We start from the raw sequence: 54,810 nt of genomic DNA, 5'->3' as shown, positions 1-54,810 counted from the left end.
GAAAAGGCTCTGAGAGGCGCCTTTCCCCATCGTGTCAGAGGGAACTCAGAGACTGCGTTGGCAGGGTGGCCGCCATGACGACGACCAGGTACGACATCGTGCGGCCGTCCCCGCAGGTCAGGCGGCCGTCGTGGCGCGTCCCGCCCTGGTGGCCGCAGGTGCTGATCTGCGCCGGCGCGCTCGCGGTGCTGGCGCTGTGGTGGCGGAGCACCGGTTCGATCACCGGTCTGGACGGCTGGCTGACCGAGGCCGGGCGCGTCACCGGGCTGCTGGCGGGATACGGCTGCGCCGTCCTGCTGGCCCTGATGGCCCGCGTGCCGGCGCTCGAACGGGGCGTGGGCACCGACCGGCTCGCCCGCTGGCACGCGATGGGCGGGCGGTACACCGTCTGCCTCGCGCTGGCGCACGCCCTCCTGATCATCTGGGGGTACGCGGTGACGGCCCGGACCGACGTCGTCCACGAGACGGCGACGGTGGTCGTCGACTACCCGGAGATGCTCAAGGGCACGGCCGGGTTCCTGCTCCTCCTCGGCATCGGGATCACATCCGCGAGGGCCGCCCGGCGGAGGATGCGCTACGAGACCTGGCACTACCTGCACTTCGCGACCTACCTGGCCATCTTCCTGGCGTTCTCGCACCAGCTCGCCAACGGCGCCCAGTTCGCCGGGTCACCCCTGGCGAAGGCGGCCTGGTACATCCTGTACATCGGCGTCGCCGTCACCCTCGCCTGGTTCCGGTTCCTGATGCCCGCCGTGCGCGGGATCCGGCACGGGCTGCGGGTCACCGCCGTCCACGCCGAGGCGCCCGGGGTCGTCTCCGTCTACATGAGCGGCCTCCACCTGCACGAGCTGCGCGCCGAACCGGGCCAGTTCTTCCGCTGGCGGTTCCTCGCTCCGGGCTTCTGGTGGACGGCGAACCCCTACTCGCTGTCCGAGCCGCCCCGCGGTCACCGGCTCCGCATCACCGTCAAGGAGGCCGGGGACCACAGCCGGGCGCTCGCCCGGCTCCGCCCCGGGACGCGGGTCTGGGCCGAGGGGCCCTACGGCGGGTTCACCGGGGCGCGGCCGCACCATGACCGGGCCCTGCTGATCGCCGGCGGCGTCGGCATCACCCCGCTGCGGACGCTGTTCGAGACCCTGCCCGGTGACGTGACCCTCGTCTATCTCGCCCGCAGGCCCGAGGACCTGGCCCTGCGCGGCGAGCTGGACGACATCGCCCGCGTCCGCGGCGCACGCGCCCACTACTTCGTCGACGAGCCGTCCCGCTACTCCCTGCCGCTGGACGGCCGGGCGCTGCGCGACCTCGTCCCCGACATCCGGCACCGGGACGTCTACCTGTGCGGGCCGCCCGGGATGATGGCCGCCGCCCAGGGCGCGCTCAAGCAGGCCGGCGTGCGACGCCGCCACGTCCGATCCGAGTCCTTCGAGTTCTGAGAGGTCCGCACCCTATGCGCCGAGCCGTGTTCACCACGAGCGCGACGATCGCGGGAGTCGTGCTGCTGCTGTCGTTGAAGCCGCACCACCACGACACCGCCGTGCCGCCCCCGGCCGCCGCGGGCGGCGGGACGAGCAACGGGACGAGCGGCGGCACGAGCGGCGGGGCGAACCCGGTGAGCCAGACCTTCCGGGGCGAAAGCGTCGACACCCGCTACGGGCCCGTCCAGGTCGAGATCACGATGTCGGGCGGCCACCTCACCGGCGTCCGCGTCCTGCGCTCGCCGTCGGAGAACGGCCGCGACCGCGAGATCGCCTCCTTCGCCCTCCCCGAGCTCACCAAGGAGGCCCTCGCGGCGGGCAACGCGCGCATCGACGCCGTGTCCGGCGCCACCTACACGAGCGAGGGATACATCACGTCCCTGCAGAGCGCCCTGGACAGCGCCCGTGCCTGAGGGAATCCGCCACGTGGAGCACGCGATGGGGACGGTGTTCTCCTTCGACATCCGCATGCCGCGCTCGCCGTCCATCGCCGCGGCACTCGCGCAGGCCGTCGCCTGGCTCCACCACGTCGACCGCGTCTTCTCCCCCTACCGCCCCGACAGCCAGGTCACGCGCCTGGCGGACGGCCGCGCCGGGCTCGGCGAGTGCGATCCCGAAGTCGCCGAGGTCCTGCGCCTCGGCGCGGAGTTCGAACGGGCCACCGGCGGCGCGTTCACCTGCGAACCGGGTGGCCGGCTCGATCCCAGCGGCGTGGTCAAGGGCTGGGCGATCGAGCGGGCGTCGACGATCCTCCACGACGCCGGCGCCCACGACCACTGCGTGAACGGCGGCGGCGACGTGCAGGCGCGCGGCGAGGCCGGGCCCGGTGAACCGTGGCGGATCGGCATCGCCGACCCCGGCGACCGCGGCAGGCTCATCGCCGCCGTGTCCGGGAACGACATCGCCGTCGCCACCTCGGGCACCGCCGAGCGCGGCCGGCACATCCTCGACCCCCGCACCGGGCGTCCCGCCGCGGGCCTCGTCTCCGTCACGCTGGTCGGACGCCACCTCACCGACGTCGACGCGCTCGCCACCGCGGCCTTCGCCATGGGCGACGCCGCCCGCGCCTGGCTCGAGGCCCGGCCGGAGATCGAGGCGCTCGGCATCACGTCCGAGGGCGGCCTGTGGTGGACGCCCGGCTTCGAGGACCTCGCCCTGCTTCCTTCCCGCCGGGCCTGAGGCCCGCGCCGCAAACGAAAGGACCGTCGCCGTTCGCGGCGGGGACGAAGGTCCCTACGGCCGAGCGGACGCGCGAGCGACGCTTGAGTCGGCACCGTGGCCGCCACCGGGGCGGCTCGCCGAGCTTAAGGAGCTTCGCGATGGCGAGGCAGATCTCCCATGGTTCGTCCGTCCCGGCTCTGGAACATCGCGTCGCGGTGCTGGAGCGGCAGGTGGCCGCGCTCGCCGAAGCGGCCCGGCTCCTGGCCGCCGCTCTGGAAGGCACGCCTCTGGACGCCCTCGACGACGGTGACACGGCACGGCGGGCGCACGAGCTTCTCCTGCTCCCGCCGCTGACGCCCGCCGCCGGGCACTGACCCCCCGACCCCCTCAGGAGAAGCGCATGTCCACGCAACGAACGGCGGTCCTGGTCGGGACCGACGGGTCCGCCCCCTCCGAACGCGCCATCGACTGGGCGGCCGACGAGGCCGCGCGCCTCGGCAAGGAACTGCACGTCCTCCACGTCCTGGAGACCCCGACGAGGACCGCCCCCGGCGACACGGGCGGCGACGCCGAATCACTCGTCGACGCCTGGAACCCGGTGCTGCGCGCCGGACGCGACGCGGCCCTGCGGCGCCACCCCCGCCTCAAGGTCGAGACGATGCTCGTCCACGACCGGACCGTGGCGGGCGGCCTGCGGCACTACACCGGCGAGGCCGCCGAGGTCGTCGTCGGGCATCGCGGCCGGGGCGGCTTCGCCTCGCTGCTGCTCGGCTCCACCGGCCTGCACCTGGCCGGGCACTACCCGGGCCCGGTGGTCATCGTCCGCGGCCACTCGGACACCCCCATCGGCGAGGTCGTCGTGGGCCTGGACCTGGCCGAGGACCCCGCCCCCGCGCTCGACCACGCGTTCGCAGCGGCCGCCGCCCGTGGCGCCCGGCTCCGCGTGCTGCACGCCTGGCGGCCCGCCGCCGGCTCAGGGGTGGACGTCCAACTCGCCGCCAACGGCCGCTACGACCGCCTGGCCTCGGCCCTGGCGCCGTGGCGCGCGCGCAACCCGGACGTCAAGGTCGTCGAGGACGTGGTCATCGGCCACCCGGTCCAGACGCTCGCGCAGGCCTCAGCGGAGGCCGACCTGGTCGTGGTCGGGTCCCGGGGCCGCTCGTTCCCGCTCGGCTCGGTCGGCCACGGCGTCGTCCACCACGCCCACTGCCCCGTCGCCGTCGTCCGCCCCCGCGACTGACACGGCGGCGCGGTCCCCCTCGAAGGACGCGCCATGAGCGCGCGACCGGCCCGCCGGAAGCCGGACGGTCGCGAGGTGCTCATCCGCGAGAACGAAGTACTCTTCCCCGCGATCGCCCGCGGCCTCGGCCTGCCCGGCGTCCGCGGGCTGACCGCCGAGCAGGACACCGCGCCGCCGAGCGCGAGCATGGGGTCACAGCGCTTGAAGGGTCACAGCGCTTGATCGGTCACATCACGCGGCCCAGGGCGCCGGGGGCCGTCTCGGCGAGCCGGGTCTGGGTCGCCTCCAGGCGGCCCACGACCTGCTCGGCGAAGCGGCGCGTCAGCTCGTAGCCGAGGGACGGGTCGACCGCACTCAGCGTCCGGACCAGCCGGCCGTCGAACTCGATCGCCTGGACCGGCGTGCTCGCGACCGCGCCGAACCGCCACCGGTGCGGGCGGAACAGCCATGACCAGCCCACCACCGACCCGGGCCCGAAGGTGTCGACCACGAGGGTCCCGCCTCCGGGGACGTGCATGTCGACGGCCACGCTCCCGTCGAGCAGGAGCCAGAACCGCTCCGCCGCGGCGGACTCCGCGAACATGCGGCGCCCCGCGGGGATGTCGGTGTGCCGGGCCGCCTTCGCCAGCCTGGTCAGATCCAGGCTCCGCATTCCGTCGAAGAACGGCTCGCGTGCCAGATCGGCCGCGGTCACCATGCTCACTTGGCTCGCCTACCTTCGGTGTTCTCCGGCGTCCGGCGTCATCCGGCCCGCTGCGGGACGATCGTGATCGTGGAGGGCGCGTGCTTGAGCAGCGCGTCGCTCGTCGCGCCGAGCGTCAGCGCCTTGACGGCGCCGGCGCCGCGCGAGCCCACCACCGTCAGCGTCGCGCCCTCCGCCGCCTCCAGCAGGGCCTCGCGGGGCGACCTGAGGACCAGCGACGTCCCGGCCTGGACGAAGGGGTACTTCACCAGCCAGGGCGCGACGGCCCGTTCCAGGACCGTTCCGCACACGTGGCGGAGCTTGTCCTCATCGCCGAAGAGCGACAGGTCGCCGTCGGGGGCGGAACCCGGATCCCAGCACCCGTACACCGCCCGCAGCCGCCAGCCGCGGAGCGCCGCCTCCTCGAACCCGAAGGCCAGCGCCGCGTCGGCGCCCGGGGAACCGTCCACGCCCACGACCACCAGACCGTCGGGTGAGGAAGCCGAGCGCACGACCGCGACCGGGTGGTCGGCCTGGGCCGCCACCCGCAGCGCGGTGGACCCGACGGACCTCTCCTCCGGCGGGTGCGAGCCGACGACGACGAGATCCGCGTCCGGCTCCTGGTTCAGCAGCGCGAGGGAGGGCCCCCCGGCGTCCAGCCGCTTGCGCACCTTCAGGCCGGGGGCCAGCTCATGCGCCAGCGCCACGCCGTGGTCGAGCATGTGCTCCCCCATCCGGCGGACGATGGCCACGCCCTCGCGGTCGCTGAAGTGGATCGGATACGGCCACTGCCAGGCGTGGCACACCGTCAGCGGCAGACGCCTGAGCCTGGCCTCCTCCACCGCCCAGCGCAGGGCGCGGTCGCCCTCGCTCGTTCCGTCGTATCCGACGACCACGTGGCTCATGACGCCCTCCTCCTCGGTCCGCCTTCATTCCACCGCCCGCGGGGCCCGCGCCCCCAGGGCCGAACGGCCCTCGGCGGCGGGACCTCCGGCGCGCCGCTCAGGCCGCCGTGACCTCGCTCTCCAGGCGCACGCCGATGCGGGGGGTGTCGAGGATCGAGTTGTGGACAGTGCAGGCCATGACGGCCGCCATCAGTCCCCCCACGTCCCGGTCGGGCAGGCGGACGGGAGGGCGCAGGCGCAGCTCGACGCGCGACACCCGGGCGGGGCCTTCCGGGCTCATCGCGTAGTCGACGGCGACCTCCAACCCGTTCGCGGGCAGGCAGCGCGCCTTGAGGTAGAGCCGGGCGTGGTGCGCGGTGCACGCGGCGAGGGACGCCACGAACAGCTCGACCGGCGTCGGCCCGGCGTCCATGCCTCCCCCCATGTACGGCTGGTCCACGTGGATCACGTGGTCGCGGACGATCACCGCGAAGGCGTCGTCCTCACGGTGGACGACCAGCATCTCGCTCATCGGTGCCACCTCCTCTGCTGACGGTTCCTCGCTTGGAGCCAAGCCTCGTTTTCGGGAGTCTTCGCAGGTAGAGCCGAAGGTCCTGCCGGAAGTCCCGGTGGAGGTGAGGCACCTCACGCGCGGACGGATACCCCAGGGGGTATGTTGGGCGCCGGAGGTGGAAGATGGAAGAGCATCTGGAGATGGACGCGACCGCCCTGGCGGACGCGCTGACCCGGCTCCGGCGAGCGCACGGCCAGCTCGGCGGGGTGATCTCGATGATCGAGAACGCCGATGACTGCGAGCGGGTGCTGACCCAGCTGGCCGCGGTGTCCAAGGCGATCGACCGGGCCGGCTTCAAGATCATTTCGACCGGGCTGCGGCACTGCCAGGCGGCGGCCGACCGCGGCGAGAAGCCGCCGATCAGCACGGAGCGCCTGGAGAAGCTCTTCCTCGCCCTTTCCTGAGGACGGCGAAAGGGCCGCCCCTCATCGCTCGACGAGGGGGTACGACCATGGCCGCGATCTGACCCGAGCATACCCCCCGGGGTATAAGGAGTGAACGCAGATGGTAAATGTCCAGGTAGTCGAGACCTCGTCCCTGGGCGACCGCAGCTACCTCGCCCACGACGGGCGGGTGGCGCTGGTCGTCGACCCGCAGCGCGACATCGACCGCTTCCTGGCCCTCGCCGGGCGGCTGGACGTCCGCATCACGCACGTGGCCGAGACCCACCTGCACAACGACTACGTCTCCGGCGGGCTGGCCCTGGCCAGGGCGACCGGGGCGGCGTACCTGCTCTCGGCCGACGAGGACGTCCGATTCGAGCGGACCGCCCTTTCCGACGGCGACGAGATCGCCGTCTCCGACGCGCTGCGCATCCGCGCCGTCGCCACCCCGGGGCACACCTTCCACCACCTCTCCTACATCCTGTCGGGCCCCGGCGGACCCGAAGGGGTCTTCACGGGCGGGTCGCTGCTGTTCGGCACCACCGGCCGCACCGACCTCCTCGGTTCCGAGCACGCCCACCTGCTGGCCGAGCGGCAGCACGCGTCGGCGCGGCGGCTGGCCGACCTGCTGCCCGACGGCGCGCACGTCTGGCCCACGCACGGCTTCGGCAGCTTCTGCTCGGCGAGCCAGTCCGACGCCGCGTCCTCGACCATCGGCCAGGAGCGGCGCGCCAACCCCGCGCTGCGGCTGGAGGCCGACGACTTCGTCGCCCAGACTCTGGACGGGCTCGACGCCTACCCCGCCTACTACGCGCACATGGGCGTCCGCAACAGCGCCGGCGCCGACCTGCTCGACCTCACTCCCGCCCGGACCGCCGACCCCGCCGAGCTGCGCGACCGCATCGCCGCCGGGGAATGGGTCGTCGACCTGCGGTCCCGCAAGGCCTTCGCCCAGCGGCACCTGGCCGGCACCCTCAGCTTCGGCCTGGACGGCGCGATGTCGACATGGCTGGGCTGGCTGGCGCCGTGGGGCGCGCCCCTCACCCTGCTCGGCGACAGCCCCGAGCAGATCGCCGCCGCCCAGCGGGAGCTGGCGCGCATCGGCGTCGACCGGCCGGCCGCGGCGGCCTCCGGGGAGCCCGAGCAGTGGGCGGGCGGCGACGCCGGCCGGCTGCGCGAGACGCCCGTCGCCACGTTCGGCGACCTGGCCGCCGCCCTCTCCGGCCGCGTCCCCCGGCACCTCCCCGCGCCGGACGTCGTACTGGACGTGCGCATGACCAACGAGTGGAGGGACGGGCACGTCGAGGGCGCCGTCCACATCCCGCTGCCCGAGCTGACCGGGCGGCTGGACGAACTGCCCGACGGGACCGTCTGGGTGCACTGCGGCTCCGGCTACCGGGCCGCCGCGGCCACCAGCCTGCTCCAGCGGGCCGGGCGCCCGACCGTGCACATCGACGACGCCTACTCCGAGGCCGCGCCCGCGGGCCTCACCATCACCGGCCACTGACCGGACCGACCAGACCGCACGACGATCCATCACCACGACACAGGAGAAGACTCCGTGACCACCCCGCCCACCGCGTCCACCGTGGACGTCCCCGCCCTGCGCGAACTCCTGGACTCCAACGACCGGCCCCGGCTCATCGACGTCCGGACGCCGGGCGAGTTCGAGACCGGGCACATCCCCGGCTCCTACAACGTCCCGCTCGACCTGCTGCGCGAGCACCGCGCCGAACTGCGCGCCCACCTCGACGAGCAGGTGGTGCTCGTCTGCCGCTCCGGGCAGCGCGCCGGCCAGGCCTCGCAGGCGCTGGCGACCGCGGGCCTGCCGAACCTGCGCGTCCTGCACGGCGGCATCGGCGCCTGGCAGGCCGCGGGCGAACCGGTCGCCGCGGGACGCCCCCGCTGGGACCTGGAGCGCCAGGTCCGCCTGGTCGCGGGCTCGATCGTGCTCGGCTCGGTGCTGGCCAGCACGGCCGTCCCGCGCGCCAAGTGGCTCGCGGCGGCCATCGGCGGCGGCCTCACCTTCGCCGCCCTGTCCAACACGTGCGCCATGGGGATGGCCCTGTCCAAGCTCCCCTACAACCGCGGGCCGAAGTGCGACATGGCCGCCGTCCTGGGCGCGCTGGCCGCGGAGCGCCCCTGACCCGCCGGCCGCGTCCGCCAGGGAGGTGACGACATGCTGACCGCGCTCGTCCTCGGCGCCCTCATCGGCGTCCTGCTCGGGCTGCTCGGCGGCGGCGGCTCCATTCTCGCCGTCCCCGCCCTCGTCTACGGCGCGGGCCTGCCGCTGGCCTCGGCGGTTCCGGCGTCCCTGCTGGTCGTGGGCATCTCCTCGGCCACGGCCGCGCTGCCCCGCGTCCACGCCGGGCAGGTGCGCTGGCGGATCGCGGGCGTGTTCGGCGCCGCCGGGGCGGTGGCCGCCTTCGGCGGCGCGGCCCTGAACCGCCTCCTGCCCGACCAGGCCGTCCTGCTCGGCTTCGCTGCGCTCATGGTGGCGGCCGGCTGGCGGATGCTGGCCGGAGGCGACCGGCTGGGCGGGGCGTGCGCCCTCCCCGGCGGCGGCGTCGACTGGCGCTCCTGCCTGCCCAAGTCGATCGGCGCGGGCGCGGCCGTCGGCGTGCTGACCGGGCTGTTCGGCGTCGGCGGCGGCTTCCTCATCATTCCGGCCCTGGTCGTCGGGCTGGGCCTGCCGATGGCGGCGGCGGTCGGCACCTCCCTGGTCATCGTGGTGGTCAACTCGATCGCGGGCTTCGCCGCGCACGCCGGGGACGCGACGCTGGACTACGGCGTCATCGCGGCCTTCACCCTGGCGGCCGTCGCCGGATCGCTCGCCGCCGCCCGCCTCGCCCGGCGCCTGGACGCCGACCGGCTGCGCCGCTGGTTCGCCTACCTGGTCTTCGCCGTCGCGGCCTTCGTGGCCGCGCAGGCCCTCATCCATCCGGGAGCCACCGGATGATCTGGCGGCGCCACCCCTCGACGGATGCCCGGATCGGGCCGAAAGTCCTGGTTCGGGGGGACGCTCGGCACTGACCCGCGGAACCTCCCGGGCGGAAGGGTGGAGGTGACTGAGGGAGGTCGCTGATGTGGGTCGTGCCCGAACAACGGTCCGTCGTCGTCGGGGTGGACGGTTCCCCCAACTCCATGGCCGCGCTGCGCCGCGCCGCCCGCGAGGCCTCCGAACGCCGCGCGCGCCTGGACGTGGTCCGCGTCATGGAGCCCGGCGACGCCCCCGCGCGGCGCCCGTTCAACGCGATCAGGGAGTGGCTGCGGCTGCGCCGCCTGGTCGCCCGGCTGATCCCCCGCTCCCGGCACCTGACCACCCGGCTGCGCGTCCTGCGCGGCGAGCCGGGCCCGGTGCTGGCCGAGGCGGCGGAGCGTGCCGAACTGCTCGTGGTCGGCGCCCGGTCGAACTCCGAGCACGGCAATCCGCTCGGCGGCGACACCGTCCCGGTCGTGCGGGAGCGGGCGCGCTGCGAGGTCGTGATCTGCGCGGACCAGAGGGCCGCCGCCGGCGACAGCCTCTGAGGCCCGCGGCGAGCCCGGGAGGAGAGCCATGAAGCGCCGCACGGTCGGGGACGTCATGACCAGGAACGTCGTGACGGTCTCCGAGGACACCCCCTTCACCGAGATCGCCGACGCGATGGCCGAGCACCGCATCAGCGCGGTGCCCGTCATGGACGAGGACGGCCGGCTCACCGGCATCGTCACGGAGGCCGACCTCCTGCGCAAGGAGGAGTACGGCGGCGGCGCGGGACCGCGCCGGCCCAGGCTGCTGCGCCGCGCCCAGGACGAGGCGAGGGCGCGGGCCAGGGCCGCGGACGCCCGCGGGCTGATGAGCGCGCCGGTCGTCACCGTCGCGCCGGGCACGCCCGTCGCCGAGGCGGCCCGCGTGCTGAACGCCCACGGCTTCAAGGCCGCGCCGGTCGTCAGGGATGGCCGGCTGGCCGGGATCGTGGCCCGCCGCGACCTGCTCTCGGTGTTCCACCGCTCCGACGACGACATCCGGGACGAGATCATCGACGACGTCCTGGTCTCCCGGCTCTGGCAGGACCCCGCCGAGGTGCACGTCCGCGTCCAGGAGGGGGTCGTCCACCTCACCGGGCGCGTGGAGCAGAAGAGCCTGATCCCGATCGTCGTGCGCATGGCCGCCGCCACGGAAGGCGTCGTCGACGTCGTCCCGACCCTCGGCTACGACTACGACGACACCAGCCCCGCTCCCTACCCGAGGGCATGAGGCCCATGGAGGGCGCCGCCGTAGCCGAGACCCACATCGGCGTGGTGTTCTTCGCCGGGGACCGCGCCTACAAGCTGAAGAAGCCGGTGAACCTGGGGTTCCTGGACTTCAGCACCCGTGAGCTGCGCGAGCGCGCCTGCCACGAGGAGGTCCGGCTGAACCGGCGGTTCGCCCCCGACGTCTATCTCGGCGTCGCCGACGTGCGCGGTCCCGGCGGCGACGTCTGCGACCATCTGGTCGTGATGCGGCGGATGCCCGCCGACCGGCGCCTGTCCACCCTGGTCCGGGCCGGTGCGCCGGTGCGGGACGCGCTGCGCGACACCGCCCGGATCCTGGCCGCCTGGCACGCCAGGGCGCCGCGCGGCCCCCGCATCGCGGCCGAGGAGACCCGCGACGCCGTCCGAGGGCGCTGGCAGGACAGCTTCGAGCAGGTCCGGCCCTTCCACGGCGCCGTCCTGGACGCCGCGGCCGCCGCCGAGACCGAGGACCTCGCGGACGAGTTCCTCGCCGGCCGCGAGCCCCTGTTCGACGCCCGCATCGCCGACGGCCGCGTGGTCGACGGGCATGGCGACCTGCTGGCCGGCGACGTCTTCTGCCTCGACGACGGCCCGCGGATCCTCGACTGCCTGGAGTTCGACGACCGGCTCCGCTACCTGGACGGTCTGGACGACGCCGCGTTCCTGGCGATGGACCTCGAACGCCTGGGCGCCCCGGAGCTCGCCGCACGGTTCCTCGGCTGGTACGCCGAGTACGCCGCCGACCCGGCCCCGTCCTCGCTGCGCCACCACTACGTGGCCTACCGCGCCTTCGTCCGCGCCAAGGTCGCGTGCCTGCGCCACGGCCAGGGCGCCCCGGACGCGGCCGCCGACGCCCGCGCCTATGCCGACGTCGCGCTGCGCCATCTGCGCGCCGGCCGCGTCGGGCTGATCATGGTGGGCGGGCTCCCGGGCACCGGGAAGACCTCCCTGGCCGGCGCGCTGGCCGACCGGCTCGGCTGCACGGTGCTCAGCAGCGACCGGATCCGCAAGGAGCTCGCCGGGCTGGCCCCCGCCGACCCGGCGGGCGCCCCCTACGGCTCCGGCATCTACACGCCGGAGTGGGGCCGGCGCACCTACCGCGAGATGGCCGCGCGAGCCGCGCGGCTGCTCCGGATGGGCGAGACGGTCGTCCTGGACGCGTCCTGGACGTCCGACGCCAACCGCGAGCTCATCGCCGCCGTCGCCGAGCAGGAGCACGCGCACCTGACGCCGCTGCGCTGCGAAGCGCCGGAGGCCGTCTGCGCCGAACGGATGCGGACCCGCCCCCGGGGAGCCTCCGACGCCGACGCGGGCATCGCCGCCGCCATGCGCGCGGACTCCGCGCCCTGGCCCGGATCGGCCGCCGTCGACACCGGCGGGGCCCTCCCCCGCGCCGTCGAGCAGGCCCTCGCCGCCATCCGTCCCGCGGGTCCCGCGGAGCGTTCTCCCGCGCCGCCTCCGGCCTGACCTCCCCGACCGCCCGGCCGTCCGGCGCGCGGCCCGTCCCGCCGACCGCCCCTCCTGCCGGACACGCGTACGAGGGGCGCTCCCGGGGAGCGCCCCTCGTGTCGCGGATCAGGTCACTTGAGGAAGGGGAGACGCTTGACCAGGCGGGTGCCGCCCCACCAGCGGCCGAGGCCCAGGGTGTCACCGGCGCTGACCAGGGCCAGCCCGATGATCAGGATCGCGTAGACCAGGTGGTCGTCCATGAAGGGGTTGTTCTCCGGGGGAAGGACCGCCGACCACATCATCACCAGCAGCGCGGCTCCCGCCGCGGCGGCGATCCGCATGCCCACGCCGAGGACGAGGGCGGCGCCGATGCCGGCCAGGCCGAGCATGAACAGCCAGTCGGCCCAGGCCGCTCCCGCGATGTCGTGGTAGAAGCCGGCGAACGGTCCGGCGGTCGCGTGCGCCAGGAACCCCTCGGTCGGGCTGCCGCCGTCGATCCACGCCTTGGCCGCGGGGGTCTCGTGGCCGAGCCCGAAGGTCTTGTCGAGGAACGCCCACAGGAAGATCCAGCCGAGCGCGAAGCGGGCGGCGGCCCATGCGTAACGGGCGGCGTGCGACTCGGTCAGCGGCTTGGGGGTCACCACCCGGATCAGGGTGTCCCGGCCCACGTGGGTCTTGTGCTCGGAGAGTGCCATCGCCACTCACCTTCCATCGCATCGATGATCTCGTCACCCATGACTCAACCCTGGATCGGCATTGGCCTGTAGGTACGTTCGGCGCATGATCGGCGGGACCAAGGTCCCGCGTGCCGGGGGCTGGAGGGCCCGGGAGGTCCCTCCCGCGAAGGGCTTCCGCCTCTGCAGCCGTCCAGGGCGGATGCGTAGCGTCATGGTGGAGGGAAGGTGAAGGGACGGCGTCATGGGAGCGACGACCATGCGAGCACGGACCGGCCGCTGGACAGCACGGATCGACCGTTGGCGTCGCGGTTGCGGTTTCGACCGCAACGACCTGCGGCGCAACGTCGACAGGGTCCAGTGGCGGCTCGGACTGCTCCTGCTGATCGTCTTCCTCAGCGCGACGCCGCCGCTTCTCTCGCATGCCGTCCAGACCGCGTACGGATCGGGCGTGAGGGCCGAGCGCCAGCAGGCCGCCACACGGCACCGCGTCGAGGCCACCATCGTGAAGGTTCGGGATCCGGGGGGCCGTCGCACCGTCACGGTCGCCTGGACCGACCCCGACGGGACGCGGCGGACCGGCGACTACACGACGTGGCGGGGAGCCGGCGTCGGGGAGCGCCTCATCCTGTGGGCCGGGCCCGACGGCGTCTCGATCACGCCGCCCCGCCGGCACGCGCAGACGGTCATCCACACCGCGGTGGCCGGGACGGGCGTGGCCCTCGCCACGGGACTGCCCGCGCTCTGCCTCTACTGGCTCGTCCGGGCGCGGTGCGACCGCTGCCGCTACCGGTCGTGGGACGCCGAGTGGGCGCGCCTCGACAACCACCGCATCGGCCCTTGACGCCGATGGGAACGGCCCGTGCGGAAGATCAGGCGGCCTTGAGCGGGACGCACCAGACCAGAAGCGTGCCGCCCTCCGGGCGCCGCCCGGCGGTGCACGTGCCGCCCAGGCCCTCGGCACGGGACTCCATGTTGCGGAGCCCGCTGCGGCGACCGCCTTCGGTGATGCCGACGCCGTTGTCCTCCACCCGCACCGTCACGTCGTCACCGACATCGATCTTCAGGGCCGCCTCGGTGGCGTGCGCGTGCCGGGCGACGTTCGACAGGGCCTCCCGCACGACCGCGAGGAGCTGCTCGCCGATCTCCTCGTCGACCGAGGTGTCCAGCAGCCCGTCGAGCCGCACCGAGGGCGCGAACCCGAGATGCTCCGCCGCCCTGTCGGCCAGGGCGTGCACCCGGCTGCGCAGCGACGTCTCGTCGGTCTCGGGGCCCTGCAGCGCGAAGATGGACGAGCGGATCTGCCGGATGGTGTCGTCCAGGTCGTCCACCGCCCGCTGCACGCGGACGGCGACCTCCCGCTTCTGCGTCATCTTGATCGCCGCCATCAGCCCCATCGCGGTCGCGAACAACCGCTGGATGACGGTGTCGTGCAGGTCCTTGGCGATCCGGTCGCGGTCCTCCAGCAGCGCCAGCCGCTCGGCGTCCCGGCGCCGCTCGGCCAGCTCCAGGGCCACCGCCGCCTGTCCCGCGAACGCCTCCAGCAGCCGCTGCGTCCCCTCCGAGAACAGCGCCCCGCCGGGCGCGTTGACCACCGAGATGACGCCGCGCGCCGCCGACCCGAGCCCCAGCGGCACGACCAGCAGCGGGCCGATCGGCACCCGCGGGGGCACGTTCGCCTCGCGTGCCGCCTTCTCCCCGTCGGCCAGCCGCAGGGCGGTCCCCTCGGTGAACACCGGCCCGGCCACCGAGTGCTCCAGCGGCACCCGCAGCCCTTCCAGCCGCTCGGCGCCCTGCCCGCGGGCGGCCTCGACCACGAAGTGCGGGCCGCCCTCCTCCACCAGCGCCACGGCCGCGAGGTCGGCCTCGGCGATCTCCTGCGCCCGCTGCGCCACCAGCGTGGTCACCTCGTGCGGGTCGGTGCCCGACAGCAGCGCGGTGGAGACCTCGGCCGACGCCTCCAGCCACCGCTCGCGCCGGCGCGTCTCCTGGTACAGGCGGGCGTTCTCGATCGCGACGCCGGCGGCCGTGGCCAGCGCGATCACCACGACCTCGTCCTCCTCCTCGAACTGGCCGCCGCCGGCCTTCTCCGTCAGGTAGAGGTTGCCGAACACCTCGTCCCGCACGCGGATCGGGACGCCCAGGAACGTCCGCATCGGCGGGTGGTTGGCGGGGAAGCCGCTGGAGGCGGGGTGGTCCCCGAGGTCCGGAAGCCGCAGCGAGCGCGGCTCCCGGATCAGCAGGCCGAGGATCCCGTGCCCGTGCGGCCAGTGGCCGATCGCCTCGATCTCCTGGTCGCCGACGCCCACGGTGACGAACTGCACCAGGTGCTCGCCCTCTTCGCCGATGACGCCGAGCGCTCCGTAGCGGGCGTCGACGAGGGTGGTGGCCGCCTCGGTGATCCGCCGCAGCACCGACTCCAGGTCGAGTTCGCTGCCGATCGAGACCACGGCCTCCAGCAGCGCGTGCACCCGGTCCCGCGTGGACCGGGCCGCCTCCAGCCTCGACTGAAGTTCCGACAGAAGATCGTCCAGCTGCAACTGGGGAAGGATCAGCCGTGCCCGGTCTTGGCCGGCGCCCGAATCATGAGCCACAGATCCAGTATTACCCTGCCCGGGGTGAGAAGTCAGGTCAGGGACCTTAGACCCTGATGCCCGGGCCGCCGGTGCATCACATTGGGTTCATGCACCTCGACCACAGCGGCATGGAGATCCTCGACGACGAGGAGTGCCGGGCCCTGCTCCGCCGATCGACGATCGGCCGGATCGTGTTCACCCTCCAGGCGCTGCCCACCGTACAACCGGTCAACTTCGTCTTCGACGGCGAGCTCATCGTGGTGAAGACCTCATCGGCCTCGCGACTGGCCACCGCCGCTTCCGACACGATCGTCGCCTTCGAGATCGACGAGATCGACGCGGACGGCGACAGGGGCTGGTCGGTGGTCACCGTCGGGCCCGCCCGTCGCGTCACCGAGCCCGGAGAGATCGCCAGGCTCTCCGCGCTCCCGCTGCGCAGCTGGGCACCGGGCGAGCGCGACCAGTTCATCGTCGTCCGGCCCCGGCTCATCACCGGCCGCCGCATCCCCGAGAGCGTCCCGCTCAAGGTTCCACGATCATGACGTCGGCGACGGCCCTGCGGACGGTGTCCAGCCCCTCCCCCTCCGGCGCCCCGATGCGCAGGAGCATCTGCGGGTAGGCGTCCCGGCAGAACTGGGCGCGGATGAAGGCGCGCAGCTCCGGCACTTCGAGCGCCTGGGTGTGGAAGGCGGCCGCCAGGTCGCTCTCGGCCGCCCTCAGCAGCGCCCGCTGCAGAGCCTGTCCCGTGCGCAGCCAGTCGGCGGGCCCGTCGCCGTCGGAGACCAGGAGCAGCGCCACCCCCGCCGTGCTCTTCCCCTCCGGGTGCGCGGGTTCGGCGCCCCATCCCTGGCCGCGCGCGAAGTCGCGGGCGGGGAAGTTCGGGCTGGTCTCGGGAGCCTGCCTGGGGTAGGCGCCCTCCTGGACGCCGTCCTTGCGGGCCGTCCTGGGCGAGGGCGCCCAGCGGCCGATCTCCGTGGAGTACGCGGGGGTGCGGCGCTGGATGTGCTCGGCCGCGTCGGTCAGAGCGGCCAGGGCCCCCTTGACGTGCGGGTCGACAGCCTCGATCAGCCGGGCGCCCTCGCGTTCGACGTCGTAGCGCATGGCCGAGAGGACCCCGGCGGAGACGGTCTCCGGACGGAACGCGCCACGATGGCTGCGCCGGCGCCGGATCTGCTCGTGCTCCCTCAGCGTCTGCCGGTCCGCCGGCTCGTCCGGCTCCAGGACCACGTCGGCGAGCAGGTGCGGGCGGTCCGGATCGGGCAGCAGCCGCACGAGCGGGTCGTAGCCCTGGGCGCGCAGCGACAGCCGGAGGTTGTACAGCGCGGCGCCGCAGCTGATCAGCATCTCCCGGCCCTTCGGGTCCGCGACGCCCAGGCGGCGGTCCGGGTCGGCGCGCAGGCTGACGCGCGGGCCGCGCACGCCGAACCGCCACGGCTGGGTGTTGTGCACCGACGGCGCCCACAGCGCGTCCTCGACGGCGCGCTCTATGTCGTCCGCGATGTCCGCGGAAGTCCGGTACCTGGTTTGCATGGATCGCTCCTTCCTCTCAGCTCTCACCTCACCAGCGGCCCCCACCCCCGCGGCAGGGCCGAAGGTCCATCCCGAAGTGGCGCAGGGCGTGTCCCGGGTCGGGACGTAGGTCCCGCGGGCGGGGGACCTCCGCGGAGTGGGGATGGGTCCGGCGGCGGGGTAGCGTCCATTCCGTCACTACCGGACCGAGGAAACGAGAGCCATGACCGCCCAGACGCCAGGGAACGCGGGGACGATCCGGGTCTTTCTGATGGACGACCACGAGGTCGTCCGCCGCGGAGTCGCCGCGCTGCTGTCCGCCGAGGACGACATCGAGATCATCGGTGAGGCCGGCACCGCCGCCGAGGCGCTGGCGCGGATCCCGGCCGTCCGGCCCGACGTGGCCGTCCTGGACGTCCGCCTGCCCGACGGGGACGGCGTGAGCGTCTGCCGCGAGCTGCGCTCCCAGCTGCCGGAGCTGGCGTGCCTGATGCTGACCTCCTTCGACGACGACGACGCCCTGTTCGAGGCGGTCATGGCCGGGGCGTCCGGCTACGTCCTCAAGCAGATCCACGGCTCCGACCTCGTCGGCGCCGTCCGCACGGTCGCCACCGGGCAGTCGCTCCTCGACCCCCGCAGCACCGCCCGCATGCTCGAACGGCTCCGCACCCGCCAGGAGAAGAGCGACCCGCTCAAGGGCCTGACCGAGCAGGAGCGCCACATCCTGGAGCTCATCGGCGAGGGCCTGACCAACCGGCAGATCGGCGAGCGCCTCTTCCTGGCCGAGAAAACGGTCAAGAACTACATCTCGAACATCTTCGCCAAGCTCGGCATGAGCCGCCGCACCCAGGCCGCCGCACTCGCCGCGCAGCTCAAGGCCGACGGCGCCCAGGCCAGGCAGGGGCGCGACTGAGCCCTGGCCCGGCCGGGTCCTTGGGGGGGCGGCCGGGCCAGGCTTCCCGGTCACCTCCGGACGACCTCATCGCGTCCTCCGGACGACCTCATCGCGTCCTCCGGACGACCTCATCGCGTCCTCCGGACGATGGCGACCGGGCAGTGCGCGCGCATGAGCATCGCGTGGCCCACCGATCCGAGCAGGAGCCCGCCGAACCCCCCGTGCCCGCGGGAGCCGACGACCAGCAGGCCCGCGTCGGCGGACGCGTCCGCCAGAACCTTCGCGGCCCGGCCGTTGACGGCCTCGGACACCACCTTGACGTCGGGGTACCTGGCCCGCCACCCGGCGAGCGACTCGGCGAGGACGCGCTCCTCCTCTGCGGCCACGACGGCGCGGTCGTAGACGAGAGGCTGCATGTCGCCCCGGCCCGAAGGGACCGGGTGCGTCCAGGCCGTCAGGGCGCGCAGCCGCACCCCGCGCAGGGACGCCTCCTCGAAGGCGAACCCGACGGCGTCCGCGCCCGCCGGGGAACCGTCCACCCCGACCACGACGTCTCCACTCGGGTCCGCGTCCGGGTTCCGGGCGACCACCACCGGACACGCCGCATGCGTGGCGACCTGCATCGCCACCGAGCCCAGCAGCAGCCCCGAAAGGCCGCCCGACCCGCGCGAGCCGGCCACGACCATCAGCGCGTCGCGCGCCTGCTCGACGAGCACCTTGGCGGGCTGCCCGCCGGTCTGCTCGCCGGTCACCTCCAGGCCCGGAACGCGGTCGCGGGCGCGGGCCACGGCGAGCTCGACGATGTCCCGGCCGCCGTCCAGCAGCTGCTCGCGGACGCGGGCGGCGCCCGGATCGGCGGGGACGTCGAACAGCCACGGCGTGACCACGTACACGACGTGCAGCGAGGCGCCGCGGCGGGCGGCCTCGCCGGCGGCCCAGTCGACCGCGAGCAGGCTCGGCTCCGAACCGTCGTCCCCGACGATGATCCGGTTCATACGGTCACGCTCCGCAGGTCGCGGGCGATGCCGGCGGCCCAGTCGCCGACGCGGTCGCGGTCGCGGTAGTCCCCCGACGCCGTCCGGGCGATCTTGGCGGCCATGAAGCCCCGGGCGTCGGGAGCCAGCCGGCCGCCGAAGGTGGCGTGGCCACGGGCGCGGATCCGGCGGGCGAACTTGGCGACGCCGGGCACGGGATCGATCGTGCGCTCCCGCGCGCCGTCGTCCAGCGGGCCGCTGCTGAACAGCCACACCGGCCGGTGCGCAAGCGCGTCGGCGTGGTGCCGGACGAAGCGGCGCGCCTCCCGGTGCCAGCGCCCGACGTACAGGGCGCCGCCGACGACGACGGCGTCGTACCCGTCGAGGGCGTCGACGTCCCCCGCGGGGCGCACGTCGGCCTCCACGCCCGATTCGCGCAGCGCGGCGCCCACCCATTCGGCGATCTCGGCGGTTCCTCCGCGCTCGGAGGCGTACGCCACCAGTACCCGGATCATGACGGCTCCTTCGCGTGGGGGTCGCGGTCGTGGACGACCGCGACCGGACCCGGCGCCTCGTGCAGCACGAACCTCGTGACGGCGCCGAGCAGGGTCTTGGGGGACGAACCGATGCCGCGGTCGCCGACCACGAGCAGCCTCGCGTCCCGGGCCTCGTCGGCGAGGGCGCGCCCGGCCCGCTCCAGGACGAACCGCCGCTCGACGGCGATCCCGGGGTGCGCGGCGAGAAGGGGCGCGACCGCCGCGGCGAACCGCGCCTTGGCCTGCTCCTCAAGGCCCTGCGGATCGCTGAACGGCAGCCGGTCCGGGCCCGGGAGCGCGGCGGGGTCCCACCACGCGCACACCAGCGTCACCGAGGCGTGCCACAGCGCGGCCTCGCACAGGGCGAACCGCAGCGCGGCCTGGCTCGCGGGCGACCCGTCGATCCCGACGACGATCCTCTTCGCGGCCCGCGCCGGGTCGTGGGAGGGCACGACGACGACGGGACGGTCGGCGTGCGCGGGGACGTGGACGGCGGTGGAGCCGAGCGGGAGCCGGTCGAAGCCGCCGGCCCCGCGGGCGCCGACCACGATCAGCTCGGCGTCCTGCGACGCCGCCAGCAGCGCGGCGGGCGGCGTGCCCTTGGACAGCAGCGGCCGCACCTCCAGACCGGGTGCGGTCTCCCGGGCGATCCTGAGCCCGTCCTCCAGGGCGATGACGCCCATGCCGCGGACGATCTCCAGTGCCTCGTCCCCCTCCGGCCCGGCGGGATAGGGCCAGTTCCAGGCGTGGCAGACCCGCAGGGGCACGCCGCGCAGCGCCGCCTCCGCCGCCGCCCAGCGCAGGGCGCGCCCGGCGGCGGGGGAACCGTCGAACCCGACCAGGACATGTGCTCCGTCCATCGCCTTCCACCTCCAGATCTCCAAGACTCACAACCCCGCGGCGGAGCGGTCAGAGGCGTGGGTCCGCCGACGCCGGGACCTTCGGCCCTGCTCCCGGCCGCGGGGTGCGGCCAAGCTGGGGGCGGCAGGAGGTGCGACGATGGACGTTCGCTGCGACCCCGCGGTCGCCGACCCCGGCGGCCGCGGCCGCGGGCCCCGATGACGACGGCTCCGGCGCCGTACCGCAGGACGGCCGACGCGGTCGTGCGCGAGTTCGGCGGCGACGCCTCCGACGGGCTCTCCTCCGGTGAGGCGGCGCGACGGCTGGAGCGCGACGGGCCCAACACGCTGCCCGCCGCGCGCGGGCGCGGCCCCGTCGTGCGGTTCCTCCTGCAGTTCAACAGCCCGCTGATCTACGTGCTGCTGGTGTCGGCGGCGGTGACCGGGCTGCTCGGCGAGCACGTGGACGCCCTAGTGATCCTCGGGGTGGTGGTCGTCAACGCCGTCGTCGGCTTCGTCCAGGAGTCGCGCGCGGAGAAGGCGCTGGGCGCTCTGGCCGCCATGGCCCGGACGGCGGCGCTGGTCGTCCGCGACGGCGCGGCCCGGCGCGTGCCGTCGACCGAACTGGTGTGCGGCGACCTGGTCAGGCTGGAGGCCGGCGACAAGGTCCCGGCCGACCTGCGGCTGCTGCGCGCCGACGAGTTCGCGGTGGACGAGTCGGCGCTCACCGGCGAGTCGGTGCCCGTCGCCAAGGACACCGCGGCACAGGACGAGGCCGCGCTCGCCGACCGCACCGGCATGGCCTTCTCCGGCACGCTGGCGACGTCCGGGAGCGCCGCGGGCCTGGTGGTGGCGACCGGAGCGGACACCGAGCTCGGCGGCATCCACCGCCTGGTGCAGGGCACCGGCGCGGTCCAGACGCCCCTCACCCGCAAGATCGCGCACTTCAGCAAGATCGTGACGGTGGCGATCCTGGCGCTGGCCGCGCTGACCTTCCTCATCGGCGTGCTCCGCGGGCGCGGCGCGACCGAGATGCTCACCGCCGCGGTCGCCCTCGCGGTCGGCGCGATCCCCGAGGGGCTGCCCGCCGTCGTCACGATCACCCTCGCGCTCGGCGTCTCGCGCATGGTCGGCCGCGGCGCCATCGTCCGGCACCTGCCCGCCGTCGAGACGCTCGGCAGCACCACCGTCATCTGCACCGACAAGACCGGCACCCTCACCCGGAACCAGATGACCGTCACCGCCGTCACCGCCGGGGGGCGCGACTACACCGTCACCGGCACCGGCTACGCGCCCACCGGGACGATCCGGCGGGACGGCCGGGACGCCGACGCCGCGGACCACCCAGCGCTCCGGGAGACGCTGCTGGCCGGCCTCGGCTGCAACGACGCGCAACTGCACCGGCGGGACGGCTGGCACATCACCGGGGACCCGACCGAGGGCGCCCTGCTGACCAGCGCGGCCAAGGCCGGCGTCGACGGCGTGCCGGACCGCGTCGCAACCCTGCCGTTCACCGCCGAGCGCCGCTACATGGCCACCCTGCACGAGGACGGCGCCGTCTACGTCAAGGGCCCCGTCGAGCGGATCCTGGAGCTGTGCGAGGACGCCGCCGGTCCGGACGGCGCGCCCGTCCCGCTCGACCGCGCGGCGGTCACCGCGCGCGCCGAGGCCTACGGCGGCCAGGCGCTGCGCGTGCTGGCCTTCGCCCGGGGACGCGCCGGCGGCTCCGGGCTGGACGAACCGCCCCCGCTGACCTTCCTCGGCCTGCAGGCCATGTTCGACCCGCCCCGCGAGGACGCCGCCCGGGCCGTCCGGACCTGCCACGACGCCGGCGTCCAGGTCAAAATGATCACTGGTGACCACGCCGCCACGGCGCGCGCCATCGGAACCCGCGTCGGGCTGGACGGCGAGGTGATGACGGGCGCCGAGCTGACCTCGGGCGTCTCCGCCGAACGCGTCCAGGCCACCACCGTCTTCGCCCGCGTCTCCCCCGAGCAGAAGCTCCGCCTCGTCCAGATCCTGCAGGACCGGGGGCACGTCATCGCGATGACCGGGGACGGGGTCAACGACGCGCCCGCGCTCAAGCAGGCCGACATCGGCGTCGCCATGGGACGGGCCGGCACCGACGCCGCCAAGGAGTCGGCCGACATGGTCCTCACCGGCGACGACTTCGCCTCGATCGAGAAGGCCGTCGAGGAGGGGCGCGGCGTCTTCGACAACCTGGTCAAGTTCATCGTCTGGGCGCTGCCGTCCAACATCGGGCTCGGGCTCGTGCTGGTCGCCGCGATCGTCGCGGGCACGGCGCTGCCCGTCCTGCCGCTGCAGGTCCTCTGGCTGAACATGACCGCGGTGCTCGTGCTCGGCCTGCCGTTCTCCGTCGAGCCGAAGGACGAGCACATCATGCGCCGCCCGCCCCGCGACCCGTCCCTGCCGCTGCTCACCCGCTCGATGACGCTGCGCATCCTGGTGGTCTCGGGGATCCTGCTCACCGGGGCGTTCGGCCTCCAGCACTGGGAACGCGCCCACGGCGCCACAGCGGAGGTCGCGCAGACGATCGTCGTCAACGTCTTCGCGCTGACGCTGCTCACCTACCTCTTCAACTGCCTGTCGCTGGACCGTCCGATGCTGTGGCACGGCGTCCGCCGCAACCCCTGGGTCGGCGCCAGCGTCCTGGCCCTCATCGCCATCCAGGCGCTCTACACCTACGCGCCCTTCATGAACGGCCTGTTCCACTCCGCCCCGCTCGGCGCCGGCGCGTGGGCGCGGATCGTCGTCATCGCCGCCGTCTCCTACGTGGTGATCGAGATTCTGAAGTACGTCCAGTCGCGCGCCGATCCGGCCCTCCGGCGCCAGGGCGGGGGACGTTCGCCCCTGCCGGCGGCAGGCGGCCGGGAGAAGTCTGGAGCAGGAGGCAAGCCGTTCGGCCCGGAGGAGGAGCCATGACGTCGAGCCCACCGCTGGAGCAGCGCGCCGTCGCCGAGCTGATGAGCCGCGACCTGCTCACCATCGCCGCGGACGAGTCCGTGATCATGGCCTGGGAGCTGATGTGCCGGGCCGAGATCCACCACCTGCCCGTCACCGACGTCGAGGGCGGCTTCCTCGGCGTCCTGGACGCCCAGACCCTCACCTCGACCTGGAACGCCGCCGTTCCCCGCGAGGCGCGCCGCCCCGTCACGGACCTCCTGCCGTCCCGGCCGCCCGCGACGGTGCGCCCGTCGGCCGCCGTCGCCGAAGCGGCCCTGGCCATGCTGGAGTCGGACCGCGACTACGTGGCGGTGACGGACGAGCACGGCGCCCTGGCCGGCCTCGTCACCGCACGGGACCTGGTCTGCGCCCTCGCCGGGGTGCACCGCGAGATCCCGGCGCGGACCGGCGGCATGCCGTCGCTGTACCGGATCGAGCCCGTGCTCCCCCGCGAGACCCCCGCCCCGCACCCGGGCCGGAGCAACATCGCCCCCGACTGAACCGGCGGCGGCCGCCCGCGGCGAGGGCGCGAGCGGCCGGCGGGGCGTCCCCTCAGGCGACGCTCTGGGCTGCGTACCGGGGCGCCGGGACGATCGCGACCGAGCAGGGGGCGTGGTGCAGCATCGCCGAGCTGGTCGCCCCCAGCAGCAGCGGATCCAGGCTTCCGGTGCCGCGATCGCCCACCACGAGCAGGTCGGCGCCGTCGGCGGCGTTCAGCAGCGTCTCACGGGGCCGCTCCAGCAGCAGCGAGACGTCCACATGGACCTTCGGGTACCGCCGCCGCCAGGGGTGGACGACCCGCTCCAGCATCGCGGCCCGCGCCTGGAACAGCCTGGCCTTGTCGGCGAACAGCGGCAGGTCGCTCTCGGGCACGGCGCCGGGCTCCCACGCCCCGTGCACGACGCGCAGGTCGCACTCGCGCAGCGCGGCCTCCTCGATGGCGAAGCCGACCGCCGCGTCCGCGTGCTCCGACGCGTCGATCCCGGCCACGATGAGGCCGTGGTGGCCGTCGGCGCCGCGGACGGCCACCACGGGGCGGCGGGTCCGCGCGGGGAGCTCCGTCGCCGTCGAGCCCGGGGGCAGCAGGTGCCGCTCGTGCGAGCCGACCACGATCAGCTCCGCGTCGTCGGACTCGTACACCAGCGTGTCGCAGGCGGGCTCCCGCCTCAGCAGCGTGCGCACCTTCCCCTCCGCGCCCAGGTCGCGTGCGCGGCGCGCCCCCTTGCGCAGGAGGTTCTCCCCCGCACGCTGGAGCACCGCCTGCACGCCGGCGTCCACGTGGCCGCTCGGGTACGGCCAGTGCCAGCAGTAGCACAGCATCAGGTCGAGCCCGCGCAGCCGCGCCTCCTCCACCGCCCAGCGCAGCGCGGGGTCGTTCTCCTTGGTCCCGTCATAGCCGAACAAGACGTTCGACCTCTGAGCCCTCGTCAGCGCCGCCATCCGTCCCCCCTCCTCGAACAGAGGTCCCGACTTCAGTTTCGGCTGGTCGGAGCCCGCGGGGCACGGGCCGAAAGTCCCGGCGCGCCGGGTCGTCCGGTACTGCCGGGAGGCGAGGGGCCGATGACAGCGTGGTTGGCGGGAGTGCCCGGCCGAGGGCCCCGACGAGACGGTGTGAGGAGACGCCATGAGCCGGTGGATCCTGGCCTACGACGGCTACGATCCCGCGACGGAAGGGGTGCGGGAGGCGCTGTGCACCCTCGGCAACGGCTATGTCGCCACCCGGGGCACCGCCCCCGAGTCGGCGGCCGACGGCGTCCACTATCCCGGGACCTACATCGCCGGCTGCTACGACCGTCTCCCTGCCGAGATCGGCGGGCTGCGCGCCGACAACGCCGACCTCGTCAACATGCCGAACTGGCTGCCGCTGACCTTCCGCGCCGAGGGCGGCGAGTGGTTCGATCCGGACGCCGCCCTCGCGGAGGACCGGCTCCTGTCCTACCGGCAGGAACTCGACCTGCGGCGCGGCGTCCTGACCCGGCTCGTCCGCGTGCGCGACCGGGCCGGGCGGACGTTCCGCCTGGCCCAGCGCCGGATCGTCTCCATGGACGATCCGCACCTTGCCGCGCTCGAGACCACGATCGTCGCCGAGGACTGGAGCGGCACGCTGCACATCCGGTCCGCGCTGGACGGCCGGGTCTCCAACGCCGGCGTCGAGCGGTACCGCGACCTGCCCGGAACCCACCTGACCCGCGAGGAGCCGCCGCGGCAGGACGACCGGGACCCGCTCCTGCTGCGCGCCTCGACCGTCTCCTCGAAGATCGGCATCGGGGTCGCGGCCCGCACCCGGGTGTCGGTCCCCGCCGGGGCCTCCCGGCTCGCCGAGGACGGGTGGGCCGCCCAGGACCTGACCGTCGACGCCGCGCAGGGCGCGCACGTCACGGTCGAGAAGGTGGCGGCGGTGTTCACCTCCCGCGACCGCGCCGTCGAGGAGGCCGGGGAGGCCGCGCTGGGCGCCGCGGCGGAGGCGGGGGGCTTCGACGCCCTGCTGGAGCGGCACACGCTGGCGTGGAACCGGCTGTGGCGGCGCTGCCAGCTGAGCGTCGACCACGTCGAGGTCCAGCGCGTCCTCAACCTGCACATCTTCCATCTGCTGCAGACCCTGTCGGAGCACATCGTGGACCTGGACGTCGGGGTCCCGGCCCGCGGCCTGCACGGGGAGGCCTACCGCGGCCACGTCTTCTGGGACGAGGTGTTCGTCCTCCCGTTCCTGACCATGCGGTTCCCCGAGATCGCCCGCGCGCTGCTGCTGTACCGGTGGCGGCGGCTGCCCGCCGCCCGGCGCGCCGCCGCGGCCGCCGGGCACCGCGGCGCCATGTACCCGTGGCAGAGTGCCGCCGACGGCCGCGAGGAGACCCAGCTCGTCCACCTCAACCCGCGGTCGGGCCGGTGGCTGCCCGACCACACGCACCTGCAGCGCCACGTCGGCCTGACCATCGCGCTCAACGTCTGGCGCTTCTACGAGGCGACCGGCGACGCCGAGTTCCTCGCCGAGTACGGCGCCGAGATCATGCTGGAGGTCGCCCGGTTCTTCGCCGGCCTGACGGTCTACGACCGATCCACCGACCGGTACGGGATCCGCGGCGTCATGGGCCCGGACGAGTACCACGACGCCTACCCGGGACGGGACCGGCCCGGCCTGGACGACAACGCCTACACCAACGTCCTCGCCGCCTGGCTGCTGGAGCGGGCGCTGGAGGCGCTCGCCGTCCTCCCGGAGGACCGCCGCGGGGAGCTGCGCGAACGGCTCGCGCTGACCCGCGAGGAGATCACCCGCTTCGAGGACGTGGCGCGCAAGATGCACGTCCCCTTCCACGCCGGGGTGATCAGCCAGTTCGAGGGCTACGGCGGCCTGGAGGAGCTCGACTGGGCCCGCTACCGGCGACGCTACGGCGACATCCGCAGGCTGGACCGGATCCTGGAGGCCGAGGGCGACTCGCCGAACCGCTACAAGGCCTCGAAGCAGGCCGACGTGCTCATGCTCTTCTACGTGCTCTCGCCGGGCGAACTGGACGCCGTCCTGCGGAACCTCGGCTACGAGCACGGGCCCGGGCTCGCCGCCAGGACCATCGCCTACTACCTGCCCCGCACCTGCGACGGATCGACGCTGAGCTCGCTCGTCCACGCCTGGATCCTCGCCCACGCCGACGGCGACGAGGCCTGGGACGTCTTCCTCGAATCGCTGTTCACCGACGTCACGGGCGTCCAGCACGGCACCATCGCCGAGGGCGTCCACCTGGGCGCGATGGCCGGCACCGTCGACCTCGTCCAGCGCTGCCACGCCGGCGTCCGCACCCGTGGCGGCGCGCTGCGGCTGGAGCCGCGCCTGCCCCCGGCGGTCGGCGAGCTGCGCCTCGGGCTGCGCTACCGCGGCAACTGGGGCATCGACCTGACCTGCCGCCAGGACCTCGTCCGCGTCGCCCTGCGCCCGGGCGCGGCCTCCCCCATCCGCATCTCCTACGGCGCCGAGGAGATCGAGATCCAGCCGGGCGCTTCCTGGGAGAGCCCCCTGCAGGCCGGCAGGCCGCCGCCGGCCGGCGGCCGAGCCGGACCGTTCGAAGGGCCCGGCCGGGACGGGACGGACGGCGTCCGGTGAGGTGACCTTGGCCCCTCCCGCCCGCCGCGGGCGGAGCGGAGCATGGAGACATGAGGGAGGAAGCCATGAGGAGCGCGAACGAGGCGGCGGGCCTCACGGGAGCGGAGTGCCTGCGCCTCATGAGCACCGCCGCCGTCGGCCGGATCGTCTTCACCGAGCAGGCGCTGCCCGCCGTGGCGCCGGTCGGCTTCGTCGTCGACGGCGAGGACGTGGTCATCGCGGCGCCGCGCGGTTCCCGGCTGCCGGCCGCGACCCGGGGCGCGATCGTGGCCTTCCAGGCCGACGATCTGGACGCCGCCTGCCGAAGCGGGTGGTCGGTCACCGCGATCGGGCGGGCCCGGGTCGTCCGCGATCCCGGGGAGCGCGCCCGCGAGGCCCTCCGGCCCTGGACGGCCGGAGCCGGGGCGGAGTTCATCCTGGTCTCCTGCCGGCAGATCACCGGTCAGCGCGTCGGAGTCTCCCCGGTCGACGACCACGAGACCGCGGCCTGAACGGCTCGACGGCGTGACGGCGCCCGGCGGCCCTCGCCGCCCGTTCATCCCGTTCATCGCGCAAGGCCCGGCGGGTGCCGGGCCTTGCGCGATGCGGCGTCCATGTCCGATGCGCGCTCAAGGTGCGGAGGCGCCCACGGTGGGGACGACCGCGACCGGGCAGTGCGCGTGGTGGAGGAGGCCGTGCGTCACCGCGCGGCTGCGCGGCACGGTCAGGCCCTCGCGGGGATGCGAGCCGGCGATCACCAGATCGACGTCGCGGGACGCGGCGACGAGCGCGGCGGCGGGGTTGTCCTGCACGATGTCCTCCACGACCTCCACCCCCGGGAAGCTCTTGCGCAGGGGCGCGTGCGCCTCGATGACGCGCCACCGGGCCCGCTCCTCGAGGCGCCGGAGGTCGAGGCCCTCTCCGTGCTCGTCCCGGGCCGCGGGGAACGGCCAGGCGTGCACGACGCGCAGCCTCGCGTCCCGCACGGCGGCGGCCCGGAACGCGTACCGCAGAACGGCGGAGTCGTCGCCGAGGCCGACGCCCACGGCGATCTCGCCGCGCTCGGCGGCCGGTTCGCCGCGCACCACCACGACCGGACAGACGGAGTGGCGGACCGCGCCCAGCCCGACCGAGCCGAGGACCAGGCCCGCGAACCCGCCGAGACCCCGGCAGCCCACCACCAGCTCGAACGCCTCCTCGGAGTGCTCGGACAGTGCCCGGACGGTGCGCGCGGACGCCAGTTCCAGGCTCACCGGCACCTCCGGCCGCCGGGCGTGCGCGCCGCGCTCGGCGGCGGCCAGCACCTCCTCACCCTGCAGCGTCAGTGAGACCACCTCGCCGGGGGCGGTGTTGAGCGGCACGTCGAACCCCCACCGCTCCACCGCGTGCAAGATCTTCAGCGCGCGCCCGTACCGGGCGGCCTCGTCGGCCGCCCAGGCCACGGCGCGTTCGGAGGGGACGGAGCCGTCGGCTCCGACGATGATCGGATCGGACATGGTCAACTCCTCTTCGCTTCTCCCCGGCGGACGTCCCGCCGGGCGGCGCCGGTCACCGGTCGATGGGCACCACGACCACGGGACAGTGCGCGTGGTGCAGGACCGCGTGGTTGACCCGGCCCAGCGCCATGCCGATCCGGCCCGTCCGGCGGGCGGCTCCGACCACCACCAGCGCGGCCGACCGCGACGCCTCGACGAGGGCCTGCGCCGCCGCGCGGTCCGAGACGAACTGCTCGACCCGGACGTCCGGATGGTGCTCGCGCAGCCCGGCCAGGGCCTCCGACAGCTCCAGGTCCTCCATCACCCGCCGGCGGGGGGACCCGAACTCGCCGCCCACGGCGTGCAGCGCCAGGAGCCCGGCGCCGCGCGAGGCGGCCTCCTCGAAGGCCCAGCCGGCCATGGCGCTCTCGCCGGGGCGGTCCTCGACCCCGACCACGATCCGCGCCGGGGCCTCGGAGGGGTAGGGCGCCTCACGCGGCACCACCAGGACGGGGCACCGGGCGTGCGCGGCGGTGTACAGCCCGACCGACCCGAACAGCAGGCCCTGGAACCCGCCCAGACCGGGCGAGCCGACGGCCGCGAGCGCCGCGTGCTCGCTGCGCTCCACCAGCGCGCCGCCCGGGTCCGTCCGGTCCAGCCGCGTCGCGACGTCGAGGTCGGGATGCACCTTCAGCGTGTACTGCCGCGCTTCGGCGAGCAGGTCCTCCCGCTCGGCGACCAGCCGGCCCAGCGCGTCCCTGGGGATCACCCCGTCGTCCACCAGCGCGCGGGACGCGTGCACCAGTTCCAGCGGCCGGCGGTGCCGGACGGCGTAGTCGGCGGCCCAGTCGAGGGCCCGCCAGGCGTGGGCGGAGCCGTCGACGCCCACGATGACCTGGGTCGGCATGGCCTCTCCTTTCCGGGTCGTCTCGCCGCTCGCCCGCACGGCGCGGCGGTCGCGGACGGCCGCACGGGGTTCAGCGGGTCAGGACGACTTTGAGGGCGCCGGTGCGGGCGGCGTCGGAGAAGACGTCGTAGGCCGTCGGGAACTCGTCCAGCGAGAAGTGGTGGGTGACGAACCGTCCGGCGTCCAGCTGGCGGCCGGCGACGAGCCGGAGCAGGGTGGGCGTGGAGAAGGTGTCCACCAGTCCGGTGGTGATGGTGATGTCCCGGATCCACTGCTCTTCCAGGTGCAGCGCGGCCGGAGCGCCGTGCACGCCGATGTTGGCGATGTGCCCGCCGGGGCGGGCCAGCGCGACGGTGAGCTCGAAGGCCTCGGGGACGCCGACGGCCTCGATGGCCACGTCGGCGCCGAGTCCGCCGGTCATGTCGCGGACCGCGGCCAGGGCGTCCTGCCGTGAGTTGTTGACCGTGGCGTCGGCGCCGAACTGCTTGGCCGCCTCCAGCCGGCCGTCGGCCAGGTCGATCGCGACGACATGGCTCGGGCTGAACAGCCGCGCCCCCATGATCGCCGCGAGCCCGATCGGTCCGGCGCCCACCACCGCCACGACGTCGCCGGGGCGGACGGCGCCGTTGAGCACGCCGACCTCGTAGCCGGTCGGCAGGATGTCGGCCAGCATCAGCACGTCCTGCGCGGGCACGCCTTGCGGCAGCGGGTGCACCGAGGTGTCGGCGAACGGCACCCGGACGTACTCGGCCTGCGTCCCGTCGATCTTGTGGCCGAGGATCCAGCCGCCCCCGCCCAGGCACTGCCCGTAGCGGGCCTCGCGGCAGAACCGGCACGTGCCGCACGCGGTGATGCACGACACCAGCACCTGGTCGCCCGGCTTGACCGTCCGCACGCCGGAACCGACGGCCTCGACCGTGCCGACCGCCTCGTGCCCGAGGATCCGCCCGTCGGTCACCGCCGGGACGTCTCCCTTGAGGATGTGCAGGTCCGTACCGCAGATGGTCACCGCGTCCACCCGCACGACCGCGTCGCCGTCCGCGACGATCTCGGGCTTGGGCACGTCCTCCCAGGACTTCCGGCCGGGTCCGTGGTACACCAGCGCTCGCATGGCGAGCCTCCCTCATCGGTCCTCAGGTTCGCTACCAGAGTCGATCTCGGGGCGCTGCCGGTGGCAGGGGCTAACGTCCCGGGGCGGGGGCCTAACGTCCCGGCGCGTCCGGCGCCGCGGGCGCCGCGGGCGCCGGCGCCCCGCCGGGCTCCGTCTCGCCCATGTCCAGCCGGAACGGCGGGTAGCGGTCGGTCATCAGGAAGGCGTAGCCGGCCACCCGCAGGACCCACCGGTCCATCCCCATCACGAACGGGAAGACGCCCCGCAGGTAGCTTCCGGTGAACAGCAGCGCGATCGCGGCGACGAGCACCAGCAGGCCGACCACGCCCGGCGAGTTCCAGTTCTCCCCGCCCATGCCGCCGCCGGTGAACAGCGAGACCACCAGGTAGTGCGGGATCGCCAGCAGCCACCACTTCACCAGCACCAGCCCCCGCGACAGATGCTCGGGGTAGTCGATGCGCAGCCGGGCCGGGTAGTCCGGGACGTCGCCGAGCGTGAACGGCGGGTACCGGTCGGTGCCGAGGGCGCCGTACCCGTAGAACGCCACCCGCCACGCCCAGCGCAGCACCCCGACGTCGAACTCGAAGATCGACCGCGGGTAGCGGCCGGTGACCAGGATCGCGAAGAACGCGACCACGGTGAGCACGGTGAACGCGATCCCCAGGAAGAACAGCACGATGTAGTGCGGGATCAGCAGCAGCCACTTCACCAGCCACAGCCACCGCGACAGCGGCTCCTCCAGCCGTCCCTCCACGTGGACCGGCATGTCCTGGCCGTCCATCTCGTCCTCCCTCAGCCGAGCGTCCGGCGACCCGGTGTCACCGGGCATGTCCTAGGACCACGGTCGGCTTCCGCGCCGCGGCGGCGTAGGGAGGAACGTCCGCACCCCTCAGGGACCAAGGTCGGGGGCCCGCAGGCCCATCTGCACCTTCCACATGGCCTCGGCCAGCGCGTGGAACTGGTAGAGCAGGCGCCGCAGGGCGGGCAGATCCCCGGCGGACGCCGTCGCCGCGGCGTGCTCGGCGACGATCGTGAGCCGGTTGGCGCGGCACGCCAGGAAGTGGGCGAGCGCCTCGCGGCGCACGCTCCCGGCCTGGGCGCCGAGCAGGATCGCCTCGGCGGCGCTCAGCTCGGCCATGACCTCGGCGGTGGCGGCGCGCACGTCGACGCCCGTTCCGAGGCCGCTCTTCGCCACCAGCCTGAGCCTGCTCAGCGCGGGCAGGCAGCGCCGGTGGTGCTCGCGCAGCCGGTCCTCCAGGAGTGCCGGCTCGGCCACACCCGTCCCAGTGCCGCTCATTGTCCCTCCCCGTTCCGTGGCGGCACGCCGGCCCGTCGTGCCCAGCCGTGCGGCATGGCCGTCGCGCACGTCGACGATCCCGTCCCCGCCGGGGGGACGGGTAGGGAGGGAGGTCCCGGTCCGGGGGACGAAGGTCCCGAACCGCCCGGCGCTACGGGCTCAGCGGCACATCGAGGCGATGAGGTCCGGGAAGTGCGGGAACTCCGCCCGCGCGGCGGCCGCGATCTCGGCGGGCGAACGGCGGCCGGGGGCGTGGCGCTCGGCGATCGCGCGGAAGGCGTCGTTCGGCTCCTCGGGGGACTCGGGGTCCTCGAACGCCTCCCCGGGCCCGAGGCCGGCGGCGAACAGCCACAGCAGGTCGCCGAGATCGCGCGCGATCACGCCGCGGTCGCCCTCGGATCCGATGTAGACCACGGGCTGGCCGGTGACCGGCACGCCGGGCCGCACCAGCCAGAAACCGGCGTAGTCGCCCGCCCCGGTCGAGCCGAAGAAGCGGAACACGCCGCCGTCCGCCTCCGGGTTGCCGGTCCAGAGGCGGAACCACCACGCCGTCTTCGCGGGGTCCTCGAAGCGGTCGTACATCTCGAAGTCGCAGCCGCGCGCCTCGTCGGTCTCGTCGTCCCATTCCCATTCGAAGCCGATCGCGGCCACCTCGGCGAGCGCGGTGGGCAGCGCGAGTTCCTCAGGCGTGTTCGTCACCCCGGCAGGCTAGGCGATCTTCGCCCGTACCGGGGCGGAAGCCGCGGATCAGCGCGCGGGCGGGGCCGCGCGGCCGGCTCCCACCCGGAACCGTTCCGGGGCCGGGCGCTCGTCCGACGCCGCTTCGGCGATGATCCGGCCGAGCAGCGGCGCGAACTTGGCGCCGTGCCCGGAGCACGGCGAGGCGACCGTGATCCCGCCGGCGCCGTCGACCACGAAGTCCTCGGTGGGGGTGTTGGTGAACAGGCAGGTCGTCTCCGCGTAGGGCTCGGGGACGACCCCGGGCAGGGCCTGCCGGACGTAGGCGACGATCCGTTCGCGGTTGGCCGGGTCGATCGCACCGGTCTGAGCGGCCGCGCTCCGGATCGGCCGCCCGCCGTTGAACTCGGCCACCTTCTGGCCGCTCCGGCCGTCCGGGAGGGCGGCGTCGCGGCCGCCGGGCAGGCCGTAGACCAGCGCGTCCGACTCCTTGTGGATGAACGTCGGCCACGTCTCCCCCGGATCGTCCCGGTAGGGGAAGTGGTAGGCGTTCTCCTGCATCACCTGGAGCGGCGGGAACGCCGCCAGGAACGAGTCCGGCAACCCGAGGCCGCCGAGCAGGTCGGGCAGCCAGCCGCCCGCGGCGACGACGACCTTCTCGGCCTCCTCCGCCCGCCCGTCCACGCCCACCACCCGGTGCCGGGTGCCCACCCGCTCGACGGCCGCCACCGGACGGCCGGTCTCGACCCGGGCGCCCTCGGCCTCCGCCAGCCGCAGCATGGCCGCCACCGCGGCCTCCGCGTCGACCACCCCGGCGCCGGGGTGCCACAGGACCTGTCCTCCGCCGCCGAAACGGAACTGCGGCCAGCGCGCGGCCGCCTCGGCGGCGGTGAGCAGCTCATGCTCGACGCCGACCCTCGCGAGCACCGCGGCCAGCGCCGCCGGGTCACGGCCCGCCCCGGCGTCCAGGGAGCCCGTGCGGGTGACGAGCCGTTCGCCGGACGAGCGCTCCAGCTCCCGCCATTCGCGCCGTGCGTCGACGACCATCTGGGCGTAGAACGGGTCGGCGTAGCCGTACCGGAGGATCCGCGCCGACCCGTGCGAGCTGCCCTCGGCATTGGCCGGCGTGCGGCCCTCCAGCACCGTCACCTCATGCCCTCGCCGGGCCAGCTGCCAGGCGGTCGCGGCACCGACGAGGCCCGCCCCGACGACGACGTACGTGCCCATCGTGATGCTTCCCTTCCGCCGTGGACTGGATCATCACCGTAGGCTGGCGCGGTGGACAGCGATAGGTTCGTCGCCGGATTCGACTACCCGATGTTCGTGGTGACGGCCGCCGATCCCGGCACGGGGACGCGGGCGGGCTGCCTGGTCGGATTCACGACGCAGACCAGCATCGAGCCGTTCAGGTTCCTGGTGTGCCTGTCCCGCCGCAACCGGACGTACCGCGTGGCCGAGGGGGCGGCGGTGCTGGCCGTGCACGTCCTCGGACGCGGTGAGGACCAGCGGGAACTGGCGGCCCTGTTCGGAGAGCGGACCGGCGACGAGATCGACAAGTTCGCCCGCTGCTCCTGGCGGCCGGGCCCCGAAGGCGTGCCCCTGCTCACCGGCGTCCCCCGCCGCATGGTCGGCCGGATCGTGGAGCGCACCGAGCTCGGGGACCACGCCGGGTTCCTCCTGGCCCCGGTCGACGTGACGATCGGGGCCGAGGCCGACCCGCTCACCTTCCGGGCCCTGCCCGACCTGGAACCGGGACACGAGGCCGGCTGACGGTCCGCTCCTCCAGCCGGCTGCCGCGCGGCAGGGTGACGGCCATGATGCTGCTCGGCGTGTCCAGCTCGACGCGGTGCCAGCGGCCGCGCGGGACGATGGCGGCGGTCCCGGCCGTCAGCCTGATCTCCTCCTCCCGCCGCCCCGGCTCCTCCGGGCGGAGGCAGAGGCGGATCTTCCCGATGAGGCAGCACACGACCTCCTCGGCCTCGGGGTGGACCTCCCACCGGTCGGCGTGGACGTCGGCGTCGGTCTTCGCGTGGAAGACCGCCACCCGCCACCCGTCCCGCTCGGGACCCCACGCGCGCGGTGCGGCCGAGATCTCGCCCCCGCCGTCGAGGTGGAGGAAGCAGGAGGAGAGGTCGATCGGAGTAACGGTCATGACGGAACGTCCTTTCTGCGGTGGACGGCGGATGGGCGCGGATCAGTCCGGGACGGTCAGCAGGTCGCGGTCGTCGAGCCGTTCGGCCGGCGCCGGCGGCGCGGTGCGGCGCAGCACGGTGAGGCCGACGAGGACGGCCGCCGCCAGGAGTACGGCGCCGAGGGCGAGGCCGAGCGCGTACCCGTCGTTGAGGGCCTCGGGTGTGGAGGCGCCCCCGGTGCGGTGCTGCGCGGCGGTGCCGAGGGCGGCCAGTCCGAGGGAGGCGCCGATCTGGCGCGAGCTGTTGAGCAGCGCCGAGGCGGTGCCGGTCTCCCGGGCCGCGACGCCGCCGGTGGCGATGGACACGAGCGGCGCCAGGCAGAGCCCGAAGCCCACTCCGGCGACGATCGAGGGCCCCAGCACGTCGGTGGCGAAGGCGCCGTCCGAACTGATCATGCCGAACCAGGCGAACCCGGTCGCCGTCAGCAGCCCGCCGGCGACCAGCAGGGTCCGGGGGGCCAGCCGGTAGCCGAGCTTGACGGCCAGAACCGACCCGGCGGCCACTGCCAGCGCGAACGGCAGGAACATGGTCCCGGTGAGCGCCGCTCCGTGCCCGAGGACCCGCTGCAGGTAGAGGGACATGAAGTAGAAGGACGAGGCCATCGCGGCGCCCACCAGGAGGTTGAAGGCGTTGGCCCCGGCCACCGAGCGGTTGGAGAACAGGCCCAGCCTGATCAGCGGGTCGCGTGCGGTCGTCCTCTCCAGGTGAAGGAACGCGGCCAGCAGCGCGGCGGCGACGGCCAGGGTCGTCAGGGTCACGGGCGAGGTCCACCCGTGCCGGTCCGTGCGCACGATCCCGAACACGAGCAGGCTCATCCCCGCGGTGGCCAGGACGGCTCCGAGGACGTCCGGACGGCCCCGGCGGTCCGGGGGCGGGCCGGCGGCGACCCCGCGCCAGGCCAGCGCCAGCGCGCCGGCGGCCATCGGCACGTTCACCAGCATCACCCAGCGCCAGCCGGCGTACTCGGTGAGCACGCCGCCGATCAGGACGCCGAGCGCGCCTCCGGCGGCGTTCGTCGCGCTCCAGATCCCGAAGGCCCGGACCCGCTCCCGGCCCGAGGGGAACGTCGCGGTCAGCAGCGCCAGCGCGGCCGGCGCCAGCGCCGCCGCGCCGACGCCCTGGGCGGCGCGGGCGGCCACGAGATGGCCGGGTGCCTGGGCCAGGCCGCCGGCGAGGGACGCCAGGCCGAACAGGACGAGCCCGAACAGGAGGACGGGTTTGCGGCCGTAGCGGTCGGCGGCCTTGCCGCCGAGCAGGAGCAGCCCTCCGAAGGAGAGGGCGTAGGCGTGGATCACCCAGGTCAGGCCGACCGCGCTGAACCCGAGTCCGGCGGCGATCTGCGGGAGCCCGACGTTCACCACCGACAGGTCCAGCGACACCATGAACTGCACGACGGCCACCGCGGCGAGCGTGAGCCCGGGGCGGATCCCGCCTCTGTCTTCGATCGTGTGCATGCCTGACATCGTGGTGTTCGAGCAGGTCAGCGCACATCGAGCGGAAGATGGCCTTTTTCGCTGACGCCCGAAGCGTACGATCAGCGCCACTACACCGCAGGATGTAGAGATTTCTCCGCCGTTCCGCCGAGGAATCTCGGTGGAAACGGCCCTAATCTGCACGGATGAGCTCCATGAACCGGTGGCGGCCGCTCGTCCAGGACGGCCTGCTCGCCGTGGCGATGGCCCTCTTCCTGTCGGTCGTCGTGGCCATCACCCCGCACGCGGGAGCGCTCGACCTGGCCGCCGCCCTGGCGGGCTCGCTCGCGCTCGTCGCCTGGCGGCGGGCGCCCCTGGCGGCACTGGTCGTCAGCGCGGGCTGCATGCTCGCGCTCGCCTCCCACGTCCGGCCGGGCCCGGCGGCCGCCTTTCCCGTCATCGTGGCCGTGTTCGCCGCTTTCAGGGCGGGCCACCGGATCGCGACGGCGCTGGTGGGCGCGGCCTTTCTCGGCGTCGGCCTGATGGTGCGGCTGCCCAGCGCCGACGGGTCCCTGCGCGATCTCCAGAGCCTCTCGCTGCTGGTCGGGTGGTTCGTGGCGGCCGGGGTGACCGCGACGGTGACCCGGCACCGGCAGGCCTACCTGGAGGAGGCCGAGCGGCGGGCGGCCGAGGCCGAGCGCACCCGCGAGGAGGCCGCCCGGCGCCGCGCCGGCGAGGAGCGCCTGCGCATCGCCAGGGAGCTGCACGACTCCCTCACGCACAGCATCTCGATCATCAAGGTCCAGGCGGGGGTGGCCGTCCACCTGGCGCGCAGGCGCGGCGAGGAGGTGCCGCCCGCGCTGCTGGCCATCCAGGAGGCCAGCGGCGACGCCATGCGCGAGCTGCGCGCCACGCTGGAGGTGCTGCGCGACGCCGACCGCTCCGAGGGCGAGTCGATCGCCAGCGGCCTCGACCGGCTCGACGACCTGGTGGAGCGGGCCCGCTCCATCGGGCTGCCGGCCACGGTGACGATCTCCGGCACGCGGCGCGACCTGCCCGCCGAAGTGGACCGGGCGGCCTACCGGATCGTCCAGGAGGCGCTCACGAACGTCTCCAGGCACGCGGGCGGCGCCGCCGCCGCGGTGCGCGTCGACTACGCGGGCGGGGAACTGGTCGTGCAGGTCGACGACGACGGCGAGGCCGACCCGGACACGCCGCCCGTGCCCGGCACGGGCCTGCTCGGCATGCGCGAGCGCGTCGCGGCGCTCGGCGGGCGGCTGCGGGCCGGGCCCCGCCCCGAGGGGGGCTTCACCGTGCGCGCCGAGCTTCCCCTCGGAGATCCCTCGTGATCCGCGTGCTGCTCGTGGACGACCAGGCGCTCATCCGCGGCGGCTTCCGGGCCCTGCTGGAGATCGAGGACGACATCGAGGTGGTGGCCGAGGCCGCGAACGGCGAGCGGGGCGTCGCGCTCGCCGCCGAGCACCGGCCCGACGTCGCCCTCGTCGACATCCAGATGCCGGTGATGGACGGCATCGAGGCGACCCGGCTGATCGTCGCCGATCCCCGGCTGAGCGGCGTCCATGTCGTGATCCTCACCAACTACGGCCTCGACGAGTACGTCTTCAACGCGCTGCGGGCCGGGGCCTGCGGGTTCATGGTCAAGGACACCGAGCCCGAGGACCTGGTGCAGGGCGTCCGGGTCGCGGCCCGCGGCGACGCGCTGCTCTCGCCCGCGATCACCCGCCGCCTCATCGGCGAGTACGTCGCGCGCCGGCCCGAGCCCGCCCCCGAGGGGCTCGGCACGCTCACCAGGAGGGAGCGCGAGGTCGCCGTCCTGGTGGCCCGGGGCCTGTCCAACGACGAGATCGCCGCCCACATGGTGATCAGTCCGGCCACCGCGAAGACGCACGTCAGCAGGGTGCTGGCCAAGCTGCACGTCAGGGACCGCGCCCAGCTCGTCGTGTTCGCCTACGAGTCCGGACTCGTCACCCCGCGGCGCGGCTGACCCCGCCCGGCGGACTTACTCGGCGCGCGCCGCCTCATGCCCCGCGCAGGGACTTGACGGCCTCCTCGGCGGTGGGGTGGAAGGCGAAGACCTGGTCGAGCCCGGTGATCTCGAAGACCCGGGTGAGGTCGGGGTTCAGCCCGGCGAGCACGATCCTGCTCCGGGCCGCCTGCGCCCGGCGGTAGCCGGCGATGAGCACGGTGATGCCGGTGGAGTCGCAGTAGTTCAGCTCCGTCACGTCGAGCACGGCGCCGCCGTCGGGAGCCAGCGGCAGGGCCTCCAGCGCCTCCCGCAGGCGGGGGGCGGTGTGGTAATCGAGGTCTCCCGCGACGCGCAGGACCGGGACCTCTGCCTCCTCGGACGGGAGGTTGACGGTGAAGGTGTGGTCGGTCACCGAAGAGGCTCCTGTCCGGACGGTTCGGCACGGCGGGGCACGGAGAGGGCCAGCAGCGCCGTGTCGTCGCTGACTCCCGCGCCCAGTTCCGTGAGCAGTTTATGGACGTTCGCCAGCAGGTTATCCGCTCCGTCGAAGGGCGTGCTGGTCAGATGTGCGGTGAGGCCCTCGTCGCCGAGCATCGCCCCGTCCGGGGTGCGTGCCTCGGTGAGGCCGTCGGTGTACAGCAGGAGGGCGTCGCCCGGCGCGAGGTGCACGTCCGCCTGCGCGAAGCGCGGGTCGGGCAGTATCCCGATGAGCTGTCCGCCCGGGGTGTCGACGGTCTCGACCGTGCCCTCCGCGCGGGCCGCCAGCGCGGGAGGATGGCCGCCCCCGGCCAGCGTCACGGCGAAGGAGCCGTCCGGTTGGGGGTCCAGGACCCCGAACAGGGCGGTGCAGAAGCGCGGGTCGCTCTGGTACTCCCCCTTGAGGACGGCGTCGAGGCTGCCGAGCACGGCGCGGGGGTCGGGCTCGTAGATGGCCGCGGCGCGCAGGGTGTAGCGGGTGAGGGAGGTCAGGGCGGCGGCCTCGGCGCCCTTGCCGCACACGTCGCCGAGGAAGAACGCCCAGCGGCCGTCGTCCAGGGGGAACAGGTCGTAGAAGTCGCCGCCGACCTCGTCCTGGGAGACCGGGTGGTACGCGGCGGCGGCGTCGAGGCCGGGCACCTTCGGCAGGGCGGGCGGCAGCAGGGTGCGCTGCAGGGTGCGCACCAGGCGCTCGGCTCCGGCGCGCATGGTGCGCTCGGCCGTGATGGTGCAGATCGTCGACAGCCGCCGCTCCAGCTCCTGGGCGACCAGGGCCGCCAGGTCCGTCAGGATGGCCAGCTGGTCATCGGACACGTCGCGGGGACGGGTGTCCAGCACGTTGACGGTGCCGAGGCGGTGCCCGTCCGCGGTGGTGATGGGCGCCGCCGCGTAGAAGCGCACGCCCATCTCGCCGTGGACGAGCGGGTTGGCGGCCGTCCTCGGGTCGGTGAGCGCGTCCCTGACGACATACGGGCCGCCGTGCAGGATGGCGGACGCGCACAGCCCGGGGTCGCGGTCGACCTGCGACACGCCGTGCAGGCCGTGGGCCGCCTTGAACCAGATTCGGTCGCCGTCCACGATGGCCACCGTGGCGATCGGCGTGCCGCAGCTGCGCGCGGCGAGGGAGGCGATGGTGTCGAACGTGCCGTCGGGCGGGGTGTCGAGGATCCGGTAGCGGCGGACGGCCGCGAGCCGCTCCCGTTCGGCGGCCGGGGCGGGCACGGGTTCGAGGTGGCGGGCGTGCTCCGTCACCGTCACCTCCTCTGGTCGGGACCGTGGCGGCAGTCCCGCCAGAAGAAGGGCTTTACCCTGTTTGTACTGCTTATCACGTATGTAATGACCTGGTTGCGCGGAGGCGCCGGTGGCGGCGCCCCGCGGAGAGGCGCGGCACGACGGACGTCCAGGATCTGTCGAAACGGCCGTTGCCTCCGGGTCATCCGGGGTAAAGGCAGGGCCATGCGGGGAGCGGACGCGTCGGGCGTCCGCCGGATGCAGTGGGTGATCACCTGAGGGGAAGAGGGGTGCGGTGGCGCTTTCGGAGGACGCCGAGCGTTCTGGGGAGGCCGGACGCGAGCCGCGGGCGGGGGCCGGCGTGTTCTCCGCCGACACGGAGATCGGCCCCGATCTCGCCGCGGTGGACTGGACGGCGACGCCCCTCGGCCACCCCGGCTCCTGGCCGCGGAACCTGCGGACGGCCATCGACATCCTGCTGTCGTCCCGGTTCTCGATGTGGATGGCCTGGGGCCCGGAGCTGACGTTCTTCTGCAACGCCTCCTACCGCCGCGACACGCTCGGCCGCAAGTACCCGTGGGCCCTCGGCCGGCCCGCGAGCGAGGTGTGGGCCGAGGCGTGGAACGACGTCTCCCCCAGGATCGAGACCGTGCTCAGCACGGGGAAGGCGACCTGGGACGAGGGGCTGCTGCTGTTCCTCGAACGGTCCGGATACCCGGAGGAGACCTACCACACCTTCTCCTACAGCCCGCTGCGCGACGACGACGGCGACGTGGTCGGCATGCTGTGCGTGGTCAGCGAGGACACCGAGCGGGTCATCGGCGAGCGGCGCATGACGACCCTGCGGGACATCGGGTCCGACCCGAGCATGATCCGGACGGAGGAGGAGACGCTCGCCTTCGCCGACCGGCAGCTCGACCGCAACCGCAAGGACCTTCCTTTCACGCTGACCTACCTGTTCGAGGACGGCGGGACGGCACGGCTCGCGGGCGCGACCGGCGTCTCCCCCGGCCATCCGGCCGCCCCCGCCGAGCTGGTGGCGGACGAACCGGACGGAATCTGGCCCGCGGCGGCGCTCGCGCGGGGAGAATCGGTGCTGATGCAGCTCGATGATCCTCAGTTCGGGGTCCTTCCCACCGGGGACTGGACCCAGCCCCCCGACCAGGCGCTGGTGGTGCCGCTGCTGCGGCAGGGCCGCGCGCCGTACGGGTTCCTGGTGGCCGCGCTGAACCCGTACCGCCGGCTGGACGGGGCCTACCGGGGCTTCGTGGAACTGGCCGCCGGGCACGTCGCGGCCGGCCTCGGCAGCGCCCGCGGCTACCAGGCGCAGCGGCGGCGCGCCGAGGAGCTCGCCGAACTCGACCGCGCCAAGACGACGTTCTTCTCCAACATCAGCCACGAGTTCCGCACCCCGCTGACCCTGATCATGGGCCCGCTGCAGGAACTGCGCGCGAGCCTGGAGGGCGCCGGCGAGCAGGTGCACCGCGAACTGGACGTCATCCACCGCAACGGGCTGCGCCTCGGCAGGCTCGTCAACTCCCTGCTGGACTTCTCCCGCATCGAGGCCGGCCGGATGCAGGCGCGTTACGAGCCGGTCGACCTGGCCGAGGTCACCGCCGAGCTGGCCAGCGTCTTCCGCTCCGCCGTGGACAGGGCCGGCCTGGCCTTCGTCGTCGAGTGCGAGCCGCTCCCCGAGCCTGTCTACGTCGACCGCGACATGTGGGAGAAGGTGATCCTGAACCTGCTCAGCAACGCGCTGAAGTTCACCTTCGACGGGGCGATCCACGTCCGGGTGGGCGTCGAGGACGGCCGGGCGCGGGTGACCGTGGCCGACACCGGGGTCGGGGTGGCCGCGGACGAGGTGCCGCGGCTGTTCGAGCGGTTCCACCGCGTCGAGAACACCCGCGCCCGCTCCAACGAGGGCAGCGGCATCGGCCTGGCCCTGGTCAAGGAGCTCGTCGGCCTGCACGGCGGGACCATCGACGCCGCGAGCACCGAGGGCGAGGGCACGCGCTTCACCGTCCGGCTGCCGTTCGGGAGCGACCACCTGCCCGCCGGCGCGGTCGCCCCGCCGCGCTCCTCCACGGCGGCGTCGGTCACCGCCGACCCCTACGTCCAGGAGGCGCTGCGCTGGCTGCCCGCCGAGCATCCCGGAGGGGATCCGAACTCGACCGACCCGGCGCCGGCCGAGCCGGTCCCGGCGCCCGCGTCCGAGGTCCCGGCGCGAGTGCTGGTCGCCGACGACAACGCCGACATGCGCGAGTACCTCACCCGGCTGCTGCGCAGCGCCGGCTACGAGGTGGAGGCCGTCGCCGACGGCCGGGCGGCCCTGCGGGCGGTCCGCGAGGGCGGGGTCGACATGGTGGTCAGCGACGTGATGATGCCGACCGTGGACGGGCTGGAGCTGGTCGCCGCGCTGCGCGGCGACCCGCGCACCGCCGCCCTGCCGGTGCTGCTGCTGTCGGCCCGCGCCGGCCAGGAGGCCTCGATCGAGGGCCTTCGGGCGGGCGCCGACGACTACCTGCTCAAGCCCTTCGCCGCCGCCGAGCTCCTGGCCCGCGTGCGGGCCAACGTGGAGCTGGCCCGGCTGCGCGGTCACCACGCGCGGTGGCGCACCGCGCTGATCGACTCCCTCCAGGAGGCGTTCTTCGTCTGCGAGGAGGACGGCGTCGTCGTCGAGTTCAACACCGCCTTCACCGACATCCTCGGCTACGACGCCGCCGGGCTGCCCTATCCCCCGAGACCTCCCTGGTGGCCGGACGAGAAGACCGACTTCGAAGCGCACCGGCAGGTCGCCCGGGCCTTCGAGAGCATGCTCGTGCGGGAGCGCGGCACCTTCGACGTCCCCGTCAGGCACCGTGACGGCCATCGCGTCTGGGTCAGCGTCGCCTTCAACCACGTCCACGACCCCGAATCCGGCCGGCGGGTCATCGTCGGCACCTTCCGGGACGTCACCGCCGACCACTACGCCATCCAGCGCGAGAGCGCCCTCGCGGCCCTCGGCATGCGCCTCACCGAGGCCGTGAACCTGGCCGACACCCTCTCCGGCGCGCTGGAGGTGCTGCGGGACCTCTGGCATGCCGAGCGGGTGCTGGCGGCCGTCTTCGACGGCGGACCGCCGGAGCTGACCTCGACGGAGCCGGGGCAGACCTGGCATGACCTGTCCGAGGAGCGCCGCGGGGAACTGGCCGCGCTGCGCGAGCACCCGCCCCTCACCCCCGTCGCCGAGCGCCCCACCGCGATCACGCTCGAACACCCCCGGGGCACCCTCGTCCTCTGGATCGACCTGACCGACCGGCGCCCGTTCACCGGCCAGGACCGGCTGCTGCTGTCCCTGCTCGCCGGGCGCCTCTCCCAGGGGCTCTCCCGCGCCAACCTGATCGACCAGCAGCGCGAGGCCGCCCTGGCCCTGCAGCGCGCCATCCTCGGGCCGTCCGAACTGCCCGACGGGTTCGCCGTCCGGTACGAGCCGGCGGCGCGGCCGCTGGAGGTCGGGGGCGACTGGTACGACATCTTCGCCCTTCCCGACGGCCGTATCGGCATCATCGTGGGCGACTGCGTCGGCCGCGGGCTGGAGGCGGCCACCGTCATGGGCCAGCTGCGCAGTGCCTGCCGGGCCCTCCTGCTCCAGGACGCGGGCCCCGCGGGGACGCTCACGGCCCTGGACCGCTTCGCCGCCGGCATCCCGGGGGCCCGGTGCTCCACCGTGTTCTGCGGCGTCCTCGACCCCGCGACCGGCGACCTCACCTATTCGAGCGCCGGGCATCCGCCCGGCATCCTCGCCCGGCCCGACGGCACCACCCAACTGCTCGAAGACGGCAGGTCCGTCCCGATCGCCGTCGGCTCCCCGCGGCCCCGGCCGGACGCCGCGACCACCATCCCCGCCCGGGCCACCGTGCTGCTGTACACCGACGGCCTCGTCGAACGCCGCCGCCGGTCCCTGAACGAGGGCATCGAGCGGGTCGGCCACGCCGTCCAGGAGGGCGGCGAGCGAGGTGTGGACGAGCTCGCCACCCACATCATGACGAGCCTGGCCCCGCCGGGCGGCTACGACGACGACGTCGCGCTGATGCTGTACCGGCACCCCGCGCCGCTGGACGTGAGCTTCCCCGCCGAGTCCTCCCAGCTCGCCCCGCTCCGGGAGGCGCTGCGCGGCTGGCTGGCCCAGTGCCAGCTCCCCCGCCGCACCGCGCAGGGCGTGCTGGTCGCCGCCGGCGAGGCCTGCGCGAACGCCGTCGAGCACGGCCGGCCCGCCGCCGGCGTGCACACCGTCCGGCTGCGGGCCGAGGCCTTCGTCGACCAACTGCACCTGACCATCGCCGACACCGGCCGGTGGAAGCCGCCCGGAGGGCCCGACGCCGACCTCAACCGCGGCCGCGGCACCGCCCTGATGCGCGCGCTGATGAACAAGCTCACGATCACGCCCGGCCCGGACGGCACCACCGTCCACATGCACACCTGGATTGGCTCATGAGCACACCCCTGACCCTCAGATCCGCCCGGCGCCCGGACGGGAGGGCGCTCGTGACGGCCGCCGGGGAGATCGACATGAGCAACAGCGGCGCCCTCGCCGCGGCGCTGGACACCGCGCGCGAGGACGGGGGCGAACTCGTCCTGGACCTCACCGCGGTCGAGTACCTTGATAGCGCGGGGCTGAGCGTCCTGTTCGCCCATGCCGACCATCTCGAACTGATCGCTCCGCACCTCCTGGAACCGGTGCTGACCCTCTCCGGGCTCCCGGAGCTGGCCACCGTCCACCTCGCCCCGCCCGACGCCGCACCGCCCGGAACCGACCACACCTGACGTGCCCGGCGCGACGGCGCGCAGGGCCCCGACCCAGAGAAAGCGGAACGACGTGGAGGCAACGCCATGGCCGAGGTGACCGGCCGCGCGCGGAACGGCTGGACAGTGATCACGATGACCGGGGATCTGGCACTGGACACCGCGCAGCAGGCCGAGCAGCGGATGCGCGGCCTGCGCAGCGAGCACGGCGAGCACCTGGTGCTCGACCTGAGCGGGCTGCGGTACCTGGACTCGGTGGGCCTCAGCCTGCTGATGCGGTTCTACCTGGCGGCCGAGGGACGCGGCGGCAGCGCCGTGCTGGCCGGCCCGCTGCAGGACGCGGTCCGGCGCGTCCTGCAGATCACGCACGTCGACGAGCGCCTGACCATCCATCCGACCCTCGACGCCGCGCTGGCCGAGTCGCTGCCGCCGGGTGCGACGCGCAACGGGTGAGCCAGCGGCACAGGCGCAGGGAACGACTACGCATCAAATCCGTTACAGGAAATATTATTCCGCAAAGATTGCTCGTATGATGACGCCCTGAGCACGGCCTCCCCCTCCCCGGCGGCGGGGAAGGCGGACACGGCAAGGGGAGGCGGGCGGATGGAGAGGGCACCGAGGCGGCGCGACGACAAGCCGTGGACGTTCCTGACCAACCACGCGCGGGTTCTGATCGCCATCGCGCGCGACCCCGGCCTCCGGGTCCGCGACGTCGCCCAGGCCGTCGGCATCACCGAGCGCGCGGCCCAGCTGATCATCACGGATCTGGAGGAGGCGGGGTATCTCACCCGCACCCGGATCGGACGCCGCAACCGCTACACCGTCAAGGCCGACCGCCCCTTCCGGCACCCCGCCGAAGCCGACCTCGACGTCCAGGCCCTCATCGAGCTGTTCACGGGCGGTCGCTCGACGCCCGGCACGGACGGTGACAGCGAGCCCGGCACGGACGGTGACAGCGGGCCCGGCACGGGCCGTGACAGCGAACCCGGCACGGGCCGTGACACAGCGCCCCGCACGGGCGGGACTCCGCGCGGCGAGACCGGCGCTCCCGCTCCGGCGCGGAGCAGGTAGAAGGTGCACCACGGGAGAGGACCCGCCCAGACGGGTCACGGGCGCCGGTGCGTTACGGTCGCGGTCGGGCAGGTCACGCGGGACGCGGATGCGTCACGAGGCGGTGAGCCGCGGGATGCATATTTGCCATAAGGCAACTACTATCGGCGCGGCACCGGCGGGCCGGAGGGGGGAAGGGCGGTGGACGGACTGATGTCGCAGGGTCTTGAGGCGGCCGGCCTCGGGGCGCGCCTTTCCGCGCCGCCCGGACCGCGCGTGCCGATCGCGATCGCCGGCGCCGCCGACGGGGAGCCGGAGCTCGGGCCGCTGCGGGTCCTGCTGGTGGAGGACGACTCGGCCGACGCGCTTCTGGTGGAGGACACCCTCGCCGACACCGGGCTGCGGGCGTCGCTGCAGTGGGTGCGTTCGCTTCCCGAGGCGCGGGGCCCGTTGTCGGCGAACCCCATGCCCGACTGCGTGCTGCTCGACCTGCACCTGGGCGAGTCGCGGGGTCTGGCGGTGCTCCGGCAGGTGCTGGAGTGGGCGCCGGGTGCCGCGGTGGTGGTGCTGACCGGGCTCGCCGAGTCGCAGGCGGGCACCGCCGCGATGGCCGCCGGCGCGCAGGACTACCTCTCCAAGGACCAGCTGGAGGCGGATCGGCTCGGGCGGGCGATCCGGTACGCGGTGCAGCGGCGCCAGGTCCAGCAGGCGGTCGCGGCGCTCCAGGTCCAGCAGATGCGGGCCCAGGAGAACGCCCGGCTGGAGCGCGGGTTGCTGCCGCGTCCGAGGGTCTCCAATCCGCGCCTGCGGGTCGTCTCGCGGTACCGCCCTGGACGGGCGCACTCCCTGCTGGGCGGGGACTTCTACGACGTGGTGGAGACCGGCGACGGCCTGGTGCACGCGGTGATCGGGGACGTGGCGGGGCACGGTCCCGCCTCAGCGGCCCTGGGCGTCAGCCTGCGGGTGGCGTGGCGGTCGTTCGTGCTGGCCGGAACCCGCGGAGCGCGGGTGGTCGAACTGCTGGAGGAGCTGCTCGCCGGAGAGGACGGCGGCTCCGAGATGTTCGTCACCCTCATCACGGCGACCCTTTTCCCCGACCGCCCCGTGGCGCGGGTGGTCCGCGCCGGGCACCACGGGTTCCTGATGCACGGCAACGGCGAGGTGCGGCTGGTCGAGCCGCCGGGCGGGCTGGGCGTGGGCATGGTGCCCGGGCTGGCCGGCTGGCGCGAGCACGAGATCCCCCTGCCGCCGGGCGGCTCGCTCGTCCTGTTCACCGACGGCCTGTTCGAGGGCCAGATCGACGACGAAGGCCGGCGCCTCGACCTGGCCGGCCTGCTCCGGCTCGCCCAGGACCACCGCACGCTCTCCCCCGGCGACTTCGTCGACACACTCATCACCGACGTCGAAGCGGCCTCGCTCCAGCACGGCGGCCTCGCCGACGACGTCGCCGTCATTCACCTTGGATGGACCCCCACATGAGCACACCGCCCCTGACGGTGCGGGACGCAGAGACGGCCGAATCCGCCGTTCCCGCCGCACCGCCGCCGGCGAGCGCCCCCCCGCCGCGGCGGGGACTGACCGTCCGGACCTGGTTCATGCTGGCCGCGCTGCTGATCGTCGCGCTCACCGTCACCGGCGCCGCGGTGGTCCACAGTCTGCTGGAGGAGACCGCGCGGGCCTCGGACCGGCTGGTGGACAGGATCGCGCCGGCGCAGGTCGAGGCGAGCCGGATGCAGATGGCCATGCTCAACCAGGAGACCGGCGTGCGGGGCTACGCCCTGGCGGGGGACCGGCAGTTCCTGCAGCCCTACACCGACGGGCTGGCCACCGAGCAGGAGTCCTCCGCACGGCTGCGCCGGCTGCTGGCCGACGAGCCCGAGCTGCGCGCCGACCTCGACGCGACCGGGCGGGCGATCGACGCGTGGCGCCGCGACTACGGCGCCGTCGTCATCGACCAGGTCCGCGAGCAGGGGTCCGGCGGCGAGGCGGCCGCCATCGCGGCCCGGGGCAAGCCCGCCTTCGACGAGGTCCGCGCCACCTGGGCGATCCAGAACCGCCACCTGAGCCAGGTCCGCGCCGAGAGCCGCGCGGACCTGCGCCACACCCGCACGATGCGGGACTGGACGCTGACCGCCCTGTTCATCGCGCTGCTGGCGACCGCGGCGCTGCTGACCGTCCTGCTGCACCGCGCCGTGGACCGGCCGCTGCGCATGCTCCGCTCCGCCTCACGCCGGGTCGCCGACGGCGACTTCACCCATGTCATCGGCGCGCACGGCCCCGCCGACGTGCGCGACGTGGCCCTCGCCGTGGAGGCGATGCGCGGCCGGATCACGGCGGCTCTGGAGGAGTCCACCGAACGCGAGCGCCTGCTCCAGAGCCGGACCGCGGAGCTGGACGCGCAGACCGTGGAGCTGCGCCGCTCCAACGCCGAGCTGGAGCAGTTCGCCTACGTCGCCAGCCACGACCTCCAGGAGCCGCTGCGCAAGGTCGCCTCGTTCTGCCAGATGCTGGAGCGCCGCTGCTCCGACCAGCTCGACGACCGCGGCCGCCAGTACATCGCCTTCGCGGTGGACGGCGCCAAGCGCATGCAGGTACTGATCAACGATCTGCTGACCTTCTCCCGGGTCGGCCGCCTGCACCAGCACCAGCGGACGCTCTCGCTGGGCGAACCGCTCGACGAGGCGCTGGCCAACCTCGACGGCGCCCTCACGGAGTCCGGCGCCCGCGTCGAGAGGCCCGACGACCTCCCGGAGCTCACCGCGGACCCCACGCTCATGGTGATGCTGTGGCAGAACCTGATCGGCAACGCGGTCAAGTTCCGCTCCCCCGACCGCGAGGCGGTCGTCCGCGTCACCTGCGAGCGGGAGGACGGGCACTGGCACCTGACCGTCACCGACAACGGGATCGGCATCCCCGCCGAGTACGCCGACAAGATCTTCGTCATCTTCCAGCGGCTGCACAGCCGCGACGCCTACGCCGGCACCGGCATCGGCCTGGCGCTGTGCAAGAAGATCGTCGAGTACCACGGCGGCCGGATCTGGCTCGACCCCGATCACGACGAGGGCTCCCGGTTCCACTTCACCCTCGCGGCCGACGACCTGCCCGCCGCGCCCTCCGGCGCGGAGGCCTCCGACGACGCCCCCGACGGCCGGGCCGCGGACGGCGCCGACGCGTCCGCGGGCGGCACGCCCGACGCCGACGTTCCTTCCCCGACCACCGACCTCCAAGGAGCCAGTTCGTGACCAGTACCGCCGTCCAACCCATCACCGTCCTGCTGGTCGAAGACGACCCCGGTGACGAACTGATGACCCGCGAGGCCTTCGAGCACAACAAGGTCGGCAACACCCTGCAGGTCGTCCGCGACGGCGCGGAGGCCCTGGACTTCCTGTACAAGCGGGGGGAGCACGCCGACGCGCCCCGTCCCGACCTGGTCCTCCTCGACCTCAACCTGCCGAAGCGCGACGGCCGCGAGGTCCTCGAAGAGATCAAGTCCGACCCGGAACTGGCCTCCATCCCGGTGGTGGTGCTGACCACGTCGTCGGCGGAGGAGGACATCCTGCGCAGCTACAAGCTGCACGCCAACGCCTACGTCACCAAGCCCGTCGACTTCGACCAGTTCATCAAGGCCATACGGCAGATCGACGACTTCTTCGTCACCGTCGTCCGCCTCCCCACCCGCCACTGACCCCGTGTACTTCGACGGCTTCACCCTGGAGCGGGCAGACGTCGGCGAGGCCACCCTGAGAGTGCGGCACGGTGGGGCGGGGCCGGCCCTCCTGCTGCTGCACGGCCATCCCCGGACGCACGCCACCTGGCACAAGGTCGCGCCGCTCCTCGCGGACCGGTTCACTGTGGTGTGCCCGGACCTGCGGGGATACGGGAAGTCGTCCAAGCCGCCGACCGACGCCGACCACGCGCCGTACTCCAAGCGCGCGATGGCCGGGGACATGGTCGCCCTGATGCGGGCTCTCGGCCACGAGACGTTCGCCGTCGCGGGGCATGACCGCGGGGCCCTCGTGGCGTTCCGGACGGCGATGGACCATCCCGCGGCCGTCACCGCGCTGATCCCCATGGACGGGCTGCCGGTGGTCGAGCACCTGGAGCGCTGCGACGCCCGCTTCGCGGCGCGGTGGTGGCACTGGTGGTTCTTCGGGCAGACGGACAAACCGGCGGAGCGGATCATCAGCGCCGACCCCGACGCCTGGTACTCCGCGACCGGCGAGCACATGGCCCCCGAGGCCTGGGCCGACTTCCGCGAGGCGATCCACGACCCGGCGACCGTGCACGGCATGCTGGAGGAGTACCGGGCCGGACTGGGCATCGACCGGAGGCACGACGAGGACGACCGCCGTGCCGGTCGCCGCGTCCAGTGCCCGGTGCTGGTGCTGTGGTCGGCCCGCGACGACCTGGAGGAGCTCTACGGCGATCCGGTGCGGATCTGGCGGGCGTGGGCCGACGACGTCCGCGGCGGTCCCATCGACTCCGGCCACCACATGGCCGAGGAGGCCCCCGGGCCCGTGGCCGGCGCGATCGGCGCCTTCCTCGACCGCCACGTCCGCTAGGGCCGGACGGAGACCCCGCCGCCCGGGAATCGCCCGGCGTGCCGTGTGAGCCCGGCGCGACCGGGTAGCACACGTATCGACGGATTATTGCTCAGTGCAAAGATCAGGGCGGTCGCGCGGGCATCTTTCCCTCCGAGGGCGGCTTTCCGGCCGTTCGCCGTTCGCCGTGCGCCGCGGGGAGAGGCGACCCTTGGCGGACGACAGGCAGCGATCGATCGACCGGCGCACCCACGCCCTCCTGGAGCGGCTGAGGCACCTGCCCCCGGACGACCCCGCCCGCGAGCGGATCCGCGCGGAGATCGTCACGCTCAACACCGCCCTCGTGCGCGGCGTCGCGCGCCGCTACGCCGGCCGCGGAGAACCGGTCGAGGATCTGGAGCAGGCCGCCTACCTGGGCCTGGTCTCCGCGATCAACCGGTTCGACCCGACCCGGGGCATCCGGTTCCTCGCCTACGCCTACCCGGTGGTGACGGGGGAGGTCCGCCGGCACTTCCGTGACCGGACCTGGGGGGTCAAGGTGTCGCGCCGCATGCAGGAGCTGCGCCCGCGGCTGCACCGGGCCATGACCGACTTCACCGTCGCGCACGGCCGCTCCCCCACGCCCGCGGAGCTCGCCGCCCGGCTCGGCCTCGGCCTGGAGGAGACGCTCGACGCGCTGATGGCCGGCGAGGCGTACCGCCCCCTGTCCCTGGACGCCCCCGCGGGCGGGTCCGGGGAGGAGGACCCCGGCACGCTGGGCGACAGCCTGGGCGCCGACGACCCCGACCTGGAGGGCATCGTCGACGCGCAGGCGCTCCGTCCGCTGCTGGACGGCCTCCCCGAACGGGAGCGCACCATCGTGCTGCTGCGGTTCTTCGGCAACGAGACCCAGTCCCAGATCGCCGCGCGGCTCGGCATCTCCCAGATGCACGTCTCCCGCCTCCTGGCCCAGACCCTGGAGCATCTCCGCGAGGGCCTGCTGACCGGCGCCTGAGGCACCCGGGCGATCGCCGTCCGTCCCGGGACCGCCGCGCGGGCGCATTGCGATGCCCTTGCGGCCCTTGGGCGAGACCGGTCAGGAATCGAGAAGCGCGGGTGAAGAAGCCGCGGCTAGCGTGACCGGCATGGACATCACCATTCACACGAGCTTCCTCCCGCACGACGACCCGGAAGCCTCTCTGGCCTTCTATCGCGACGCGCTGGGCTTCGAGGTCCGCAACGACGTCGGCGGCGGCAGGATGCGCTGGATCACGGTGGGACCGCCCAAGCAACCCGACACCTCCATCCTGCTGGCGCCGCCGACCACCGATCCCGGGATCACCGACGACGAGCGCCGCACCATCGCCGAGATGATGGCCAAGGGGACCTACGGCTGGATCCTGCTCGCCTCTCCCGACCTCGACGACACCTTCGACAGGGTGCAGGCCGCGGGGGCCGAGGTCGTCCAGGAGCCGATCGAGCAGCCGTATGGGGTCCGCGACTGCGCGTTCCGCGATCCCGCGGGCAACCTGATCCGCATCCAGGAGCTGCGCTGACCCCGGGCGAACCGCGGCCTCGATCCCGCGCGCCGTCCGGTCAATGGCACTAAGTCCCAGTGGTGGCGTCAGATCCTGTTCATAGAAACTTGGCGGCTTTGCATCGACTACGCCCATCCGCAAGGTCATCATGGCGGCTGGTCGCCCTCGATCCGGGCGCGGTCCGGGTCCGGGGAAACGTCCCCTTCGGGACGCACTCGTTCGTAGGAGGTACCTGTGCTCAGGCAGCGCTCCCGGCCGTCCTGGACGAAACGAGCCGCCGTCACCATGGTGGCCGCGACGTGCGCGACGGGCGTCACCACCACCGTCCCGGCAAGCGCCGCGGTCTACGGCTCCTGCACGATCTCCCGCTGCTCCGACGGCCGGTACGCCGCCTCGGTGTGGGCCGGCAAGGGCTGGCCGTCCAGCTCGGGCTGGTACTCCTGGCCGGACGGCCTGTACAACTACACCGGCGGCGTCTACCACAACTACGACGGCCAGCTCCCGGCCGGCGTGTCCTACCACGAGTACGACGTCTACTCGCGGACGAAGGGCGCCTCGCGCGACGCCTACCGGATCGTCCACAGCAGCACCGGCACCGTCTACTTCTCGCCGGACCACTACTCCAACTTCTACAAGCTCTCCTAGAAACGGACCCGTCCGATGACCTCGCCGCCGCACTGGCTGACGCTGACCAGCGATCCGGTGCGGGCGGCCATCGACGGGCACGCGTGCCGGACCCGCGTGGCCTTCTTCCGGGAGGCGGCGCGGGCCCTGGGCTTCCCTGACTACTTCGGCCACAACTGGGACGCGTTCCTCGACTGCCTGCGCGACCTCCAGCGGCCCGCCCTCACCGTGGCGCACGCCGACGAACTCCTGGCGGAGGAGGACCCGCGGCAGCTCGCGATCCTCCTTGAGATCCTGGCCGAGCGAGAGGCGCCCACGACTCTGTCCGCCGTCCCCGAACGCATACCCGTCCTGCGGACCCGCCTGGCCGCCGCGCTCCCCTGAACTCCGCCGCCCGAAAGGCTATGGTTCCTCACTGCTGTTCTCCCGGCTGTCGAGAAGGTTGGAGCGTCGGTGGTGCGAACGCGTCTGCTCGCACAGGTGCGGGATCGGGTCAACCGGTTCAACGCCGAGCGTGACACGACCCTGGTCCTGGCCCCCCAAGCCTTCGCCGACGCGGTGGACCTGATCTGCTCGGTCCCGGACCCGGTGGACGACGTCGAGGTCGCTCAGGCGGCGGGCTGGCTGTTCTGGCTGCGCTTCGCCGCCCGCGGTTCGGCCGAAGGCGAGCCGGACCTCACCGTCGCCCTGGACCTGCTCGATCCGGTGCACCGGCTGCTTCCCGCCGGGGTCCCCACGTTGATCGGCGAGCTGTTCGACCGCGAGCCCCGGGGCGCCCCGGACGGCGGCGGCCTGCTGGCCCGCCTCGGCCGAATGCTCTACCGGGACACGCTCGCCTCGCAGGACGCCGGCGTCCTGGACCGGGCCGTCGAGCTCTTCCGGCTGGCGGCCGGCGCCACCGGGCCGGACCACGCCGAGCACGCCCGCTGCCGGACCAACCTCAGCAGCGCGCTGCTGACCCGCTTCGAGCGGACGGGCACGCCGTCCGACCTGGAGGAGTCGATCACATTCGGCCGGGCGGCGGTGGAGGCCGCCGCGCCGGGCGACCCCGACGGCGCCCTCTACCTGTCCAACCTCGGCAACGCCCTGCTGACCCGGTTCGAGTACTTCGGCGGCGAGGCGGACCTCGACGCCGCGATCGAGGCCGGCCAGGCCGCGCTCGCCGGCTGGCCCGACCACCCCGACCGCGCCGCGATGGCGTCCAACCTCGACCTCGCCCTGCGGACGAGGGAGGCGCTGGTCCACCAGGTCACCGAGCTGGACGAGCTGATCGACCTGGCGCGGGACGCGGTGTTCACGACCGCCCCCGACCACCCCGACCACGCCGAACAGCTGGTGCGGCTCGGCGACGGGCTGCTGGCCCGCTTCGACCGCGCCGGGGACCCGGCGGATCTGGACGAGGCGGTCGAGGCCCATCGGGAGGCGGTGGCCGTCACCGCGCCGCACGACCCCGATCGCCCCGACCACCTGTCCGACCTCAGCGACGTCCTGCGGATCCGGTCCATCCAGACCGGGGACGAGCGGGACTTGGCCGAGGCGGTCGAGGCGGGACGAGCCGCAGTGGCGTCGACGCCCGCCGAGGATTCCGAGCTGTGCGGCCGGCAGTCCAACCTCGCCATCGCCCTGTGCGAGCTGCACCGGCGCACCGGCGGCCGGAGGGAGCTGGACGAGGCGGTCGCGCTCGCCCGGCGGGCCGCGGCCGCCACACCGGCGGACGATCCCGACCGGCCCTCGCGCCTGTCGAACCTGTGCGACATCCTCCGCGTGCTGTTCGAGCGCACCGGAGAGGAGGCCGACATCGACGCCGCGGTCGAGGCCGGGCGCGCCGCGGTCGCCGCCGCGCCGCCCGGCCATCCGCACCTCGCCGCCTACCTTGGCAACCTCGGGGCAGCCTCGCTGTTCCGGTTCCGCGGCACCGGCGCCCAGGCGGACCTGGACGAGGCGGTCGACGCGCTCCGGATGGCGGTGGCCGCCGCGCCGGACGCGAGCCCCGACCGCGGGACGATGCTGGCGAACCTGGGCGGCGCGCTGCAGATCCGGTTCGACTCCCTGCGGCACCGCGAGGACATCGACGCTGCGGTCGACGCCTGCCGGAAGGCGGTCCTCGCCACCCCTGCGGGGCACTCCAGCCGGGGCGGGCGCCTGTCCAACCTCGGCACGGCCCTGCAGGCCCGGTTCTCGATCAGCGGGGAGCAGGCCGACCTCGACGCGGCGGTCGAGACCGTCCGGGCCGCCGCGGCGGCCGTCCCGGAGGGCCACCCGCGGCGTGCCGCGGTGCTGTCGAACCGCGCGCTCGTCATCCTCGCCGCCCCGCTCCGATCTTGTCGTTGAGCGCATCAGCGATCGCGCGGCTCGCCTCAGACGTCGCGTGCTGGTAGATCATCGCCGC

At 74.1% G+C, this 54,810-nt stretch carries 57 protein-coding genes; 36 read left to right on the top strand and 21 right to left on the bottom strand.

What is annotated here, in order from left to right:
- The first annotated feature begins 74 nt into the window (after window positions 1-74).
- From AB0K37_RS10235 to AB0K37_RS10210, 6 genes are all read left to right on the top strand, one after another.
- Entirely contained in the window at window positions 75-1,433 is a 1,359-nt protein-coding gene (locus AB0K37_RS10235; RefSeq protein WP_363977731.1) for a ferric reductase-like transmembrane domain-containing protein, read from the top strand.
- A 26-nt stretch (window positions 1,434-1,459) separates the two neighbouring features.
- The gene (locus AB0K37_RS10230) at window positions 1,460-1,888 is read left to right on the top strand and encodes an FMN-binding protein (protein ID WP_363977728.1); all 429 of its coding nucleotides are present in this window, start codon (window positions 1,460-1,462) and stop codon (window positions 1,886-1,888) included.
- A complete protein-coding gene (locus AB0K37_RS10225; protein ID WP_363977725.1) occupies window positions 1,881-2,654 on the top strand; it encodes an FAD:protein FMN transferase in 774 nt (257 codons plus the stop codon). The genes AB0K37_RS10230 and AB0K37_RS10225 overlap by 8 nt, the downstream gene beginning before the upstream one ends.
- A 140-nt stretch (window positions 2,655-2,794) precedes the next feature.
- Complete coding sequence (locus AB0K37_RS10220) at window positions 2,795-3,010, top strand: hypothetical protein (protein ID WP_363977722.1); 216 nt, start codon at window positions 2,795-2,797, stop codon at window positions 3,008-3,010.
- A 26-nt stretch (window positions 3,011-3,036) separates the two neighbouring features.
- The gene (locus AB0K37_RS10215; RefSeq protein WP_363977719.1) at window positions 3,037-3,876 is read left to right on the top strand and encodes a universal stress protein; all 840 of its coding nucleotides are present in this window, start codon (window positions 3,037-3,039) and stop codon (window positions 3,874-3,876) included.
- A 33-nt stretch (window positions 3,877-3,909) separates the two neighbouring features.
- Window positions 3,910-4,098: a hypothetical protein gene (locus AB0K37_RS10210; protein ID WP_363977716.1), complete on the top strand. Its 189-nt coding sequence runs from the start codon at window positions 3,910-3,912 to the stop codon at window positions 4,096-4,098.
- A gap of 4 nt (window positions 4,099-4,102) precedes the next feature.
- Here the strand turns inward: AB0K37_RS10210 and AB0K37_RS10205 are convergent, their stop codons facing one another.
- From AB0K37_RS10205 to AB0K37_RS10195, 3 genes are all read right to left on the bottom strand, one after another.
- A complete protein-coding gene (locus AB0K37_RS10205; RefSeq protein WP_363977760.1) occupies window positions 4,103-4,573 on the bottom strand; it encodes a cyclic nucleotide-binding domain-containing protein in 471 nt (156 codons plus the stop codon).
- A gap of 44 nt (window positions 4,574-4,617) precedes the next feature.
- Window positions 4,618-5,463, bottom strand: a complete 846-nt coding sequence (locus tag AB0K37_RS10200; protein ID WP_363977713.1) for a universal stress protein — start codon at window positions 5,461-5,463, stop codon at window positions 4,618-4,620.
- 97 nt (window positions 5,464-5,560) lie between these two features.
- On the bottom strand, window positions 5,561-5,974 hold the full coding sequence (locus tag AB0K37_RS10195; protein ID WP_363977710.1) for an OsmC family protein: 414 nt from the start codon (window positions 5,972-5,974) through the stop codon (window positions 5,561-5,563).
- A gap of 164 nt (window positions 5,975-6,138) precedes the next feature.
- Here AB0K37_RS10195 and AB0K37_RS10190 point away from each other — a divergent pair, with 164 nt between their 5' ends.
- The 7 genes from AB0K37_RS10190 to AB0K37_RS10160 all read left to right on the top strand — a co-directional run bounded on the left by AB0K37_RS10190 (window position 6,139) and on the right by AB0K37_RS10160 (window position 12,120).
- The gene (locus AB0K37_RS10190) at window positions 6,139-6,420 is read left to right on the top strand and encodes a metal-sensitive transcriptional regulator (RefSeq protein ID WP_345172054.1); all 282 of its coding nucleotides are present in this window, start codon (window positions 6,139-6,141) and stop codon (window positions 6,418-6,420) included.
- Window positions 6,421-6,520: 100 nt separating this feature from the next.
- Complete coding sequence (locus tag AB0K37_RS10185; RefSeq protein ID WP_363977707.1) at window positions 6,521-7,906, top strand: MBL fold metallo-hydrolase; 1,386 nt, start codon at window positions 6,521-6,523, stop codon at window positions 7,904-7,906.
- Between the two features lie 54 nt (window positions 7,907-7,960).
- Window positions 7,961-8,545, top strand: coding sequence for a rhodanese-like domain-containing protein (locus AB0K37_RS10180; protein WP_363977704.1), 585 nt, complete (start codon window positions 7,961-7,963; stop codon window positions 8,543-8,545).
- Between the two features lie 33 nt (window positions 8,546-8,578).
- On the top strand, window positions 8,579-9,358 hold the full coding sequence (locus AB0K37_RS10175; protein ID WP_363977702.1) for a sulfite exporter TauE/SafE family protein: 780 nt from the start codon (window positions 8,579-8,581) through the stop codon (window positions 9,356-9,358).
- Between the two features lie 125 nt (window positions 9,359-9,483).
- A complete protein-coding gene (locus tag AB0K37_RS10170; RefSeq protein ID WP_363977699.1) occupies window positions 9,484-9,927 on the top strand; it encodes a universal stress protein in 444 nt (147 codons plus the stop codon).
- 28 nt (window positions 9,928-9,955) lie between these two features.
- A complete protein-coding gene (locus tag AB0K37_RS10165) occupies window positions 9,956-10,636 on the top strand; it encodes a CBS domain-containing protein (protein WP_363977696.1) in 681 nt (226 codons plus the stop codon).
- A gap of 5 nt (window positions 10,637-10,641) precedes the next feature.
- Window positions 10,642-12,120 (top strand): AAA family ATPase, encoded by a 1,479-nt coding sequence (locus AB0K37_RS10160; protein WP_363977693.1) that lies wholly within the window; start codon window positions 10,642-10,644, stop codon window positions 12,118-12,120.
- Window positions 12,121-12,233: 113 nt separating this feature from the next.
- Here the strand turns inward: AB0K37_RS10160 and AB0K37_RS10155 are convergent, their stop codons facing one another.
- Complete coding sequence (locus AB0K37_RS10155) at window positions 12,234-12,797, bottom strand: hypothetical protein (RefSeq protein ID WP_363977691.1); 564 nt, start codon at window positions 12,795-12,797, stop codon at window positions 12,234-12,236.
- Between the two features lie 238 nt (window positions 12,798-13,035).
- Here AB0K37_RS10155 and AB0K37_RS10150 point away from each other — a divergent pair, with 238 nt between their 5' ends.
- A complete protein-coding gene (locus AB0K37_RS10150) occupies window positions 13,036-13,620 on the top strand; it encodes a hypothetical protein (RefSeq protein ID WP_363977688.1) in 585 nt (194 codons plus the stop codon).
- A 28-nt stretch (window positions 13,621-13,648) separates the two neighbouring features.
- On the opposite strand, the gene AB0K37_RS10145 is transcribed toward AB0K37_RS10150, so the two are convergent.
- On the bottom strand, window positions 13,649-15,370 hold the full coding sequence (locus tag AB0K37_RS10145; RefSeq protein WP_363977685.1) for a GAF domain-containing sensor histidine kinase: 1,722 nt from the start codon (window positions 15,368-15,370) through the stop codon (window positions 13,649-13,651).
- Window positions 15,371-15,459: 89 nt separating this feature from the next.
- Between AB0K37_RS10145 and AB0K37_RS10140 the strand changes: the two genes are divergently transcribed.
- A complete protein-coding gene (locus AB0K37_RS10140) occupies window positions 15,460-15,894 on the top strand; it encodes a pyridoxamine 5'-phosphate oxidase family protein (protein WP_363977683.1) in 435 nt (144 codons plus the stop codon).
- On the opposite strand, the gene AB0K37_RS10135 is transcribed toward AB0K37_RS10140, so the two are convergent.
- On the bottom strand, window positions 15,875-16,882 hold the full coding sequence (locus tag AB0K37_RS10135) for a hypothetical protein (RefSeq protein WP_363977681.1): 1,008 nt from the start codon (window positions 16,880-16,882) through the stop codon (window positions 15,875-15,877). The genes AB0K37_RS10140 and AB0K37_RS10135 overlap by 20 nt on opposite strands.
- Window positions 16,883-17,084: 202 nt before the next feature.
- Here AB0K37_RS10135 and AB0K37_RS10130 point away from each other — a divergent pair, with 202 nt between their 5' ends.
- The gene (locus tag AB0K37_RS10130; protein ID WP_363977678.1) at window positions 17,085-17,774 is read left to right on the top strand and encodes a response regulator transcription factor; all 690 of its coding nucleotides are present in this window, start codon (window positions 17,085-17,087) and stop codon (window positions 17,772-17,774) included.
- A 110-nt stretch (window positions 17,775-17,884) separates the two neighbouring features.
- On the opposite strand, the gene AB0K37_RS10125 is transcribed toward AB0K37_RS10130, so the two are convergent.
- From AB0K37_RS10125 to AB0K37_RS10115, 3 genes are read right to left on the bottom strand one after another with little or no spacing between them, the layout of a single operon-like run.
- Window positions 17,885-18,751, bottom strand: coding sequence for a universal stress protein (locus AB0K37_RS10125; protein ID WP_363977675.1), 867 nt, complete (start codon window positions 18,749-18,751; stop codon window positions 17,885-17,887).
- On the bottom strand, window positions 18,748-19,245 hold the full coding sequence (locus AB0K37_RS10120; protein WP_363977672.1) for a flavodoxin domain-containing protein: 498 nt from the start codon (window positions 19,243-19,245) through the stop codon (window positions 18,748-18,750). Before AB0K37_RS10120 ends, AB0K37_RS10125 begins: the two co-directional genes overlap by 4 nt.
- Window positions 19,242-20,126 carry a universal stress protein gene (locus tag AB0K37_RS10115; protein WP_363977669.1) on the bottom strand — a complete coding sequence of 295 codons (885 nt, stop codon included), beginning with the start codon at window positions 20,124-20,126 and terminating at the stop codon, window positions 19,242-19,244. The genes AB0K37_RS10120 and AB0K37_RS10115 overlap by 4 nt, the downstream gene beginning before the upstream one ends.
- Window positions 20,127-20,324: 198 nt before the next feature.
- Between AB0K37_RS10115 and AB0K37_RS10110 the strand changes: the two genes are divergently transcribed.
- Together AB0K37_RS10110 and AB0K37_RS10105 are read left to right on the top strand one after the other, a co-directional pair.
- Window positions 20,325-23,048, top strand: a complete 2,724-nt coding sequence (locus AB0K37_RS10110; protein ID WP_363977666.1) for an HAD-IC family P-type ATPase — start codon at window positions 20,325-20,327, stop codon at window positions 23,046-23,048.
- Entirely contained in the window at window positions 23,045-23,569 is a 525-nt protein-coding gene (locus tag AB0K37_RS10105; RefSeq protein WP_363977663.1) for a CBS domain-containing protein, read from the top strand. The genes AB0K37_RS10110 and AB0K37_RS10105 overlap by 4 nt, the downstream gene beginning before the upstream one ends.
- A 52-nt stretch (window positions 23,570-23,621) precedes the next feature.
- Here the strand turns inward: AB0K37_RS10105 and AB0K37_RS10100 are convergent, their stop codons facing one another.
- Window positions 23,622-24,509: a universal stress protein gene (locus AB0K37_RS10100; protein WP_363977660.1), complete on the bottom strand. Its 888-nt coding sequence runs from the start codon at window positions 24,507-24,509 to the stop codon at window positions 23,622-23,624.
- Window positions 24,510-24,693: 184 nt separating this feature from the next.
- On the opposite strand from AB0K37_RS10100, the gene AB0K37_RS10095 reads away from it, so the two are divergent.
- Together AB0K37_RS10095 and AB0K37_RS10090 are read left to right on the top strand one after the other, a co-directional pair.
- Window positions 24,694-27,162 carry a glycosyl hydrolase family 65 protein gene (locus AB0K37_RS10095; RefSeq protein ID WP_363977657.1) on the top strand — a complete coding sequence of 823 codons (2,469 nt, stop codon included), beginning with the start codon at window positions 24,694-24,696 and terminating at the stop codon, window positions 27,160-27,162.
- A 65-nt stretch (window positions 27,163-27,227) separates the two neighbouring features.
- Window positions 27,228-27,653, top strand: a complete 426-nt coding sequence (locus AB0K37_RS10090) for a pyridoxamine 5'-phosphate oxidase family protein (protein WP_363977654.1) — start codon at window positions 27,228-27,230, stop codon at window positions 27,651-27,653.
- 117 nt (window positions 27,654-27,770) lie between these two features.
- Here AB0K37_RS10090 and AB0K37_RS10085 read toward each other — a convergent pair whose 3' ends face one another.
- The 7 genes from AB0K37_RS10085 to AB0K37_RS10055 form a co-directional block, all read right to left on the bottom strand.
- Window positions 27,771-28,637: a universal stress protein gene (locus tag AB0K37_RS10085; RefSeq protein WP_363977651.1), complete on the bottom strand. Its 867-nt coding sequence runs from the start codon at window positions 28,635-28,637 to the stop codon at window positions 27,771-27,773.
- A gap of 52 nt (window positions 28,638-28,689) precedes the next feature.
- Window positions 28,690-29,523, bottom strand: coding sequence for a universal stress protein (locus AB0K37_RS10080; RefSeq protein WP_363977648.1), 834 nt, complete (start codon window positions 29,521-29,523; stop codon window positions 28,690-28,692).
- 70 nt (window positions 29,524-29,593) lie between these two features.
- The gene (locus AB0K37_RS10075; RefSeq protein WP_363977645.1) at window positions 29,594-30,634 is read right to left on the bottom strand and encodes a zinc-dependent alcohol dehydrogenase family protein; all 1,041 of its coding nucleotides are present in this window, start codon (window positions 30,632-30,634) and stop codon (window positions 29,594-29,596) included.
- 91 nt (window positions 30,635-30,725) lie between these two features.
- Window positions 30,726-31,415, bottom strand: a complete 690-nt coding sequence (locus AB0K37_RS10070; protein ID WP_363977642.1) for a DUF4389 domain-containing protein — start codon at window positions 31,413-31,415, stop codon at window positions 30,726-30,728.
- 108 nt (window positions 31,416-31,523) lie between these two features.
- Window positions 31,524-31,931: a hypothetical protein gene (locus AB0K37_RS10065; RefSeq protein WP_363977639.1), complete on the bottom strand. Its 408-nt coding sequence runs from the start codon at window positions 31,929-31,931 to the stop codon at window positions 31,524-31,526.
- Window positions 31,932-32,090: 159 nt separating this feature from the next.
- The gene (locus AB0K37_RS10060; RefSeq protein WP_363977636.1) at window positions 32,091-32,630 is read right to left on the bottom strand and encodes an SMI1/KNR4 family protein; all 540 of its coding nucleotides are present in this window, start codon (window positions 32,628-32,630) and stop codon (window positions 32,091-32,093) included.
- A 48-nt stretch (window positions 32,631-32,678) separates the two neighbouring features.
- The gene (locus AB0K37_RS10055; protein ID WP_363977633.1) at window positions 32,679-33,836 is read right to left on the bottom strand and encodes an FAD-dependent oxidoreductase; all 1,158 of its coding nucleotides are present in this window, start codon (window positions 33,834-33,836) and stop codon (window positions 32,679-32,681) included.
- A gap of 51 nt (window positions 33,837-33,887) precedes the next feature.
- Here AB0K37_RS10055 and AB0K37_RS10050 point away from each other — a divergent pair, with 51 nt between their 5' ends.
- Entirely contained in the window at window positions 33,888-34,379 is a 492-nt protein-coding gene (locus AB0K37_RS10050) for a flavin reductase family protein (RefSeq protein ID WP_363977630.1), read from the top strand.
- On the opposite strand, the gene AB0K37_RS10045 is transcribed toward AB0K37_RS10050, so the two are convergent.
- Together AB0K37_RS10045 and AB0K37_RS10040 are read right to left on the bottom strand one after the other, a co-directional pair.
- On the bottom strand, window positions 34,330-34,761 hold the full coding sequence (locus AB0K37_RS10045; RefSeq protein WP_363977627.1) for a cupin domain-containing protein: 432 nt from the start codon (window positions 34,759-34,761) through the stop codon (window positions 34,330-34,332). The genes AB0K37_RS10050 and AB0K37_RS10045 overlap by 50 nt on opposite strands.
- 42 nt (window positions 34,762-34,803) lie before the next feature.
- The gene (locus AB0K37_RS10040; RefSeq protein WP_363977624.1) at window positions 34,804-36,255 is read right to left on the bottom strand and encodes an MFS transporter; all 1,452 of its coding nucleotides are present in this window, start codon (window positions 36,253-36,255) and stop codon (window positions 34,804-34,806) included.
- 164 nt (window positions 36,256-36,419) lie between these two features.
- On the opposite strand from AB0K37_RS10040, the gene AB0K37_RS10035 reads away from it, so the two are divergent.
- Together AB0K37_RS10035 and AB0K37_RS10030 are read left to right on the top strand one after the other, a co-directional pair.
- Window positions 36,420-37,562, top strand: coding sequence for a histidine kinase (locus tag AB0K37_RS10035; protein ID WP_363977621.1), 1,143 nt, complete (start codon window positions 36,420-36,422; stop codon window positions 37,560-37,562).
- Window positions 37,559-38,218 carry a response regulator transcription factor gene (locus tag AB0K37_RS10030; RefSeq protein ID WP_363977618.1) on the top strand — a complete coding sequence of 220 codons (660 nt, stop codon included), beginning with the start codon at window positions 37,559-37,561 and terminating at the stop codon, window positions 38,216-38,218. Before AB0K37_RS10035 ends, AB0K37_RS10030 begins: the two co-directional genes overlap by 4 nt.
- 34 nt (window positions 38,219-38,252) lie before the next feature.
- Here the strand turns inward: AB0K37_RS10030 and AB0K37_RS10025 are convergent, their stop codons facing one another.
- Both AB0K37_RS10025 and AB0K37_RS10020 read right to left on the bottom strand, forming a co-directional pair.
- Window positions 38,253-38,612: an STAS domain-containing protein gene (locus AB0K37_RS10025; RefSeq protein ID WP_363977615.1), complete on the bottom strand. Its 360-nt coding sequence runs from the start codon at window positions 38,610-38,612 to the stop codon at window positions 38,253-38,255.
- On the bottom strand, window positions 38,609-39,928 hold the full coding sequence (locus tag AB0K37_RS10020) for a GAF domain-containing SpoIIE family protein phosphatase (protein WP_363977612.1): 1,320 nt from the start codon (window positions 39,926-39,928) through the stop codon (window positions 38,609-38,611). Before AB0K37_RS10020 ends, AB0K37_RS10025 begins: the two co-directional genes overlap by 4 nt.
- A 274-nt stretch (window positions 39,929-40,202) precedes the next feature.
- On the opposite strand from AB0K37_RS10020, the gene AB0K37_RS10015 reads away from it, so the two are divergent.
- From AB0K37_RS10015 to AB0K37_RS09955, 13 genes are all read left to right on the top strand, one after another.
- Window positions 40,203-44,381 carry a SpoIIE family protein phosphatase gene (locus AB0K37_RS10015; protein ID WP_363977609.1) on the top strand — a complete coding sequence of 1,393 codons (4,179 nt, stop codon included), beginning with the start codon at window positions 40,203-40,205 and terminating at the stop codon, window positions 44,379-44,381.
- Window positions 44,378-44,710: an STAS domain-containing protein gene (locus AB0K37_RS10010; protein ID WP_363977606.1), complete on the top strand. Its 333-nt coding sequence runs from the start codon at window positions 44,378-44,380 to the stop codon at window positions 44,708-44,710. Before AB0K37_RS10015 ends, AB0K37_RS10010 begins: the two co-directional genes overlap by 4 nt.
- A 66-nt stretch (window positions 44,711-44,776) precedes the next feature.
- The gene (locus AB0K37_RS10005; RefSeq protein WP_363977603.1) at window positions 44,777-45,142 is read left to right on the top strand and encodes an STAS domain-containing protein; all 366 of its coding nucleotides are present in this window, start codon (window positions 44,777-44,779) and stop codon (window positions 45,140-45,142) included.
- A 150-nt stretch (window positions 45,143-45,292) separates the two neighbouring features.
- A complete protein-coding gene (locus tag AB0K37_RS10000; RefSeq protein WP_363977600.1) occupies window positions 45,293-45,760 on the top strand; it encodes a MarR family transcriptional regulator in 468 nt (155 codons plus the stop codon).
- Between the two features lie 180 nt (window positions 45,761-45,940).
- Complete coding sequence (locus tag AB0K37_RS09995; protein WP_363977597.1) at window positions 45,941-47,218, top strand: SpoIIE family protein phosphatase; 1,278 nt, start codon at window positions 45,941-45,943, stop codon at window positions 47,216-47,218.
- The gene (locus AB0K37_RS09990) at window positions 47,215-48,981 is read left to right on the top strand and encodes a CHASE3 domain-containing protein (protein ID WP_363977594.1); all 1,767 of its coding nucleotides are present in this window, start codon (window positions 47,215-47,217) and stop codon (window positions 48,979-48,981) included. The genes AB0K37_RS09995 and AB0K37_RS09990 overlap by 4 nt, the downstream gene beginning before the upstream one ends.
- Window positions 48,978-49,424, top strand: a complete 447-nt coding sequence (locus tag AB0K37_RS09985) for a response regulator (RefSeq protein ID WP_345171976.1) — start codon at window positions 48,978-48,980, stop codon at window positions 49,422-49,424. The genes AB0K37_RS09990 and AB0K37_RS09985 overlap by 4 nt, the downstream gene beginning before the upstream one ends.
- Before the next feature lie 4 nt (window positions 49,425-49,428).
- A complete protein-coding gene (locus AB0K37_RS09980) occupies window positions 49,429-50,301 on the top strand; it encodes an alpha/beta hydrolase (RefSeq protein ID WP_363977591.1) in 873 nt (290 codons plus the stop codon).
- A gap of 190 nt (window positions 50,302-50,491) precedes the next feature.
- Window positions 50,492-51,274, top strand: a complete 783-nt coding sequence (locus AB0K37_RS09975; protein WP_363977588.1) for a SigB/SigF/SigG family RNA polymerase sigma factor — start codon at window positions 50,492-50,494, stop codon at window positions 51,272-51,274.
- Between the two features lie 130 nt (window positions 51,275-51,404).
- On the top strand, window positions 51,405-51,815 hold the full coding sequence (locus AB0K37_RS09970; RefSeq protein ID WP_363977586.1) for a VOC family protein: 411 nt from the start codon (window positions 51,405-51,407) through the stop codon (window positions 51,813-51,815).
- A 216-nt stretch (window positions 51,816-52,031) separates the two neighbouring features.
- Entirely contained in the window at window positions 52,032-52,442 is a 411-nt protein-coding gene (locus AB0K37_RS09965; protein WP_363977584.1) for a ribonuclease domain-containing protein, read from the top strand.
- Window positions 52,443-52,457: 15 nt separating this feature from the next.
- The gene (locus tag AB0K37_RS09960; protein ID WP_363977582.1) at window positions 52,458-52,805 is read left to right on the top strand and encodes a barstar family protein; all 348 of its coding nucleotides are present in this window, start codon (window positions 52,458-52,460) and stop codon (window positions 52,803-52,805) included.
- A gap of 69 nt (window positions 52,806-52,874) precedes the next feature.
- On the top strand, window positions 52,875-54,752 hold the full coding sequence (locus AB0K37_RS09955; protein WP_363977579.1) for a tetratricopeptide repeat protein: 1,878 nt from the start codon (window positions 52,875-52,877) through the stop codon (window positions 54,750-54,752).
- Window positions 54,753-54,810: the final 58 nt, after the last annotated feature.

Origin of the sequence: Actinomadura sp. NPDC049753 (genome assembly GCF_040674655.1) — a bacterium.
In the GTDB taxonomy this organism is placed as follows: domain Bacteria; phylum Actinomycetota; class Actinomycetes; order Streptosporangiales; family Streptosporangiaceae; genus Spirillospora; species Spirillospora verrucosospora.
This window is presented reverse-complemented; position numbering and strand designations above follow the sequence as displayed.

Excerpts from the sequence above, each read along its gene's own strand:
- AB0K37_RS10235 (WP_363977731.1), top strand. The coding sequence starts at position 75 with ATGACGACGACCAGGTACGACATCGTGCGGCCGTCCCCGCAGGTCAGG.
- AB0K37_RS10220 (WP_363977722.1), top strand. The coding sequence starts at position 2,795 with ATGGCGAGGCAGATCTCCCATGGTTCGTCCGTCCCGGCTCTGGAACAT.
- AB0K37_RS10215 (WP_363977719.1), top strand. The coding sequence starts at position 3,037 with ATGTCCACGCAACGAACGGCGGTCCTGGTCGGGACCGACGGGTCCGCC.
- AB0K37_RS10210 (WP_363977716.1), top strand. The coding sequence starts at position 3,910 with ATGAGCGCGCGACCGGCCCGCCGGAAGCCGGACGGTCGCGAGGTGCTC.
- AB0K37_RS10205 (WP_363977760.1), bottom strand. The coding sequence starts at position 4,573 with ATGGTGACCGCGGCCGATCTGGCACGCGAGCCGTTCTTCGACGGAATG.
- AB0K37_RS10200 (WP_363977713.1), bottom strand. The coding sequence starts at position 5,463 with ATGAGCCACGTGGTCGTCGGATACGACGGAACGAGCGAGGGCGACCGC.
- AB0K37_RS10195 (WP_363977710.1), bottom strand. The coding sequence starts at position 5,974 with ATGAGCGAGATGCTGGTCGTCCACCGTGAGGACGACGCCTTCGCGGTG.
- AB0K37_RS10190 (WP_345172054.1), top strand. The coding sequence starts at position 6,139 with ATGGAAGAGCATCTGGAGATGGACGCGACCGCCCTGGCGGACGCGCTG.
- AB0K37_RS10185 (WP_363977707.1), top strand. The coding sequence starts at position 6,521 with ATGGTAAATGTCCAGGTAGTCGAGACCTCGTCCCTGGGCGACCGCAGC.
- AB0K37_RS10175 (WP_363977702.1), top strand. The coding sequence starts at position 8,579 with ATGCTGACCGCGCTCGTCCTCGGCGCCCTCATCGGCGTCCTGCTCGGG.
- AB0K37_RS10170 (WP_363977699.1), top strand. The coding sequence starts at position 9,484 with ATGTGGGTCGTGCCCGAACAACGGTCCGTCGTCGTCGGGGTGGACGGT.
- AB0K37_RS10165 (WP_363977696.1), top strand. The coding sequence starts at position 9,956 with ATGAAGCGCCGCACGGTCGGGGACGTCATGACCAGGAACGTCGTGACG.
- AB0K37_RS10160 (WP_363977693.1), top strand. The coding sequence starts at position 10,642 with ATGGAGGGCGCCGCCGTAGCCGAGACCCACATCGGCGTGGTGTTCTTC.
- AB0K37_RS10155 (WP_363977691.1), bottom strand. The coding sequence starts at position 12,797 with ATGGCACTCTCCGAGCACAAGACCCACGTGGGCCGGGACACCCTGATC.
- AB0K37_RS10150 (WP_363977688.1), top strand. The coding sequence starts at position 13,036 with ATGCGAGCACGGACCGGCCGCTGGACAGCACGGATCGACCGTTGGCGT.
- AB0K37_RS10140 (WP_363977683.1), top strand. The coding sequence starts at position 15,460 with ATGCACCTCGACCACAGCGGCATGGAGATCCTCGACGACGAGGAGTGC.
- AB0K37_RS10135 (WP_363977681.1), bottom strand. The coding sequence starts at position 16,882 with ATGCAAACCAGGTACCGGACTTCCGCGGACATCGCGGACGACATAGAG.
- AB0K37_RS10130 (WP_363977678.1), top strand. The coding sequence starts at position 17,085 with ATGACCGCCCAGACGCCAGGGAACGCGGGGACGATCCGGGTCTTTCTG.
- AB0K37_RS10125 (WP_363977675.1), bottom strand. The coding sequence starts at position 18,751 with ATGAACCGGATCATCGTCGGGGACGACGGTTCGGAGCCGAGCCTGCTC.
- AB0K37_RS10120 (WP_363977672.1), bottom strand. The coding sequence starts at position 19,245 with ATGATCCGGGTACTGGTGGCGTACGCCTCCGAGCGCGGAGGAACCGCC.
- AB0K37_RS10115 (WP_363977669.1), bottom strand. The coding sequence starts at position 20,126 with ATGGACGGAGCACATGTCCTGGTCGGGTTCGACGGTTCCCCCGCCGCC.
- AB0K37_RS10110 (WP_363977666.1), top strand. The coding sequence starts at position 20,325 with ATGACGACGGCTCCGGCGCCGTACCGCAGGACGGCCGACGCGGTCGTG.
- AB0K37_RS10105 (WP_363977663.1), top strand. The coding sequence starts at position 23,045 with ATGACGTCGAGCCCACCGCTGGAGCAGCGCGCCGTCGCCGAGCTGATG.
- AB0K37_RS10100 (WP_363977660.1), bottom strand. The coding sequence starts at position 24,509 with ATGGCGGCGCTGACGAGGGCTCAGAGGTCGAACGTCTTGTTCGGCTAT.
- AB0K37_RS10095 (WP_363977657.1), top strand. The coding sequence starts at position 24,694 with ATGAGCCGGTGGATCCTGGCCTACGACGGCTACGATCCCGCGACGGAA.
- AB0K37_RS10090 (WP_363977654.1), top strand. The coding sequence starts at position 27,228 with ATGAGGAGCGCGAACGAGGCGGCGGGCCTCACGGGAGCGGAGTGCCTG.
- AB0K37_RS10085 (WP_363977651.1), bottom strand. The coding sequence starts at position 28,637 with ATGTCCGATCCGATCATCGTCGGAGCCGACGGCTCCGTCCCCTCCGAA.
- AB0K37_RS10080 (WP_363977648.1), bottom strand. The coding sequence starts at position 29,523 with ATGCCGACCCAGGTCATCGTGGGCGTCGACGGCTCCGCCCACGCCTGG.
- AB0K37_RS10075 (WP_363977645.1), bottom strand. The coding sequence starts at position 30,634 with ATGCGAGCGCTGGTGTACCACGGACCCGGCCGGAAGTCCTGGGAGGAC.
- AB0K37_RS10070 (WP_363977642.1), bottom strand. The coding sequence starts at position 31,415 with ATGGACGGCCAGGACATGCCGGTCCACGTGGAGGGACGGCTGGAGGAG.
- AB0K37_RS10065 (WP_363977639.1), bottom strand. The coding sequence starts at position 31,931 with ATGAGCGGCACTGGGACGGGTGTGGCCGAGCCGGCACTCCTGGAGGAC.
- AB0K37_RS10055 (WP_363977633.1), bottom strand. The coding sequence starts at position 33,836 with ATGGGCACGTACGTCGTCGTCGGGGCGGGCCTCGTCGGTGCCGCGACC.
- AB0K37_RS10045 (WP_363977627.1), bottom strand. The coding sequence starts at position 34,761 with ATGACCGTTACTCCGATCGACCTCTCCTCCTGCTTCCTCCACCTCGAC.
- AB0K37_RS10040 (WP_363977624.1), bottom strand. The coding sequence starts at position 36,255 with ATGCACACGATCGAAGACAGAGGCGGGATCCGCCCCGGGCTCACGCTC.
- AB0K37_RS10035 (WP_363977621.1), top strand. The coding sequence starts at position 36,420 with ATGAGCTCCATGAACCGGTGGCGGCCGCTCGTCCAGGACGGCCTGCTC.
- AB0K37_RS10010 (WP_363977606.1), top strand. The coding sequence starts at position 44,378 with ATGAGCACACCCCTGACCCTCAGATCCGCCCGGCGCCCGGACGGGAGG.
- AB0K37_RS10005 (WP_363977603.1), top strand. The coding sequence starts at position 44,777 with ATGGCCGAGGTGACCGGCCGCGCGCGGAACGGCTGGACAGTGATCACG.
- AB0K37_RS10000 (WP_363977600.1), top strand. The coding sequence starts at position 45,293 with ATGGAGAGGGCACCGAGGCGGCGCGACGACAAGCCGTGGACGTTCCTG.
- AB0K37_RS09990 (WP_363977594.1), top strand. The coding sequence starts at position 47,215 with ATGAGCACACCGCCCCTGACGGTGCGGGACGCAGAGACGGCCGAATCC.
- AB0K37_RS09970 (WP_363977586.1), top strand. The coding sequence starts at position 51,405 with ATGGACATCACCATTCACACGAGCTTCCTCCCGCACGACGACCCGGAA.
- AB0K37_RS09960 (WP_363977582.1), top strand. The coding sequence starts at position 52,458 with ATGACCTCGCCGCCGCACTGGCTGACGCTGACCAGCGATCCGGTGCGG.